The 57,224-nt window shown below is 57.6% G+C and carries 50 protein-coding genes and 7 pseudogenes (1 of these 57 cut by a window edge); 29 read left to right on the forward strand and 28 right to left on the reverse strand.

The window, feature by feature from the left end; all coding sequences use genetic code 11:
• Window positions 1-194, forward strand: a pseudogene (locus tag AYK65_RS24155) (AI-2E family transporter); the annotation flags it as partial.
• 492 nt (window positions 195-686) lie between these two features.
• Window positions 687-923, forward strand: a complete 237-nt coding sequence (locus tag AYK65_RS24160) for a hypothetical protein (RefSeq protein ID WP_081161403.1) — start codon at window positions 687-689, stop codon at window positions 921-923.
• Between the two features lie 240 nt (window positions 924-1,163).
• Here the strand turns inward: AYK65_RS24160 and AYK65_RS24165 are convergent, their stop codons facing one another.
• A complete protein-coding gene (locus AYK65_RS24165; RefSeq protein WP_081161405.1) occupies window positions 1,164-1,574 on the reverse strand; it encodes a hypothetical protein in 411 nt (136 codons plus the stop codon).
• A 1,234-nt stretch (window positions 1,575-2,808) separates the two neighbouring features.
• Between AYK65_RS24165 and AYK65_RS24170 the strand changes: the two genes are divergently transcribed.
• Window positions 2,809-3,027 carry a hypothetical protein gene (locus AYK65_RS24170; RefSeq protein WP_081161407.1) on the forward strand — a complete coding sequence of 73 codons (219 nt, stop codon included), beginning with the start codon at window positions 2,809-2,811 and terminating at the stop codon, window positions 3,025-3,027.
• 353 nt (window positions 3,028-3,380) lie between these two features.
• The gene (locus AYK65_RS32075) at window positions 3,381-3,878 is read left to right on the forward strand and encodes a hypothetical protein (RefSeq protein ID WP_139793333.1); all 498 of its coding nucleotides are present in this window, start codon (window positions 3,381-3,383) and stop codon (window positions 3,876-3,878) included.
• A 1,182-nt stretch (window positions 3,879-5,060) separates the two neighbouring features.
• Here the strand turns inward: AYK65_RS32075 and AYK65_RS33985 are convergent.
• From AYK65_RS33985 to AYK65_RS24200, 4 genes and pseudogenes are all read right to left on the reverse strand, one after another.
• Window positions 5,061-5,372 (reverse strand): Fic/DOC family N-terminal domain-containing protein, encoded by a 312-nt coding sequence (locus AYK65_RS33985; RefSeq protein ID WP_081161410.1) that lies wholly within the window; start codon window positions 5,370-5,372, stop codon window positions 5,061-5,063.
• A gap of 541 nt (window positions 5,373-5,913) precedes the next feature.
• A pseudogene (locus AYK65_RS24190) lies at window positions 5,914-6,912 on the reverse strand (site-specific integrase).
• Between the two features lie 444 nt (window positions 6,913-7,356).
• A complete protein-coding gene (locus AYK65_RS24195) occupies window positions 7,357-7,785 on the reverse strand; it encodes a type II toxin-antitoxin system VapC family toxin (protein ID WP_081161413.1) in 429 nt (142 codons plus the stop codon).
• Complete coding sequence (locus AYK65_RS24200) at window positions 7,782-8,030, reverse strand: FitA-like ribbon-helix-helix domain-containing protein (RefSeq protein ID WP_081161415.1); 249 nt, start codon at window positions 8,028-8,030, stop codon at window positions 7,782-7,784. The genes AYK65_RS24195 and AYK65_RS24200 overlap by 4 nt, the downstream gene beginning before the upstream one ends.
• Window positions 8,031-8,268: 238 nt before the next feature.
• Here AYK65_RS24200 and AYK65_RS33300 point away from each other — a divergent pair, with 238 nt between their 5' ends.
• Window positions 8,269-8,427 (forward strand): VOC family protein, encoded by a 159-nt coding sequence (locus tag AYK65_RS33300; protein ID WP_244560098.1) that lies wholly within the window; start codon window positions 8,269-8,271, stop codon window positions 8,425-8,427.
• A gap of 363 nt (window positions 8,428-8,790) precedes the next feature.
• On the forward strand, window positions 8,791-10,335 hold the full coding sequence (locus AYK65_RS24205; RefSeq protein ID WP_081161418.1) for an MFS transporter: 1,545 nt from the start codon (window positions 8,791-8,793) through the stop codon (window positions 10,333-10,335).
• A gap of 694 nt (window positions 10,336-11,029) precedes the next feature.
• Here AYK65_RS24205 and AYK65_RS24210 read toward each other — a convergent pair.
• Window positions 11,030-11,848: a hypothetical protein gene (locus AYK65_RS24210; RefSeq protein WP_081161421.1), complete on the reverse strand. Its 819-nt coding sequence runs from the start codon at window positions 11,846-11,848 to the stop codon at window positions 11,030-11,032.
• A gap of 452 nt (window positions 11,849-12,300) precedes the next feature.
• On the opposite strand from AYK65_RS24210, the gene AYK65_RS24215 reads away from it, so the two are divergent.
• Window positions 12,301-12,678 carry a hypothetical protein gene (locus AYK65_RS24215; protein WP_081161424.1) on the forward strand — a complete coding sequence of 126 codons (378 nt, stop codon included), beginning with the start codon at window positions 12,301-12,303 and terminating at the stop codon, window positions 12,676-12,678.
• Window positions 12,679-13,818: 1,140 nt separating this feature from the next.
• Here AYK65_RS24215 and tnpC read toward each other — a convergent pair.
• The 3 genes from tnpC to AYK65_RS24240 all read right to left on the reverse strand — a co-directional run bounded on the left by tnpC (window position 13,819) and on the right by AYK65_RS24240 (window position 16,168).
• A complete protein-coding gene (gene tnpC, locus AYK65_RS24230; protein ID WP_081161435.1) occupies window positions 13,819-15,411 on the reverse strand; it encodes an IS66 family transposase in 1,593 nt (530 codons plus the stop codon).
• 74 nt (window positions 15,412-15,485) lie between these two features.
• Entirely contained in the window at window positions 15,486-15,830 is a 345-nt protein-coding gene (tnpB, locus tag AYK65_RS24235) for an IS66 family insertion sequence element accessory protein TnpB (RefSeq protein WP_081161438.1), read from the reverse strand.
• Window positions 15,827-16,168 carry a transposase gene (locus AYK65_RS24240; RefSeq protein WP_234841259.1) on the reverse strand — a complete coding sequence of 114 codons (342 nt, stop codon included), beginning with the start codon at window positions 16,166-16,168 and terminating at the stop codon, window positions 15,827-15,829. Before AYK65_RS24240 ends, tnpB begins: the two co-directional genes overlap by 4 nt.
• A gap of 195 nt (window positions 16,169-16,363) precedes the next feature.
• Here AYK65_RS24240 and AYK65_RS34040 point away from each other — a divergent pair, with 195 nt between their 5' ends.
• A complete protein-coding gene (locus AYK65_RS34040; protein ID WP_081161441.1) occupies window positions 16,364-16,669 on the forward strand; it encodes a MafI2 family immunity protein in 306 nt (101 codons plus the stop codon).
• A gap of 156 nt (window positions 16,670-16,825) precedes the next feature.
• Here AYK65_RS34040 and AYK65_RS24250 read toward each other — a convergent pair whose 3' ends face one another.
• Window positions 16,826-17,581, reverse strand: coding sequence for a terminase TerL endonuclease subunit (locus tag AYK65_RS24250; RefSeq protein WP_244560099.1), 756 nt, complete (start codon window positions 17,579-17,581; stop codon window positions 16,826-16,828).
• Between the two features lie 93 nt (window positions 17,582-17,674).
• Between AYK65_RS24250 and AYK65_RS24255 the strand changes: the two are divergent.
• Window positions 17,675-18,052 (forward strand): annotated as a pseudogene (locus AYK65_RS24255) (transposase); the annotation flags it as partial.
• Window positions 18,053-18,155: 103 nt separating this feature from the next.
• On the opposite strand, the gene AYK65_RS24260 reads toward AYK65_RS24255, so the two are convergent.
• From AYK65_RS24260 to AYK65_RS24295, 8 genes and pseudogenes are all read right to left on the reverse strand, one after another.
• Entirely contained in the window at window positions 18,156-19,655 is a 1,500-nt protein-coding gene (locus AYK65_RS24260; protein ID WP_081161444.1) for a M10 family metallopeptidase, read from the reverse strand.
• A 1,011-nt stretch (window positions 19,656-20,666) separates the two neighbouring features.
• Window positions 20,667-20,921, reverse strand: coding sequence for an acyl carrier protein (gene acpP, locus AYK65_RS24265; RefSeq protein ID WP_081161446.1), 255 nt, complete (start codon window positions 20,919-20,921; stop codon window positions 20,667-20,669).
• A 723-nt stretch (window positions 20,922-21,644) separates the two neighbouring features.
• Entirely contained in the window at window positions 21,645-22,271 is a 627-nt protein-coding gene (locus tag AYK65_RS24270; protein WP_172402065.1) for a sulfotransferase family 2 domain-containing protein, read from the reverse strand.
• Between the two features lie 1,235 nt (window positions 22,272-23,506).
• Window positions 23,507-23,666 (reverse strand): annotated as a pseudogene (locus AYK65_RS33735) (Thivi_2564 family membrane protein).
• A gap of 382 nt (window positions 23,667-24,048) precedes the next feature.
• The gene (locus AYK65_RS24275; protein WP_081161452.1) at window positions 24,049-24,267 is read right to left on the reverse strand and encodes a hypothetical protein; all 219 of its coding nucleotides are present in this window, start codon (window positions 24,265-24,267) and stop codon (window positions 24,049-24,051) included.
• A gap of 484 nt (window positions 24,268-24,751) precedes the next feature.
• Complete coding sequence (locus tag AYK65_RS24285) at window positions 24,752-25,795, reverse strand: hypothetical protein (protein WP_081161455.1); 1,044 nt, start codon at window positions 25,793-25,795, stop codon at window positions 24,752-24,754.
• Window positions 25,796-25,958: 163 nt separating this feature from the next.
• Entirely contained in the window at window positions 25,959-26,237 is a 279-nt protein-coding gene (locus AYK65_RS24290) for a hypothetical protein (protein ID WP_081161458.1), read from the reverse strand.
• A gap of 697 nt (window positions 26,238-26,934) precedes the next feature.
• The gene (locus AYK65_RS24295) at window positions 26,935-27,210 is read right to left on the reverse strand and encodes a hypothetical protein (protein ID WP_139793334.1); all 276 of its coding nucleotides are present in this window, start codon (window positions 27,208-27,210) and stop codon (window positions 26,935-26,937) included.
• Between the two features lie 1,941 nt (window positions 27,211-29,151).
• On the opposite strand from AYK65_RS24295, the gene AYK65_RS24300 reads away from it, so the two are divergent.
• Window positions 29,152-29,997, forward strand: a complete 846-nt coding sequence (locus tag AYK65_RS24300) for a glycosyl transferase (RefSeq protein WP_081161461.1) — start codon at window positions 29,152-29,154, stop codon at window positions 29,995-29,997.
• 13 nt (window positions 29,998-30,010) lie between these two features.
• Here AYK65_RS24300 and AYK65_RS24305 read toward each other — a convergent pair whose 3' ends face one another.
• On the reverse strand, window positions 30,011-30,958 hold the full coding sequence (locus tag AYK65_RS24305; protein ID WP_420810266.1) for a mitochondrial fission ELM1 family protein: 948 nt from the start codon (window positions 30,956-30,958) through the stop codon (window positions 30,011-30,013).
• A 74-nt stretch (window positions 30,959-31,032) separates the two neighbouring features.
• A complete protein-coding gene (locus AYK65_RS24310; RefSeq protein ID WP_046117045.1) occupies window positions 31,033-31,959 on the reverse strand; it encodes a glycosyltransferase family 92 protein in 927 nt (308 codons plus the stop codon).
• A 231-nt stretch (window positions 31,960-32,190) separates the two neighbouring features.
• Between AYK65_RS24310 and AYK65_RS24315 the strand changes: the two genes are divergently transcribed.
• From AYK65_RS24315 to AYK65_RS24325, 3 genes are read left to right on the forward strand one after another with little or no spacing between them, the layout of a single operon-like run.
• A complete protein-coding gene (locus tag AYK65_RS24315) occupies window positions 32,191-33,021 on the forward strand; it encodes a 3-deoxy-manno-octulosonate cytidylyltransferase (RefSeq protein ID WP_081161464.1) in 831 nt (276 codons plus the stop codon).
• Window positions 33,022-33,062: 41 nt separating this feature from the next.
• Window positions 33,063-33,803, forward strand: coding sequence for a membrane-anchored protein (locus AYK65_RS24320; RefSeq protein WP_081161467.1), 741 nt, complete (start codon window positions 33,063-33,065; stop codon window positions 33,801-33,803).
• Between the two features lie 45 nt (window positions 33,804-33,848).
• Window positions 33,849-34,754 carry a glycosyl transferase gene (locus tag AYK65_RS24325; protein WP_046117042.1) on the forward strand — a complete coding sequence of 302 codons (906 nt, stop codon included), beginning with the start codon at window positions 33,849-33,851 and terminating at the stop codon, window positions 34,752-34,754.
• A gap of 99 nt (window positions 34,755-34,853) precedes the next feature.
• On the opposite strand, the gene AYK65_RS24330 is transcribed toward AYK65_RS24325, so the two are convergent.
• The gene (locus tag AYK65_RS24330; RefSeq protein ID WP_026613679.1) at window positions 34,854-35,543 is read right to left on the reverse strand and encodes a glycosyltransferase family protein; all 690 of its coding nucleotides are present in this window, start codon (window positions 35,541-35,543) and stop codon (window positions 34,854-34,856) included.
• Window positions 35,544-35,887: 344 nt separating this feature from the next.
• Between AYK65_RS24330 and AYK65_RS24335 the strand changes: the two genes are divergently transcribed.
• Complete coding sequence (locus AYK65_RS24335) at window positions 35,888-37,381, forward strand: glycosyltransferase family 39 protein (RefSeq protein WP_081161469.1); 1,494 nt, start codon at window positions 35,888-35,890, stop codon at window positions 37,379-37,381.
• Here the strand turns inward: AYK65_RS24335 and AYK65_RS33740 are convergent.
• On the reverse strand, window positions 37,378-38,094 hold the full coding sequence (locus AYK65_RS33740; RefSeq protein WP_081161473.1) for a hypothetical protein: 717 nt from the start codon (window positions 38,092-38,094) through the stop codon (window positions 37,378-37,380). The genes AYK65_RS24335 and AYK65_RS33740 overlap by 4 nt on opposite strands.
• Before the next feature lie 290 nt (window positions 38,095-38,384).
• On the opposite strand from AYK65_RS33740, the gene AYK65_RS24345 reads away from it, so the two are divergent.
• The 10 genes from AYK65_RS24345 (at window position 38,385) to AYK65_RS24395 (ending at window position 51,668) form a co-directional block, all read left to right on the forward strand.
• Window positions 38,385-39,374: a KpsF/GutQ family sugar-phosphate isomerase gene (locus tag AYK65_RS24345; protein WP_046117040.1), complete on the forward strand. Its 990-nt coding sequence runs from the start codon at window positions 38,385-38,387 to the stop codon at window positions 39,372-39,374.
• Window positions 39,375-39,538: 164 nt separating this feature from the next.
• A complete protein-coding gene (locus tag AYK65_RS24350; protein ID WP_081161476.1) occupies window positions 39,539-41,599 on the forward strand; it encodes an acyltransferase family protein in 2,061 nt (686 codons plus the stop codon).
• 427 nt (window positions 41,600-42,026) lie between these two features.
• Window positions 42,027-42,512, forward strand: a complete 486-nt coding sequence (locus AYK65_RS24360; protein WP_139793335.1) for a hypothetical protein — start codon at window positions 42,027-42,029, stop codon at window positions 42,510-42,512.
• A 50-nt stretch (window positions 42,513-42,562) separates the two neighbouring features.
• The gene (locus AYK65_RS24365; RefSeq protein WP_046117037.1) at window positions 42,563-44,590 is read left to right on the forward strand and encodes an acyltransferase family protein; all 2,028 of its coding nucleotides are present in this window, start codon (window positions 42,563-42,565) and stop codon (window positions 44,588-44,590) included.
• Window positions 44,591-45,269: 679 nt separating this feature from the next.
• A complete protein-coding gene (locus AYK65_RS24370; protein ID WP_139793336.1) occupies window positions 45,270-46,340 on the forward strand; it encodes a polysaccharide pyruvyl transferase family protein in 1,071 nt (356 codons plus the stop codon).
• Between the two features lie 175 nt (window positions 46,341-46,515).
• Window positions 46,516-48,318, forward strand: a complete 1,803-nt coding sequence (locus AYK65_RS24375) for an ABC transporter ATP-binding protein (protein ID WP_046117035.1) — start codon at window positions 46,516-46,518, stop codon at window positions 48,316-48,318.
• A gap of 276 nt (window positions 48,319-48,594) precedes the next feature.
• Complete coding sequence (locus tag AYK65_RS24380; RefSeq protein ID WP_046117034.1) at window positions 48,595-49,335, forward strand: sulfotransferase family 2 domain-containing protein; 741 nt, start codon at window positions 48,595-48,597, stop codon at window positions 49,333-49,335.
• 605 nt (window positions 49,336-49,940) lie between these two features.
• Entirely contained in the window at window positions 49,941-50,195 is a 255-nt protein-coding gene (gene acpP / locus AYK65_RS24385) for an acyl carrier protein (protein WP_046117033.1), read from the forward strand.
• 320 nt (window positions 50,196-50,515) lie between these two features.
• Window positions 50,516-50,734, forward strand: coding sequence for a hypothetical protein (locus AYK65_RS33310; protein WP_046117032.1), 219 nt, complete (start codon window positions 50,516-50,518; stop codon window positions 50,732-50,734).
• Between the two features lie 439 nt (window positions 50,735-51,173).
• A complete protein-coding gene (locus tag AYK65_RS24395) occupies window positions 51,174-51,668 on the forward strand; it encodes a hypothetical protein (protein ID WP_244560102.1) in 495 nt (164 codons plus the stop codon).
• A 12-nt stretch (window positions 51,669-51,680) separates the two neighbouring features.
• Here AYK65_RS24395 and AYK65_RS24400 read toward each other — a convergent pair whose 3' ends face one another.
• Window positions 51,681-52,052, reverse strand: coding sequence for a hypothetical protein (locus tag AYK65_RS24400; RefSeq protein WP_139793337.1), 372 nt, complete (start codon window positions 52,050-52,052; stop codon window positions 51,681-51,683).
• Window positions 52,053-52,120: 68 nt separating this feature from the next.
• Entirely contained in the window at window positions 52,121-52,366 is a 246-nt protein-coding gene (locus tag AYK65_RS24405) for a DUF982 domain-containing protein (protein WP_026617215.1), read from the reverse strand.
• A 137-nt stretch (window positions 52,367-52,503) separates the two neighbouring features.
• Between AYK65_RS24405 and AYK65_RS24410 the strand changes: the two genes are divergently transcribed.
• Window positions 52,504-52,980, forward strand: a complete 477-nt coding sequence (locus AYK65_RS24410; RefSeq protein ID WP_244560103.1) for an MT-A70 family methyltransferase — start codon at window positions 52,504-52,506, stop codon at window positions 52,978-52,980.
• Window positions 52,981-53,089: 109 nt separating this feature from the next.
• Here AYK65_RS24410 and AYK65_RS24415 read toward each other — a convergent pair whose 3' ends face one another.
• Window positions 53,090-53,392 (reverse strand): DUF982 domain-containing protein, encoded by a 303-nt coding sequence (locus AYK65_RS24415; protein WP_081161496.1) that lies wholly within the window; start codon window positions 53,390-53,392, stop codon window positions 53,090-53,092.
• A 181-nt stretch (window positions 53,393-53,573) separates the two neighbouring features.
• On the opposite strand from AYK65_RS24415, the pseudogene AYK65_RS33315 reads away from it, so the two are divergent.
• The 3 pseudogenes from AYK65_RS33315 to AYK65_RS24430 all read left to right on the forward strand — a co-directional run.
• Window positions 53,574-53,790: pseudogene (locus AYK65_RS33315) on the forward strand (hypothetical protein); the annotation flags it as partial.
• Window positions 53,791-53,794: 4 nt separating this feature from the next.
• Window positions 53,795-54,031: pseudogene (locus AYK65_RS33745) on the forward strand (hypothetical protein).
• Window positions 54,028-54,408, forward strand: a pseudogene (locus tag AYK65_RS24430) (DUF1515 family protein). Before AYK65_RS33745 ends, AYK65_RS24430 begins: the two co-directional pseudogenes overlap by 4 nt.
• Before the next feature lie 186 nt (window positions 54,409-54,594).
• Here the strand turns inward: AYK65_RS24430 and AYK65_RS24435 are convergent.
• The 3 genes from AYK65_RS24435 to AYK65_RS24450 all read right to left on the reverse strand — a co-directional run bounded on the left by AYK65_RS24435 (window position 54,595) and on the right by AYK65_RS24450 (window position 56,474).
• On the reverse strand, window positions 54,595-54,846 hold the full coding sequence (locus AYK65_RS24435) for a hypothetical protein (protein WP_081161499.1): 252 nt from the start codon (window positions 54,844-54,846) through the stop codon (window positions 54,595-54,597).
• Between the two features lie 673 nt (window positions 54,847-55,519).
• Window positions 55,520-56,125: a general stress protein gene (locus AYK65_RS24445; protein WP_081161502.1), complete on the reverse strand. Its 606-nt coding sequence runs from the start codon at window positions 56,123-56,125 to the stop codon at window positions 55,520-55,522.
• 37 nt (window positions 56,126-56,162) lie between these two features.
• Complete coding sequence (locus AYK65_RS24450) at window positions 56,163-56,474, reverse strand: PepSY domain-containing protein (protein ID WP_081161505.1); 312 nt, start codon at window positions 56,472-56,474, stop codon at window positions 56,163-56,165.
• A gap of 598 nt (window positions 56,475-57,072) precedes the next feature.
• On the opposite strand from AYK65_RS24450, the gene AYK65_RS24455 reads away from it, so the two are divergent.
• Window positions 57,073-57,224 carry the 5' portion of an AprI/Inh family metalloprotease inhibitor gene (locus AYK65_RS24455; protein ID WP_081161508.1) on the forward strand. 562 nt of this gene lie beyond the right edge of the window, so 152 of the gene's 714 nt are visible here — the first part of the coding sequence; it begins with the start codon at window positions 57,073-57,075; its stop codon lies beyond the right edge, outside the window.

Below are 57,224 nucleotides of genomic sequence, written 5' to 3' on the forward strand. Positions count from 1 at the left end.
TCAAGCTGCCCTTCCTGCCGACCTTTTTCGGCCTCGTCGGCGGCGTCAAGACCATGGGCTTTCTCGGCCTCTTCGTCGGCCCCGTCCTCATGGCGCTGCTCGTCGCCATCTGGCGCGAATGGCTGCACGAGGTCACCACCCAGCCGGAGCCGACCGTGGTGCGCCCTGGTATCCCACGAGTAACATCGGCCTGATCTTTTCACGTCGCACTTACAGGCCAGCCGCCTCAAGCGCGCCTTCAGCTGGCAGCCGTCGCCGGGTGTCCGTCCCGGAATTCGCTCTGCGTCGAGTGGTTACAGCACCTGGGGCGCTCGAGGTCTAGACTCTTCCGCCTTTGATGCGTGGCACCCGTCTCCCCTCGGTTCATCGCCACCGAGGCAACCTTCGGGGTGCCGAAGAAAATGCCCTCCAGGACCCGTCCTGGTCTCGACGGCGACGGACATCGCTGGCCCAGCGGCACCTGGTGGGCATCGACGCATGATCGTGGCCCGGGTGCAAGCAACGCGACGCTCCGCATGCGCGGGATATTGCGATCGGACACGCTTTCAATCGCCCTGCCGCGCGCCCGACTTGATGGGGCCCGCGCCAGGAATGGCGTCTGTAGCAATTAAAACGGCGCAGTGGGCCGCCGGCGATGGGAACCGTCCTTACCTCTTGATTGTTCTCTTGCGGAAGGAGTGTTCCAAATGGCCTTGCACATTTCTGAACTCAAGGGGACGGTCACAAGCTTACTGGCGGAGATCGGACTGATAGAACCCGTAAGGACAAACGCTTCTGCCCAACCGGTGCCCCCGCTATCGCCAGAGCAGCAATTATTGGTCGAATGCTATCGCTCCGGACAAATCGAACACTGGGCGTGGCAGCAGCACCTCGATGAAGATCCGGTACTGGCGGCGCACTTTAGGCGGGGCAGCGCTCTCTGAAGCGCTACAGCCAATCAGCGCGAAGACGAGGAAACCACGCCGACGCATACATGCAGGACCACATCGATAAGCTCGCAGTCTTAGCCGACACGGAGACAAAAGCGTTCGTAGACTTCAAAGAACTGTGTGATAGTAAGTTTCCTGAGCCGTAAGACGCCGGCCGAACGACAGTGACGCACAATGCTTTGGCTCCTATGCTCCACGCAGGGCTCTTGCTCCAACCGTAGAGTACCAGGCCCGTCAAACCAGCGAAATAACCTGCGTCTCCAGTATCCAGCCCAGTGAAGTGCCTGGTTCTCGCGCCGTGACCTCCCGCCAACTCATGCGCAGTTGGGCGTTCACGGAAGCAAAGGGCCCCTTCTCACAACGAGGAAAGAAGAGGCCCTTGTCTGAGCGTTCGACTTCACAGACTTGTTTGCTTAGCCCTCTCGTCTCGAGGTTCTGCGCCGCTTTTGCGGCGAGACTTTCGAATTTTCGACGGTAGACTTCAGCCATCGCTTGCTGGTTCTTCTGCTCATATCCCTTCCAAATCAAGAAGTACGTGGCTCCACATTGGACCGGGGAGTCGTTGTATTTGGGATTGACTGGCGCAGCGCGTGCGCCAGTCAATGACAGGGCCACAAGCACTGTCGCAAAAAAGAGCTTCTTCAACGGCTCCTCCAATTGATGAGCCAGCGGATACTCGCTGGTCGTCCATACGTTTTGCCGGCAGGTCAATGTCCGCGGGAGTTGTAATCGCACTCATCGACAACGTCACGGGGCGGATGTCAAACGGTTGCTATTAGTGCCTCGACGTTGCATCGTCCGGCTTCGATGAATTCGGCTCGGCTTCATAATGCGAGCTTCCGACCTTCCGATTTTTTTTGACTCGGAGCGTTTGCGACCAATTCGTCGATCACCGGCGATAGAAACACACCCGCCAAGTCCGACAATCATGCGACGCAATTACACAATTCAGCCTTGGCTTGGTCAGCACTCTGTATCACAGCGGACCAATGGTCTGGATTTGGACGGTAATTCACTGATTCGGCACGGCTTAGTGGACGCCGTTAACCCAACATTGTTGATCCTGCTGAAGGTATTTTCCGATACTAGATCCGTCACTTGACACTTGCGTTTACACCAGCATTGGTTGCGACTCGAGGCATAACATAAACCACGAGAGTCGCTTCCTTTAACGCTCTGTTTCGAAGATCGGAGCGATGACGGGCCTGTTGAGCGCACAATCGTGGGGGCACAAACAGGACAACTGGCGGATCAACTTTCTGCGGCTGTGGGTCATGGTGAAGCCGACACCTGCTGCTACAACGACGAAGGCCGATCGGTGATCTGATTGTTGATCGATGGACGAGGGACCTGGAAGGAATTCGGTGTGCGAAATATGCAATCTCCGCCTGGTTCGCCTTGCTATTAATGTGCAAAATAATTCAGTCCATAGGTTTCCAGTCAAATAGAGTAGTCATACTTGCAATACATTCGTTGCATCTTATTGTTACGTTTTTCCTGGCGCGAAATCCTCGATCTAGGACGACGCTACTTTCACTGCCTTTTAGCAGAAGCAGCCTTATCGGATTACGAAAATTCTTCGCCTTTTGGATAATTCTTTCTATCTTGTCGGTATTGTATCCCTTGCACAGCGCTGATCCGGAAAATAGTACTGCAATGCATACTCTGTACGTCGTCTTAACAGCCTTGTTATCATACGACATGCTCACGTTTATCATTAAGTTCGAGCGAGAAGGGCAGCGCTAGAATGGCTCCTGCAGAGACCCACGACTTCCGCTTAACCGCACCGGGCCATCAAGAATGGTGAGTGCCGAGGTTTCGTGCGGTCAAGCCAGGATATGACGATACAACTAGAGCAAATGCCTCAAGAGCTAAGACAATGAAATTCATTTCAGAATATTTTCGAATATTCTTCTACCTGCTGTTAGCCAGCAGGATGTCCGTTGTGTTTTATCTTGGTGTAGCAACGATCATCGTAGCAATTGTAAGCAAGAAACTGAATTTCCCGCCTTTCTACCTCGTAGTAATGGTGTGGGCCGCCATTATTGCCATAAACCCCGGCCGTCGTATTAGAAAATCTCGCGGCGAGAAGGACTGAGATTTGTCGTGCAATCAGCTTATTACTCACTCTCAAGTTGATCAGCTTGTTCTTGGACCTCTATCACCAAGCCGAAGAAATCGGCGCGCTGCGCTCGATAAGAGCGAACCGCTCGCCTCGGCTCCATTCCGTGCCGCATTGCCGCCGTCGCCGATGAATTCACCCGCAAATCGGCTCCGGCAGGAGACTGGCAAGTCGCTCGCGCCTGTTCGGCGCCTTGATGCCGCGAACAGAAACCGAGCCTTGTTCCGAGGAGCAGTCTTCACCCTTATAAGTTGCGTATTTACATTGTCTGCTGCTTATGATTGCTGTCGTATACTTCAGCAGACGATCAGATGGCCTAGGAACGGCGAATGTCACGGTGGAACACCAAGTTTTGCGTTTTCGCCTCCGTAACGGTGCTCTCCGCAGCTCAAGCTCGAGCACAAGATCTACCGCTACCCTATCCGTGGACGTATTCCCTTGAACAGGCATTAAGATCGTTCAGATTTCCCCACGCCGACATCGACCTGAAAATTCCTATTTCTTACATCGACTTGCCGTATCGTTTTCGCGAGGGCCGCGTGTACTCGGTCCAATCTCTGAACCTAATGGCCTTGCTGCCTGGTATTGAAGGCAGAAGCCGAAAGAATGATGCCGAATTTCGGAAAATCATAAACGACGACCGAATCCAGATCCTGCTGCAGGATCAACTCGATTCTGGAGAATGGAAATTATCGAGGGTCACCTCTGCCCAACTGCTCGCGACGTCGAAGCTGGAATTGGAGTCGTCTGGGCAGAGATTCGACCTTTATGCGCAGCGGCAAGCGGCACCTAGACCATGGAAACTGGCACTGGAAATATGTTCTTAAAGATAAGCCAATAGGCGAGCCAACCATATCCATCATCTGCAGTGGTGAAGGGACGGTCCCTCGACCACACTGCAACCATTTCTTCATTTATGAAGCGATGCTGGTAACCGTTACATATAGCTTGGAAAACCTTTCATTCTGGAAGGAAATACAAACCTCCGTGTTCCGTAGACTCAAAGAGTGGAAATAAACACGCTTATACCTGGAGATATTGATGGCACTCGACAAGCTTACATTAGAGCGCCTCCAAATGTATGTTAACATGGGAGACAGGATCGGCTACTACCGCCTTCTAGCCGTTCTCGGTATGCTCCCAAAAGTCGAGACAGATTCACCACTTTCGTGTCGTGATGGCTTTCAAGTGGCCGTGAAAGACTCTCCGGCGGCTAGACCTTCGATCGGCGCCAGCCGGCGGCGTCTGCTTCTGCCTCCGAGCAGAACCGCCGTTCTCCGCGCCATGGCGAGATCCATGTCGCCGTTTAATAGGTCTGCCCGGCAGGGGATAGATGCGCTCTCCTGAGAGATCAATGTTGCCCTTGATCGTCCAGGGTCGGCCACCAAGGTCATTCGCCGAGAAAAAAGTCGCTCTGCCACTGCCGCAACGGCGATGGTGATGACTGGGTAGGCCATCGCGCTGGATGCGAGCGAGCGCATTTTGCCGCTTTGCTGCTCATATAATGAGCAGCAAGAGCGCTGCGCCGACAATGAGCAACCCTGATATTGTGGACGCTGAGATCACAAGCAGATCGTGGTCGTAAATCTTCTTCTCTCGGTCGGTGCGATGCATTTGACCTCCGCGCAGAGCCAAGCCGCAATGTGAAGTTACGAGTCTTCTAATGATAACTCTCGCGGCGGTGTTAGGCCATCGGCCCGCGTCCGCACTCTTCAAGGCGCCTTCCCGCAAGAGCCCTGATTTCCTTGGCGAGGGCTGCGAGTTGCGCCGCAACTTCAAGGAGGTATGAGGCCAGCTCTCCATGGCCTACGCCTTTCTTATCGCGGTCGCTCATGTTGCAGGCCCTCATAAGTGGGTAGTCGTCGTGTAGCGCAGTCTTCCCGGCGTGGGACGAGGTCCGCCATCTCCTGCGGAAGCGGCAGACCTCTGACCGCCTTGGAAATGAGGGATGTTGGCGGCTCGGAATATCAAACCACGGTGCAGTGCCGGTCACCATTCGCCTTTCGGGCTTAATCCTGATAACCCACGTCGAGGAAGTGGGGGGCAAAACGGAGCAGCCGGTCGGTCGTTGTAACGATGTTCTCGATTTCCGAACTCGCTCGCGCTTCAAGCAAGGGAATTGAATTGATCGCGCGCGGCGATATTCTAGGGATGAGCCTTGCTTCGACGTCCTGTTTGGGCAGTCTGGCCGATCGTAATTGGGTCCGTCCGGTCGAACCGGCATGCTGCAGCTTCCGGTTCCGGCCGCATTGAACTCCGGATATGTCGAGGGTGATGATATGTTGCGGACACATGTCGGTGGAATCGCAATTTATCGACATGTTGCGGCGTCCGCAAAGTCCCGCGCCGCTTCGATACGACGGACAGCACTCCTCCTAAGCTGTCGGTCACTATTGCAGCCCGGCGCATCGCCTTCGACGCCGGGCTATTGTCATCTTCGCAGGAACTCTATCCCGATATTGCCATTCTTATCGATCAATTCCGGCAATGAGGAATTCCAAGGGAGGAGGGATCGTGTCAGTCAGCGCCAGTGACCCGCGAGCTTATCGCGGTGATGAGACAGTATTTTGCGGCCAAAGCCGAGCTGGAGAGCTTGAAAGAAAAATTGGAGGCGGCACGACAGGCAGCCGGCGACGCGATCGCCGTATTCTACGATCCCCGCCAGAACCCCGAGCACGCCGTCGACCTGCAGCGCTCGCATCACTTGAAGGGAGAGATGGCGTCGCTGATGCAGCGTGCTGAAGCAGGGGCAGAGCAGCATTGGCCGCTGACCGGAAGGATACGTCGGAGGCGGAAGCGCAACCGGAAGAGTGGCAGTCGTTTGAGAGGCGAGCCGATGCACTCTTCGGCGCCTAGTGACGCTCAGACGATCAGCCGCGCTGTGCGACCGTTCTTTCGTTCCGCATTGTTGTAACAGCTTGCCACCTGCGCCACCGACTTGTGCAATGATTTCTGCATCGCCTCGGGCAGCGGAATGTCGCGGTTTGCCGCCTCGGTCAGATAGCCGGATCTCAACCCATGCGCCGAAAACAGCGCCGCATCGAAGCCGACTTGCCTGCAACGGCACTTCAGGATCAGGTTGACTGATTGCGGTGTCACCGCCCGACAATCGACATTGCCCCACTGATCGATGCGCCGAAATATCGGCCCATCCTTGATCGCAGTTCCGCCAGCCAATGTTTCAGCGCGCTCACTGGCAAACCGATCAGCAGCACATGCTCGTTGTCGTCGCTGATGGTCGTCTTGGTGCGGCCGAGGTGAATAGTGAGGCAGGGAAGGGGAGTTCTTGCCGGCTGGGCCGGCGCGCGCACCGGTTCCTCATCGACCATATCCTCGACACCAATGCCGCCACTTCCGAGCGGCGACGGCCGCCGGAGGCAAACGCAGTCAAGAGCAGGCCGATCACGCATGTCCATAAGCCGTTCGGTGGTGCTTGTTTCCAGGAGCGATGCAAGTACGTCGCCCGTGACTGCCTTCCTGCTCTTGCGCTGGCGCGGCCGGTTACTCGCCTTGACCGCGACCTCAGCGCGCTCTTCAGCGAGGGCGCGCCGAAAGCGCCGCTCAGGCCGCGCCATCGGGTGAGGATCGACCAGGTGGTCAGTCGCCGCCGCACCGTGCCTGGTGCGTGCGGGCCGTCGGCCCGGAGCAGGCGTTCGGCCCGCAATCGGCCTCGACCTCCGCCGGCATGCCGTGGGTCGGGTCCTCCTTGCGCTTGAGCGGATCCCAGAGGTGATGGGCGACAAGTTTCAGGAGCAGCGATTCCGGCGCCGGCCAAGGGAGGGAGGCTCTCGTCGCCAGCCGGCACCAGGCCTCGAGATATGCGAGATCCGAGGCGAGCGCCCGGAGCGTATTTTCTCCCATGCCTTCGACGGCGAGATGTTTCAAGGTTTCGACATCGTCGTCTGTGAGAAGGGCGGCCAGCTGATCGCGCCGGTCGAATGGAAGGATGGCGTCAAGCGCGTCGAGTTCCTCGGCGCGGCGGAGGACGGCTTGGCTGTTGGCACCCGGTGACTTACGATTGCCCAAGATTGACTCCGACGTTTTCCGGCGGATTTGAGAAAACTACGGATATCCCGTGTATTCCGCGAAAGGGAGTATTGCAATCACGTGGAACGACCGTCGCTGGCAGTCTAAGCGCGACCGTTGCGCAGAAGCAATCGTGACATTGAGCGACGATGAAATCGCTGCGATCGAGAAATCCGACATGGAGCCGGGCCTCGATCATTTCAACGTCGAACTGTTGAGTCCGGTTTCTCCCGACTGAGCCTACCGGTAACGGTGCTCCCTTCGATCGGCGTCTCGAAATCACGGGAGCTGGTGGTTCCAGGGATTGATGATGGCAATGCCGGTGCCTTCGAAGTCCGCGACATTGCGCGTTGCCAACGCCGCCCCGCGGGAACGGGCGATCGCGGCAATCTGTGCGTCGAACTGGCTGATAGGGCGGCCGGCCTTGCGCCGCTCCACGGCCAGCGTGGCATAGGCCTCTGCAGCCTCGCTGTCGAATGGCAAAATGCGCCCGGCAAGATCCTCGCGAAAGATCGGGACGATCGCCCCCTCGAGGTCGCGTCGGCGGCGTCCATCCGGTAGAAGCCGCAGTTCGTAAAGGATCTCGGCTTCGGTGACGGTCGTGGTGAACACCGACGTCGGCGGCTGCTCGGCGAGCCACGCCTCGACAGCAACGGACGGCGACGGCGTCAGCAATTCCGACAGCACGTTGGTGTCGAGGATGATCACGCGGAGAAGTCCGGCGCTTCGCGGATCGCCTCGCGTGGGGGCGTTTCGAGCGTGATGCCGCCGGTTGGCGCGATGCGGGCGCGAATGGCGGCGGCGAGATTGCCCGGTTGCCGTTCACTGGTCGACAGCGCCACGCGCAGGATGTCGCGGGCCTCGTCTTCCATTGACCGACCGTGCGCGGCGGCGCGCAGCCTGAGCCGCTGCTTGAGGCTATCGTCGAGATTGCGGATCGTCATGCTAGCCATAGGAGCCTCCGTTCATCATTGATTGCAATTTAATCATTGATTGCAGCTGTTGCAATGCGTGTTTCCGGACGAGCGCCGTTGCAGATGCCCATGTCTCGAGCCAGCTTCCCGCCTTCAGCGACTCCAAAATCTCACTAACGATACTTGGTCCGATTTGGGTCACGATAGCGGTCTGACGAAAGCGCCCGCGAGCAGCACCTCGTTCTCGATCGGCCACAACGTTTCGTAACGAAGCGAGATGGATGAAGTCATGGAACAGGCACGCGAAGCGGGCGCGGCCATCGTGAAGCTGGCCCAAGAGAGATTCTACGGGGGATATGCGGGCTACTTCACCGATCTCGATGGTCATCTGTGGGAGGTCGTGTGGAATCCGGCCAATTTGCAGGAGGGGGACTGACTTGACGGCAACGGGTCGATCGCACACCTTCCTGTGCCGCGCAGGTCGTCTATTCTAAACCGCTCCGAGGGGCCCCGGCGAAACCAGCCTGACGAATCGGTGATGTCCTAAAACGGTTCTCAAAGACGAGATCATTGCCTTGTACTCGACCTGTCTGTTTGCTTGCGCTTGCAAACTGTGAATCGGGTAATAGTTGATCCCGGACTCACAGTCCGCGCAGAGCGCGCGTCGTGCGCCACGGCGTTGGGGCTGCGCTGCCCGCCTAATTGGTTCTTAGGATCGAACGCGGGTGGTCTCCTCGAAATTGCACTTGTCAATGAATGCAATTTAGGGAAATCTCCGCCGGCTTCCGGGAGGACGACCATGGCCGAGACTATTCACACGCCTGAACAGGCAGGCCGCCGCGAGTGGGTTGGCCTGTGCGTCCTGTCGATCGCATGCCTGGTCTACTCGATGGACCTGTCGGTGCTGTTCCTCGCTGTGCCCGCGATCGTCGCGGACCTCGATCCGTCCGCATCGCAGCTGCTGTGGATCAACGACATCTATGGCTTCATGGTCGCCGGCTTTCTCGTGACCATGGGGACGCTGGGAGATCGGATCGGCCGCCGGCGGGTATTGCTGATGGGCGCGTTTGCGTTCGGCGTCGCATCTGCCTTCGCCGCTTTCTCAAACACCGCGGGGCAACTCATTCTGGCAAGGGCTCTGCTCGGCATTGCCGGTGCGACGATCGCGCCATCCACGCTGTCGCTCATCGTCAATCTTTTCAAAAACGAGGCGGAGCGAAACAGGGCGATTGGCATCTGGGGCACGGCCTTTGCGTTGGGTGGCCTCGTCGGCCCGCTCATCGGCGGAATTCTGCTACAGTACTTCCACTGGGGCTCGGTGTTTCTGATCAACGTACCGGTGATGCTCTTGCTTCTGGCCGTCGCCCCGTTTCTGTTGCCGGAATACAGGAATAACGATGCTGGCCGACTAGACCTGCCGAGTGTGGTGCTTTCGCTTGCGACAGTTCTGCCGATCATCTACGGCGTCAAACATATGGCTGCCGACGGCTTTCAGCTTGCCCAACTCGTACCAATCGGTTTGGGGCTTCTGATCGGCGTTATGTTTGTTCGACGCCAGCGGCGCCTTACCGACCCGTTGGTCGACCTCGCGCTCTTCCGGGTGCCGGCCTTCACGGCATCGCTGATGGTAAACCTCGCCGGTGTCTTCTTCGTCTTTGGCGTCTTTCTGTTTCAGAACCTCTTCCTGCAGCTTGTGCTCGGTCTGTCGCCACTGGAAGCTGCGCTTTGGTCTGTGCCATCGGCCTTCGTCTTCGCAGGGATGTCCTTCCAGGCCTATCGGTTCACCAATCGCTTCGGACCGGTTAGAACCGTGCTCGGCGGACTTTTGATCAATGCAGCGGGAGCCGCCGCCATGGCTGTCGCCGCTTACGCCGAAAGCCTTTTCGGAATCCTTGGCTCCAGCATGATCATCGGCTTCGGCTTCGTCCCTGTTGTTCTCACCACGACCGGCTTGATCGTGGGGACTGCACCGCCCGAACGCGCAGGCTCGGCTTCGGCGATATCGGAGACGAGCGCAGAATTTGGGGGCGCATTGGGCATCGCGGTGCTGGGCAGTTTGGCGACCCTGATCTATCGAATGGCGATGAACCGCGCCGACCTTAGCAGCCTCAATCCCGTACAAGCCGAGGCTGTTTCTGCAACTCTTGCCGGAGCGGTCGAAACAGCTCAGACAATGCCGGGTTCGGCTTCGGCTGTCTGGCTGGACACAGCGAAAAGCGGCTTCTCGCTGGGCTTTGCCGTATGCTGCGTTATTGCGACGGTGACGCTCTTCCTTCTCGCGATCATCGCACGGCGGGTATATGCCACAGCCCACATCGATGAGAGCCCCTTGTCCCCTCATTGAGGCTCGCGTCCTCAACCGATCTGTGCATGCTCTGGCACGGCTATCCTCAATCGCCTGCCCTAGTCATCCCATGACGGCTGCGCGGATCGGACACCGTCGCTGATCAGAGCCGCCCGACGTGAAATCGTCGATGAACGATCTTCTCGTTCTGTGCCTACGATCGCACAACGCATTATCCCGTGATATCGGGCGTGCCAATGATCGCTGCGGTGTTGGCTGGCCATGAGGTCGAGATTACCTTCGTTGTCGCCGAGGTGAGAAATAGCTCAAGCAAAATGCCGGAACATCATTGAACTTGACGGGCTGCCATTCCTCGCGGACCGGCTCTGTGGTTTTCTGGAGGAATTCCGGCAGACCCTTGTACCTGGTGCGCGGATCTCCGTTGAAGGGCGAGGCTCGGAATGGGGTGTTTTTGCCAAGCAGGTGCGGCGGGTAGATTAATCCTCAGCCTCGAGGTGCCCGCTCGCCGAGCCTAGTAGTTGCGCGTCAGCATTTCTGCAAAACGGCCATTTGAGGCGTTGGGTCAAATTTCCGCTTACCACCCTTTCGAGCCCTACCACAAACGCCTTTGGAGCTCTGGAAGAGTTGAGGCCGAAGCCCTGACCTACGACGGCTCGAGAACCCTTCGGGTCGGCCACCCGCCGGCCTCATAGCGCGGCACCTCGGCTCATTGGCACCGCACGCAGGAGATCGGTCAGGTTCTCACGGCTGAAAAAATCTCCCTCCGGACGTCAGCGTCACCTAGATAGCCCTCGATCGCGTGCGCATCCTCCCCGTTTTCGATACTCGAGTTATTGAAGATCCCGCCAGCGAAAGTCTCTTGGGTCAAAGGCTTTCCCAAAGTCACGAGGTCATCCACATCGAGCCCGTTGTACCAACGAGTGACTCCGGCCGGCACAGCACGCGGCCGCCTGAGCGCCGATTTGACGGCTTCGAGGGGCAGCGGTGAACCAAGTGTGGTGAACAGCGGCACCTTCACCTTGAGTTCGCGGAGGAGTTTAAATCCAATGACCGACCCCAATGAATGCCCGATCACCACACAGCCGTCGGTAAGACACGGCCGGACGATCCCGTCCACACGCGACGTCACATGGTCACGTCTCAGATACGCATAGGCCTGCCTGACCAGCAGGAGGAATAGGCCTCCCTTGAACGGAGACAATTTCTCGAGCAGGCGGAGTATTGCAAGGAAGCGGCGATCTTCGAGTGGACCCGGGGTGATCGCCTGTTCGCGCTCGATCAGCTCGCGTGTGAGACCTCTTTCAAGTGCCGCCTGATGGAGCGCCGACGTCACGAATTCCCGCTCCTCGTCGTCGCCTGGGATTCCCATGGCCACCGCCTGTTCCGGGGTGGCCGGCTCCGTCGCACCCGCCAGAACGTCTCCGTAGAAGGGTGCCACGATTTCGATGCTGGCGAGGTCGCCCGGATTCCCGAGGAAACCTCTCCACTCGCGGCGGATAATCTCCGCGCTCTTTCCTTGCTGGTTGATGCCATGAAGGAATACGAGACGCATCAGACTTCTCCGTATTAGATGAAATCCGTCAAAGAACGGCCAGACGCGGTCGGAAATGCGGTGAGCGCATGCGGCAGGAACCTCAACCCGAGCAACTCTCACGGGGAGCCGGTGATATCCAGTAGGGCCTAGCTGGCTCGCACTCGACATCCCCCAGCCACTCAAATCAGCTTCAATTGGAATAGCCGCTCGGATGTCCCCCGGGGAGGCACCGCTCGACCTCGAGTCAGCATATAGATGCTACCTAAATTAGAAAAGTAATAGCCATGCCATTTCGGATGTGATTCGGGCTGAGCGGGAGGTCTTGGTTGGTGCGCTGGAAACATCGGCGGCGTTGATGACATCGGCTCCCGAGCGAGTTTCGTGCACGAGCTCACCATAAACACGCTCGGCGAGGTGAGTTCCAGTACAACTACCTGACCCATCAGCAGCTGCGCGACCAGATCAAAGAGATGGCCGCCTGCAGCGGCGATGCCGCCTGCATCAAACAGGTCGAGAAAAAATATCTCGCGATCGACAACCAACAGGAGTTCGATCTGTTCGCCTGCCAGACCGTCGCATGCGTCGAGAAGCACTTTCAGGCCATAGAGGAAGCGAAACTCTATCTCGGCGAGGATCTAGTGGAACTTGCGAGGTATTCGCTCGACGCGGCCAACCGCACCGCCGCGCGGCAGTTGAGTGCCGGATTCTTCTCGCCGGATCTCGCCAGCGTCGAGGCGGACATCAACCTCAAGGGCGCCGCCTATTGCGAGCGCAATCCGGGCGATAATTGCAAGCTCATCGGCAGCATCCTCTCCGACATCAGCGACGGCCTCTTTGCCGCCGCCTAGGCCAAGCTCGCCTACGCCTCGGAAATGGGGCAGCTGACCGACGATGTGCTGAGGACGGTCCAGAGGCAGACCCCTGGAGCCACAAAGGGCTTGGACGATCTTATCGCCAAAGGCACTCGTCGCTCCGCAGACGATGCCAACGCGACCTTTCCCGAGGGCTACTCTCCGCCCTACACCCCAGGGACTGGGGTGACGGAGTTTGTAGCCGATGGGAATCAGACCTTCGTGCGTGTGGTTTCAGGAAATAGGCCCGCTGGACAATGGGTTATGAGGCAATCTGATATCGAAGGGTTAACACCGCAACAGATCGCCGATAAGTTTGCTCTGCCTGAAGTGCCGACTGGCATTACCTCGATTACGCCACCTGCCGGAACTCGGATCAGGACAGGGGAAGTTAACGAGAATTTCGGCCGCCCAGGGGGAGGGACACAGTTCCAGTTATTAGATCGAGTTAACGATGGATGGGCTAATGTTACACCGTTGTAATGAAATCGAATCGCGGATTGACCGGAAAGACTGTGAGCAAACGATCGGGTTAGAGTCGGGAACTATCGAACTGTACCTTGGCAAGTCCGCTGACAGGCTTTCAGCCCTGGGTCTCTTGAATATAGTAATGCGTGACCAGCATGATCAGCTGTCAGGGTGGTCCATTGAATCGATTAAGAACTCAGGCTTGACGGTAAAGCATCAAGAGGCAATGCGGGAGCCTAATACAAGTACCGTGATGAACATATGGGTAGAGGGGTCCGAGCTTTGTGCCCAACATTGGGAAGGATTTATTTCTAGGTTTGACGGAAAGACCATGAAAATCGTCTCTCAGGCGTTTACGAAATGATCGGGCTCCCCCGTGCAATTTTAAGACCGCTGGCACCAATTCGCCTGCTTTGTTATTGTGAGAACCTCTCGAGTCGTAGTGCTGGCCGCGTTGGCCGGGGCAGTCGCAAGCTGCAGCATTACCTTCCAGCGTCTTGGAAACTATTCGCCGGAGCCGACGATCGAACAGCTGGCTAAATATTTGATGACCTCGCTGAGTAGTCACCATCATGACCTGCCGAATCCGGACGACGGTGAGCACTATCCAAGTCTGCTTCGGGACGTTCCTGCGAGGCAACACATCCGTAAGCGGCAAGCTGAGGCCGTTCAGCCGGCGTAGTTCCACGGCATGAGTGCGTCGATTTCGCTGCTCGGCCAGCCATTGGCAATGCGCTCGAGCGTTTGCGTGAGCCAGGCAAGCGGATCGACGCTGTTCATTTTTGCCGTCTGCAGAAGCGTCGCGATGGTCGCCCAGCTCCTTCCGCCGCCGTCGCTGCCGGCGAAGAGTGAGTTCTTTCTCGTGATGGCCTGGGGCCTGATTGCTCGCTCGACGATGTTGGAGTCGAGCTCGATGCGACCGTCGGTCAGGAAGCATTCGAAGATGGCGCGACGCGAGATGGCGTAACGGATCGCCTCGGCGAGCTTCGATTTGCCGGAGATCCGCGGCAGGGTCTTCTGCCAGAGGGCGAAGAGCTCGGTGACGATCGCGGCGGAGGTTTGCTGACGCACCGCGACACGCGCGCCAGGGCTTTGGCCGCGCACGGTCTCTTCGATCTGCCAGAGCTTCGCCATTCGCTCGACCGTCTCCGTTGCGACCTTCGAGCTTTCCGCGACATGCAGCTCATAGAACTTGCGCCGACTGTGTGACCAGCAGCCAGCCAATGTGACGCCGTCATTGCCGCGATCGGAGCGGACCAGCTTGTTGTAGGCGGCATAGCCGTCGACTTGCAGGATGCCGCGATAGCCGTTCAGATGCCGGGCGACGCATTCGCCGGCTCGGCTATCTTCGAAGCGATAGGCTATCATCGGCGGACCGCTGCCGCCAAATGGTCGGTCATCCCTGGCATACGCCCAAAGCCAAGCTGTCTTCGTCGATCCGGAGCCGGGCGCGAGCGTCGGCAATGTGGTCTCGTCGGCGAAGATCCGCTCGCCCTTCTTGATCTCATCGAAGAGGTAGTCGGCGAGGATCTCCAGCTCGAACCCGAGCTTGCCCATCCACTGCGCCATCAGCTTGCGGTCGAGCTCGACCTTGTCGCGGGCGTAGATCGCCTCCTGTCGGTAGAGCGGCAGGCCATCGGCATACTTGGAGACGGCAATCTGCGCCAGAAGCGCTTCCGTCGGAATGCCGCTCTCGATGATGTGTGCCGGCGCCGCCGCCTGGATGACCCCGTCCTCGTTTTTGAAGGCATACTTCGGGCGGCGGGTGACGATGACGCGGAACTTCGCCGGCACCACATCCAGCCGCTCCGACACGTCCTCGCCGATCAGCACCTTCTGCTTGCCGGCATGCTCCGGCCGATCCTCCGGCTCGATGACGACTTCGACCCGCTCCAGGTGGGGTGCGAAGCCCTTGCGTGGTCGCGGCGGACGTTTGCCTTCTGGGCGCTCGCGGCCCCTGTTGACCTGTGCTCTGATCGCGGCGATGCCAGTCTCGATTTCCTCGAAGACAAAGGCCTGCTGCTCGTCGTCGGTGCTTGGGGAGCCGAGCTTTTCCGATCGCCGGCCGAAGCGGGCGCGATCGAATGCCTTCAGGATTTGCGTCAGCCGCTCAATGCGCTCATCGGCATCGGCGTTGCGTGCCTTGAGATCTGCGACCTCCCTCTCCAGGACATCGGCGCGCGCCGCCTTCTCGGCCATGGCAAGCACCATGGCTTTCAGCGCTTCAACGTCGTCTGGAAGGTTGAGATCGGGCGGCGTCATCGGTTCGACCAGAGCACATTTTGCGCCGGTTTTCCTGCCCTTTCAGGCCACTGATTCACTTCGCCGCAGGGCTTTTACCCAACAATTTCCGGCGGCTTGACCGGCACGGCGCGAACCCGTTTCCAATCCATGCCGTCGATGAGCGCCAGAAGCTGAGCATGGTTGAGCTGGATTCGATTGTGGCCGATCCGCGGCCAGCAGAACTGCGACTTTTCCAGCCGCTTGGCATAAAGGCAGACCCCGGAGCCGTCCCACCAGACGATCTTCACTCTATCCGCCCGTTTGGCCCGGAAGACGTAAAGCGCGCCGTTGAACGGATCATTGCCGGCATCCCGCACCAGCGACAGCAAGCTGTCCGGGCCTTTGCGGAAGTCGATCGGATGACTGGCGAGGAACACCTTCACGCCGGACGGGATCATGCCGAACGCACCGCCCGGATCACCCGCTGCAAGTGCGCCTCGTCGACATCTGCGCCGGCGCGCACGACGACATCACCAATGACAACCTCGATCACCGGGGCAGCCGGGCGCGCCGAGGCGATTTCGCCAGCCGAACGCTGCGAGGAGGCATGGTCCAGAGCGTCACGACGCCAGGCGAAGAGCTGCGACGGACGAATGCCGATCCGATGGGCGATCGCCGATACGCTCGCGCCCGGCTCCAGCGCCTCGGCCACCACCTGCGCTTTGAACTCATCCGACCAGCGTCGGCGAAGCTGCCGTGGTGCACCCTCGAGGCGCTCGGCGACCGCTTCGATCATGTGGAAGGTTCTAGTTCCAGAACTAGGTGCAGACATAGAAGCTCACATCGGCTCACAACGTGCGCTATCGATATCCGACCGCCAACCCCCTACGCCAGACGGGGTCTCGTTGCCGCTTACACACATCCCGCGGAAAAACGGAATTATTCATTACGGTTCGAAAGGCGTCCATGTTGTACCATCTATGGCCTAAGCATGGATAAGGTTGAACTCCGAATTCGCATCTTATTGGCAACTCAGACGGCATTACTTGGCGCGATCGATGCCCGAGTGAGAGCAGTCACCTGCCGCTGGGATAATAGGCACATTCAACTTCGAGTCATAATCGATGGTCGCATTTCGGTTATCGATAGGGAAACCATGAGCATGGTGGAAACCGAAATTATGTCGCATTTCCACGCGCACGAAGTGAACGTGGAGTGCGTGCGAGTTGACGTGCCGCAGCGAATAGAATTGCTGCCGAATGAAGTTCTCGTGTTTAGTCGTCGCGAGGATTCGTAAGTGGCAGCACTTCGAAGTTGATGATCGCGCCGTAATCGGGCGGACACCCTCCGGACTGATCTGTTTGTCACCTCCGAACCGTCTTCAGGGACACGTGTTTGCCACGATGCGGCAAAACGCACGTCAGTGGGAACAATTGGCTCGCGCAGAATCTAATCACGCCACCAGCGCGTCGAGATCCGGCTCGCTCTCGGTCTGCAGGCGGCAGGCAGCGACCGCCATGACCGCCGCGTCGATCCGGCCAAACGACTTGGCCTTGATCAGCTTCCGGTTGCCGGCGGCGTCGCTGTCGATCACCGCGTTGGAAATGCACCATCTAAGCACCGGGTGCCCGCCATGCGAGATCTTCCCTCGGACGGCCAGCTCTTCGAAAATCTCTATTGCCGGGCTCATCGACTTGTAGCCTTGGCCGAACGGCGATAGCGGCACCAGCACGCCCATGCGCGCGAAGCTCTGCTTCAGGATATCGATGCGCCACCGATCATAGTTCATCTTGCCGAACAGGATCTTCGACGATAGCTCGCCGACGTCGGCGGCGAGGAAATCGTAGTCGAGCACTTGTCCCGGCACCGGGATCAGGAAGCCCCGGTCGGCCCACACACGGTAGGGCGCGCGGTCGCGCAATCCGCGCTCGTCCAGGGTATCGCCGGGAGTCCAGATGCGCGGGAACAGGTGGACGTTGCCGTTGTCGTCGTCGACCGCCATGACCAGCGCCGACAGGTCGGTGCGGGCCGACAGGTCGAGCCCGCCATAGACCGGCCTGCCGTCGTAGAGCAGCTCCTCGGAGAGCGGCTTGTTACCCCGGATCCAGACGTTCGGCGAAAGGAACGGGGCCTTCGCCTGGACGCGCCGGTTCAGGTAAAGATTGCGCAGCCGCGACTCCAGCGATGATACCTTGACCGCCCGGTGCATGGCGGCGCGGAATATGACTGAGAAACCTGCTGACCTTGCCCCCTGAAATAATCCATTTTGAAGTAAGCTCTGGCCCATTGAGAGGACCAGGGAATGAAGCGCAACCGTTTCACGGACGAACAGATCATCGGCATTCTGAAGGAGCACGAGGCGGGCACGCCGGTCTCGGAGCTTTGCCGCAAGCACGGCGTCAGCAATGCCAGCATCTACAAGTGGAAGGCATGGACGTGTCCGAAGCCAAGCGGCTGAAGACGCTGGAGGACGAGAACACGAAGCTGAAGCGGCCCCTGGCGGACGCGATGCTCGACAATGCTGCTTTGAAAGACCTTTTGGGAAAGAAGTGGTGACGCCCGCAGCGAAGCGGAGAGCTGTCGGGCATCTGGTGAGCCACCATCGGATGAGCGAACGGCGGGCGCGCAAGCCATCGGCTTTTGCCGAATGACGATCCGTTACGAAACCAGGCGCGGCGACGGCCCGAGTAACATCGGCCGGATTTTTCACGTCGCACTCGCAGACCAGCCGCCTCAAGCGAGCCATCAGCACGGCAGCCATCGGGCGTCCGTCCGTTGGCTATTTACAGGACGAAATAGCCTTTTTGCAGTGTGATCGCGTCGTCAAGAAAAATGGTGAAATCCGCGTTCTTGTCACCGTTGACGTCGCCGTAGATATAGGTACCGGAGGCATCTTGGTCATAGCGCAATTCTCCCTTCCTGCCGCTAAAGGCGGCTGTTTCGACGAAGAGAAAAGCCTGATTGCCCCGACCCGACTGGGCATCGATTGCAGAAAGATCGATCCTGTCCGTTTCTTCGGAGGAGAAGTCGCTAATCGTGTCCCGGCCGGCAGCGGTGCTGTCTGCAAGTGCCCTGAACAAGAAAGTGTCAGTTCCAGTTCCGCCAGCCATCACATCCGCGCCTGCCCCGCCGTAAAGCACGTCGGCGTCTGACTGGCCGAAGAGGCTGTCGTTGCCGCCCCCGCCCTCGAGCCTGTCGGTGCCGCTGTCTCCATAGATCGAGTCGTGGCCGATATAGCCGAGTAGCGTATTGGCGGCTTGATTACCGTTGATCAAGTCGTCGCCCGATCCTCCCCTGACGTTTTCAATCAGCGAGCGGGTGTCGCCGTGATACAGGAGCGCATTGAAGATGTTGCCGGCCGCAAAGCCGTTATTGGAACCGCCGCCGAGCCAGGCAAGCTGGTCGGCGCTGAAGGTCGAGGCCATGCCCGGTCTAAGGTCGACCGTTAGGCCGGTCTTGTAAGCCGAAAGGTCGTACGTATCGTTGCCCCCGCCATCCCAGACGGTAGCGAAAACGCGGTTCGCGCCGGGAGAGATTGCCATCTTGCCATTGACGAGCGTCCCGCCGCTGCCGGGCGTCCATTTGTAGACCGTGTTGCCGCTGTTGGTCGTGAAGTCGGCCCCGTACATTTCCTGGAGCGCTGCGATGTCGGCCATCATGAAGGTCTGCGGCGCACCGTATTGTTCATAGTAGTAGCCGTTGCCGCCGACATAGCCTCTATAGGTCATGATCGAATATTCGATCGAGTCGTATTGGCTGGGCAGGGCGTTAAAGGCACCCTCTGCCTCATGGCCGTGCTTCAATCCGAGCGCATGGCCAAGCTCGTGCAGCATCGTGTGCCAGGCGTAATTGCCGGCCACGGGCTTGCGGTAGTCGTTCACCGTGCCGGCATAGGCGGTCCCGAACCAGATATCGCCGGCCTGGGCATAGCCGCCGGGCATATAAGCATAGGCGGTTTCCGGAACGTTCGACTGCGCAAAACGGATGGTTGCGGTGCCGGCAGCTCCCGCGGCGAAGCTGGCGTTGGTGAAACCCTCGACGGAAAAGCCGTCATTGGCGGTAGAACCGTAGGACTGCTCCATGCCGAAAAGCGCGGTGTTCCTCTGCGCCGTCGAAATGGAGTTGAACCCATAGTATTTCTCGCCGCCGTAGCTGTAGCTGCTGCTCGACGTCGGAAAGGCATAGGTGAGGGAGCCGTTCCAGGCCAGACCCGACAGCACGCCATCGATAAGGCCGTTGCCGGTCGTCGTAACAAACTTGGTGGATTTACCGGTGCCGCTCATGCGAAATTCCCAACTGCGAAGCGCGAGGCCATTGCCTCTGACTCAAGAAAATGGGTTGTGACGGCGACCATAAGAGCCACTACCTACGATTATCATAACGTGCGCAGTAAGATTGGAGGGAATCCGTCTCGCTGATTTGCTGATCTCAGCAGCGCGATTCAGTTGGTCCAATCTGTTAGCGGCAGGCGATCTCCGGCTGTACGAGACATCGCTGTTGAAGGCGGGCTTAACGCCACAGATACGGATTGTCCAGTAGATCCAGTGGACTAGACCTGCGCCCTTCGGAAACGATGGCGTCTTGTCCCGTGCGCGGTTGGTTCCGAGAGGATCAGACTCGTACCAGCACGCTTGACCGATCAAAGCCGCCGCCATCGCCAGGGACATTGTTGCCAACCATCGCAGAGGGGCTCCTGTGTCTCGATGCCCGTCAGGATCTTACCCCGTGTAAGGTCACCGCTGGCTGCGCGCTAATTGCGGAATTAGCGACGTAGCTTCAAAGACTGCGTCACGCGGATGCTTGGATGCTTAGGGAGACGCTGAAGGCGAGGGCGCTATCGCGCGAGGCGAGAAGTCGCTGCGCCACGTCGATAGAGGTGATCTGTTCGCGACGCGCTAACCGGGTAAAAATACTTGAAAACGTTCGGTTTGGGGTCGAAGAGCCGTAAGGGTCATCGGGCTCACAGTAACGGCGAATATCGGATTCGCCTTCGCTTTGATCAGAAATCGCTCGCCGAACGCAGATGCTGCACAGATCGTCTGCGAGGGCGCTCCTGCCGGTCAATGAGATTCACAAGGATCTTGTCGTCCTTGGTATAGGGCCGCCAAGGATCGATCATGCGCTTCCTCAATTAAGCTGAGCAATCGCCGCTTGCCCACAACGGATCGCGGACAAGTTCATCGACGATTTGCCCGACGCGGAGGCCGCCACTCAAGTAACCCTCTGTGTAAACCGAAAGTTCATTACTCGGTGAGTAGAAGAAAAGCGTCCAAATATTGGGGGCCGTTTGCGGATTAGCTCTTAGCTTTCGACGCGATGACGAAGTAAATTGCGTCTCCAACCGTAACAAGCCCGTCAACCGCTTGATCTGGGACATCGATCCCGAACTCGTCTTCAATCAACATCACGATTTGGGCGACTTCGAGAGAGTCGGCGCCGAGGTCGTCGACAATGGACGCATCGTCCACGACCAGGGAAGCTTCTACGCCCAACTGCTCAATGATGATTTCCTTTACGCGGCCAGGAACATCGGCCCTGAAGTTTCCCATGTGTGTCCTCCCTGGGAGCGGCAAGAGTTCCGCAGGCTCGGCCACTGGCGAGCCATATGACTCATAACCACAAAACACTCGATTGATTCGGGGCCCGCAATCAATCCGAAGAAACGCTTAGGCGCTCTTCCGCTTCACGGCAGCTCATTTGCCTTCTTCCACGAGTTGCCAGCCCCTAGGGCTGCCCAGCGGCAACGCGCTGCCAATCTCGACCGATGGCTTTCTTGTTGTCTGCCATTCCGTCTCCCTTTGCAGTGACCGTCAGTAACGGCCGCAGTGAAGGTAAGTTCCGAGTGGAGGATGCCGCCGCCGATGGGGACGGATGTTGCCCATCCAACCGGATTGGCCACAGCTTTCGAGCCCGCTCTATGCTTGGGCGCTCCCAATTCGTTCGACAATGATTCAAGTATCTCAATTTGTCGGGTGGCCCGAACCGCTAGCCTCAGCCATGGAGGCGCCATGCAATGACGAAACGGCGTCGCGCCGTGAAGTTCGATGAAGGCGAACGGGGCGGCCTTAAGGGTATGGAACGTAAGCGCTGTTTTGACCCCAACCTTCCGGCTATTTCGTTTAATGGCCCACGGAAAACTGCACCACCGTGGGCCAAATTGAGAACCACCAATTTTCTGGCCATGAATAAGGGGAATACACACCGCTGAGTAGGGAAGATGGGCAACGCACCGAGTCCCCCGGCGGGACGGACACTATCGGTGCGATGTCCGGCTATAACGCCGCGCAGACTGACGCCCTCTGGGTCGAAGCCGCTGCGCCTGGATCAAACGCATAGCCAAACCGCTTTAGGTCGGCTTCGTATTCGCTACCAATAACCTCTGCGTCAACATCGGAGTAAAATTGCCGGTAATCCACTTTGCTCGTGGCGCTGACGTTGAGGCGCGGAAGATCAAGCTTCAAGCCGAAGCTTGCACTTATGGCTGCGAAGTCCTCGCCCAAGCTTTCATACCGTCCGATCTTGCATTCCGTCCCGACCACAAAGTCCGATTGTGAATGGATCGAATGCAGGCCCATAAGCCACGGTTCCCTGTTCGCAAGCAGAGCCACAAAGGAGGCGAACTGTGCTGGAACGCGGCTTTGATACTTGGGCTTTGTCCTCAGGTAGCGATGCAGTGAGAGAAACCGGTCCCAGGGGTTCCGCACGAAGGCGAAAAAAACGTAGCCATCAAGTGGTCGATGCCACCACCTGCGGCTGCGTAACAGATCGTTTGCGGTCCAGTGCTTTGTCTGACCGGGAATTCTGCTGTCGGGGACAGAGAGCAATGCGGTCTGGACACTAGTTCCCCCGGTTTTGGGAACATGGATGAAAACGAACTTCTTTGAATGGTTAATGATCACTATCGTTCCTGATGAAAAATTCCTTGGCCTCAACCCACATTCTGCCATTGCCATTGGCTCGAGAGGCCAGGCGCCGACCATTCCTTAAGGTCGAAGGCGGCTAGCAAGTCGGCGGGGGCTCGGTCAACTGCTTTCTTCCAGCCCGCTCTCGCCGCTTGATTGCTTGTGAGGTGGCATGGCGTCGCTGGTACACGGCGACGTCGATATTCTGGCTGAGGGTCTATTAGCTTGCGCGTCACGGTAATTGACACCGGTGCAACGATCGCCGCGCCAAAGTCCTCGATTTCATGGGAATAGTTCAGAACAATGCCGCTCAATGCGGCGAACTCATTGACGGCATCCTTCGCGCCCCAGCAAGGGGACAGGGCTGCCGTGAGGTGACGGACTGATGGAGGCGCACTATGCATTCTCGATCGATGCCGTCGAGACCATCGGAACCACTCGTTAATCACCCACAAGCGGTGCGGGATAACGGCCCTCTCGCGGGCAACGGCGACGGCCGCTCGGTTTGGCGAACCGCAGACCACCCCCAGGCCTTAAGCGCCGACCATTTCTCTACGCGCGTTAACAAGGTGGTCGCGGCCTCGCACATAGCGCCTGGGTGTTCGCCCAAGATCGGCACCCACGCTGCTCGAATTGCGAACTCACCGGAATCATTTATCGCGGTGGTGAAGCGGTTGCCGCCAACAGCCCTGTTCCCGGAATGGTCATTAAACGTCATGTCGCGTTTCCCTTGGCATAACGCACCAGCTCTCGGTCGCGGCAGAGAATTTGCTGCGTCGAGCGTCAGCAAGGCTCGTACGGTGTGGCTCGCGCGACCAGCATCTGGAGCCCACGCTTCGCTTACCAGTGTTTCGAATGGCAGTCCGTCGCGTCGCCTGAGGACAACGCCGAAGGTCCTCATCGCCTCGCGCCGGTGCCACCACCTGGAGCGACGGCGCATGCCGTTGGATGAAATCCCGATCGCCATCGTCAATGCTTCCTGCAGGGCGGCATTCCCCGAAACTGACAACCCCCGCGGCCTGCCGCCCGGCCTCCTGATACGAAAAACGTGAAACGCGATAAGATTTCATAGTTTGCCTTCGTCTGTTTAACCTCAACGTGAACTGAATTGATGATCTGCTTGCATCGGCAACGCCGGTCGTCACCACGATAGGAGACTCTTTGGCCCTTCTTCGTGCCGTGCTGGCGTGGCGCTATGGTCGTATAGCGGCAGATTGCACCGCCTGGGTGCATCAGAATACGCCCAAAGATCTGAGCAACCACACGATTGCGACGACCAAAACGACGATCTGAGCCATCTGCTTCATCCTGAAGTCAATCGGAAGTTTCTGCACGAGAGAGGACAAGAAGGAGGAAAAGGACTGTGACCAAGATGCTGCTTATTGCCGACATGCCGAAGGTCCTTTGCAAAAAAAGCGTTCCGGCAGGAAAGGTGTATCGTTGAGCTCTGTAAGGAAAGGGCGCGGATGGCATCGCAATCTGTGCACGTCTGCAGCCGACCGCGGAGCTTCACTCGCCAAGTACGACCCGCTCCGCGCCGCGAAAGCGCGAGACGCCTCCGGTTCCTCCCTGGCCTGCGAGCGGCCGTGAAGTCCTATCCTGCCACACCCGTTCAAATGGGCTATGACGCACGCTACATCGACGGCTCCGTCATCACGACCGGGCGACACCTCGTCGGTCAGTCAGCTGACTGAGGCGACAGCGGGCGATGCTGTCACCGCCAACGGCGCCGGCTAGGGGCATCAGTCCGGTCCCTTCACACTTCAGGGGCGGCTTACTCTTTGTTGGCGTCAGGCGCGGCCCATTGGAGCTGGAACAGGATGCTGTCATCGCGTGACGGGAACCAGCAATGGGCATCGAGGCCAGATGTTCCCGCTTGGCCGCTTGCGGCCTTGAGAACGTAGCACCCGGCATACGTCTTCACGGACTTGCAAAGCCTCTCCAAATCCGAATGGCGGACATTTCTGACGAGCACAGTCTCGAACTCTTCCATTGGTAGCTCTCCTGCGATCCGGCGGGCACGGAGTATTATCGAAAGCTAATAATGGAAAGATCAAGGCAGAGCTACCGCGGTGCTGTGACGGCGGAGGCCTATGTGCCGCTCTACTACGCGCCGGCGAGACCTACCAGTTCGACTGGAGCCAAGAGATCGTCTTGATCAACGGTGTCACGACGGTGAAGGTCGCCCATGCCCGGCTCTGCCACAGCCGGATGCTGTTCGTGCGACCTATATGCGTGAGAGCCAGAGACGGTCTTCGGGCAGGTCGAGAACCAGGGTCTCGATCGCGCATCGGGTGATCCATTTCGGCCGGCCAGCTAGACGGGCTGGCCACCCAACGTACAAATCAGGCGATGAGCCCCAGAGGGAGCTTTGGCCAGCTCTGGGACCCATATGCCCGCGGCGGCCGACGAGGGTTGCCGTTGGCCTAGGGGCACTCACCAACTGAACATATGTCCCGACACGGGTAATCTAGCGGTCACTGCAGAGGTCCGTCTATGCCCGCTCGTTCCAGCTTTTGCTTCAAGAGCTGCATATGCACGATGTTCTCTGACATTCTCCTTGAGATGTAATAGTCCACAGTCTGAGCGGTTATCCGGTCGCGAAGGACTTCCAACACGTTGGATTCGGGTGTTCGTTGGGTAGCCCACAACAGAAGGCCGGCCGCCTGTACCCCAGAATTAGCTTTTGACGACTGCATCTTGAGCTTGGCGAGATCATACACCTCGGGAAAATTGGTGCGGGCTGCTTCTTGCTGGAATGTTTTCCTGAAATTCGCATCTGCTCGCCCATGCGCTGTCCGAAATTCCTTCCGCTTGTCGTGCATCGATCGATCTGGGTGGCCGGCCACTTTGGCGGCGAAATCATGGACAGTCTGGAACAGCTGAGCGAATGCGAGGGCGTTTGGAGTGCTTTCGTCGTGCCCTTTCCGTTTCATTGTATGGGTGCGGGTGAACTTATCTGGATTCAATCGGGCGAACTCGAAGGCCTCGAAAATAACTTTGTGAACAGCACGCGCTGACCCAGTAGCCCTGAGCTCTTCCGCGACAAGATCAAGGGACTTGATGATCCCGTCCACGTCATCCAACGGGTAAGATTCCCAAAACTGCTTTGCCGCAGGCAGCGACATCGCTCGATCGATTGTGAGGCATAGGATGTGGCGGTAAAGTTCTTCGAAGTACCAAAAGTCGAGAACTCTTTCATTTCCTTCCGCATCGAAAATGACATCGACCAGCTTCGTGGTCGCCATATACGGCTTGTGAATTTCCGTGAGGCTAAACGCCCACGGTCCCACGCACTCGATTGCGTCGAGCGCCTCGTGGCCCAGCTTCGCAAGTTCTTCTTCCGACCAATGGCGGGGATCAAATCTATCTATGCCTTTCTCAGCCAGGAGCGGAGTGAAGACGGCGTCCACCGCGGGGGCGATGTCATTTACGGTCAAAATGGCACCCAGCCTGAAATATTCGTTCTCGTCGAATATATTGCGACCGGAATTTCCAGTCTCCTCAGCATAGGCGAACATTTCGAGCTCTCACCATTCGAAAGAAGTCTGGTTAAAGCCTCACATTACATGCAATGGTAACGGTCACCAAGACGCGATTCACACCACCAAAGGGCTGCGTGATGGCGTGAAGTTCTTCCCACAGTGGGCTCGATCATGCTCTCGTAAGCAGTGGATCCGCCCCTCAAGATAGCAGCTTCGATCTCCGCATCGCCACTATATCGCGCGCAGCCGCGCTAAGTCGTTGGACATCTTCTTGGACTTGCTTTGCGAACTTAACGGCCAGGGCGGGATCGGCGGTTGGAAAGCTTGCCGCAATCGAGGCGCCTTCCATCTGCTTCTCGATTGCATCCAACTGCTCCTCTGGTGTTCCCAAAAGTAAGTGCAACCTGGCGAGCGTATGTCCGAGCACGTGTTCGATTGCGGCCAGTCGTGCTTCGTGCTCGAGTTCTTTTTCGGTCATAGGGCCTCCGGGCTTCAAAAGCTCACGGCTGGAGGTTTTGCCTGAGTTTGCATGAAAGGCAAGGACGCAAGCCGCGGAAAGTTGAAAACCGAAGCCTGGAGAAGGCACTGATGGGCTCAATGCCGACCATCTCGAAACATGCCAAGCAGCAGCCGACGACAAAGGCGCGGCCGTCGCGCAATTTCCGATGGATGACGCAGGCAGTTTTCAAGCTGGGGCTTGAAAGCTGCCGAATACGGCTATAAGCATGAAGAAGCTCAGCTCCACGCCTTTGTTGTTACTCTCATTTTCGCTGTTCCTGTCGTCTTGCAACGGGACGACTGCGCCCCCGGCGCTGGGACCTAGCGTTGTAAAGGCAAAGTCGCCCGCAGTTGGAACGCTGACAAGCCCAGGGCCCCGGCAATGTACCACGCCTGATCAGGTTTGCTCCTACGGAACGGGGCCAGCTGGAGAGCCATGTTCATGTTGGTCGACGGATGGGTCGCCCGATATAGGGATCACCACTATCCGTACGCCCGATTCTGCAACGAAGGGGATCCTACAAAGGCTAATCGAAATTGTCGTTCCTCATTTTTCGCGCGTGAGGTTCCATCGCGCCTCGAGGAAATGGTGTTCGGCCAAGGGAACACCGGGCGCGACACGCTCCTTGCACGAAGGGGCTGCCGTCAGCCACTGACGAGGTGCCGTTGGAAAGTCTCTAACCCGGGCAGTCAAACCAGAATTCATATACTGCCCCTTGGATAGCGCCGCCTTTGATGATCCTGCAACTGCCTCGCCCGGTATTCGCTAGGTACCGTTGAGCTGTGCTGCGCAGCTTCTGATCCAGCGTGAGGGGATCGACGAACTTCGGGGCGGCCTGAGTAGCACCCAGTGTCGGCGAGACCATGAGAGAGTTGTCAGTCTTGTGACGGTAAACTTTGAACTTCTCTCCTTCGAGTTCGACTGTATGCGCTTGAAAGTGATAGGTATTCATTCGAGCCCATCCCCAAGTGGACGAGCAGCTAACCAGATTTGCGGTTGCGACCATCCCAATTACGATGATAAAGCGCATCAACCTCTCCGATCAGAACGGCGCAACCATAACGCATGCTCCGATTGTGTGGAAGCTTCATACCCGTCGGTGTCCGGAGACCGAAGACCCACAGCCTCCGGTGCGGTCAAAAGGGATGCCTTGGGAATAAGGCGCTGAGCAGTGCAATTCATTTGCTCGTCTCTCCGCCAGCATCAGGCACGACCGCTCAGTCGCACGTACTCAACTGACGTGGCCGCGAGCGCGCGCGACTTCCTTGCCCTGGCCGGCACGACCCATGCGCGGCGAGAATCTGTCGTTGATCGTCCTTGATGCCGCCGCTGCTCCTCGGGCCCGTTACTTCTCCAAGCGCCTGCGCGCCTGTCGACGCGACGCAGTCGAGGTCAACAGCCGTGCTCCAACACATAATTGCGTTCTCTCGGCCGACCGAACTCTCAGCGACTGAAGCGCTCCAAGAAAGGATGCGATAAGCGCCCGGACCCCCGGATCGTATAAATCGTATAAGAGGCGAGGAGACTCTGGACTGGACCGCTCGAGTTTGAAACCTTCGCGCGCACCGCGCTACACTTCGTCTTCGATGGAGCTAGCCAAACTGATCCAGAGCTGAGGCAAGCAATTTCAAAAGCGCTGGGCCGGCGGCGGAACTGCGTATTGCAAAGGGTGTAAGCAGCCGGTCGCCGATCTAAGGGCACGCCTACGAGCCTATCCGCCCTCAGTGGCAAGAAGCTGTACATGTGGATCCGAATTGACCCTTCCGTCATGGACGACACGTACCTAACGCCGCGGTTCGGCGTTCGCCGGAGCTGAACCGGTATTGATGTCTACACTGATAAGCTTTTTCTGTGGACGTTTTCCGGGTTCTCGGACCAGCAGCGTCAAAACGCACCGATCCTCATCTGTCTGAATCGATAGCAGTCGATCGTTCGTTTGCGACATGACCTGATCGACAATGTCAGAACAGGGGCCGACATACGGCGAAGCTGCTCGTAAACCGCTGGGGACCGCGGCGGCCAATAGCCCCGAAAGGATGAGGAGTGCTCGTGACATCTCGTCTCCTCACAGTTTCCAGTGGCAGCACCCGGCTTTCCAATGCTGTGACGCGCGTTGCGCAGCAATTGGAGGCTGCACTTCTCCGAAGTTGACTGACGCGGGTTGGGTGCGCCGGGAACTGTCAGAACAAGATATCACCGCCCTCATTCGAAAGACAACACCGTGCCCGCCGAGCAATAATGGCCGATGACGAGCATTTAAAAGGCGGCCTCCGAAAAAGTGCGGGCGCGCGTGGCCACGCGAAGTGTACGAGCCCGCTGCGTCGGGGCTTTGAAGGTGGCGCCTGGGGGAAGCGGTTTCGGCTTATCATGGAGGAATAAGCGATCGCCGTCACACCGACGGTGGGCGACATGAGACCTTCAACCGTATGAGCTTTTCTTGCGACGTTCAGATCGGGTCCTTTTGCTCGGTGGCCGAAGAGGTAATCTTCATGCAGATGGCGGATCAGATTTCGGGCCGGGTGTCGTTCCCGATCGGTCGGCGCTTGTTTGCAAGCACAAGGAGCAACATCAGCTCAAAGGGGCCGATTATCGTCGGTAAGAATGTGTGGATTGGCGCCGCGGGTGCGCCGGCGCCATCGAAAGGCCACGACTGTCCAAGAGATGCCAAAAGGCGTCTGCGCTCATGGCGGCGGCGTTTTTTCCCCCGCCGAATACCAATTTAACGGCGCAGAAGGCTTGGCGAAGCCGCGGCTGACAAGTAACTAGACATACGTTGCCCGTTCGTACCCACCGTGAGTTCGATTAAGTTGCAAGTTGGCCGATTTCACCGGGGGCACCCGACAGTCGCAGACTGCGGTTGCGGCACGAGCGCGGCAGGCTAGGAATGGGACAAATGACTTCGAGCGTTTTGGCAGCATCCGACGGCATAAAGCAGGTTATCTGCATCAATTGGGGTACAAAGTATGGTGCCCCGTTCATCAATAGGCTCTACGCGATGGTTGCTCGCAACATCACGCCGCCTTTCACCTTCACCTGCTTCACAGACGAACGTGCGGGCCTTAACCCCGGAATACTCTGCGAGGACTTGCCCCCGCTCGATGTTGAGCATATGCCGACCAATACCAGAGGCATTTGGCCAAAAGCGCGGCTCTGGGGTCCGACCCTGGGAAAATTGAAGGGCCCAGTGCTTTTTCTCGATCTGGATCTCGTGATCGTGTCGTCACTGGACGTTTTCTTCGAGATCGGTAACGCAGATGACGTGGTGATGGCGCGGAATCAAACGACGCCCTTCGAACGCCTCGGCCAGACCTCGCTTTTCCGCTTCCCAGTGGGTAAGCTCGTGCCGCTGCAGGAAAAGTTCCGATCAGACCCACAAGGCGTGGCTGACCAGTACCGATACGAACAGCGCTTCGTAAGCCGCAATGCGCCCGGCGGCATAAAATTTTTCCCGCGGAGTTGGGTTCTCCATTTTCGCCAGGACTGCCGTTGGCCGTTTCCGCTCAACTATCTACTTGCCCCAAGGCTTCCACGCGAGGCACGTGTCGTGATTTTCCCGCGCGGTCTGCACCCACAGCACGCGATCGATGGCCGATATGGAACCAAGGGTCCCCGCAAGACGCCGTTTGAGCACATACTTGGCGTTTTCGATGCGCAGCAGAGAAAGAATAAAGGCGCCCTTCAATATCTTAGGCACTATATTCGTCCGACGCCTTGGGTGGCAGAGCACTGGCGCGAATAAGCGTAAGGCCGCGCTAGGGACTGTTCAACTTGGATCGGATTATCGAGGCGATGCGGTGCGTCTCGTTGAGTGGCTTGTAGTCGTAGGGTTCGATCTTTCCTTCGAAAGGCCGCGTTAGTTGAAGGGTCTCGGATAGATCCCGGTGGTAGCGCTCGAACTTGTCTAGTCTAGGACCAGGGACCGGTGTGAGGTTAAGACTATAGACGGGCTTACCCGTCGCCAGCGCCTCGCAAGGCATAGTGATCGAATCCTTGGCGATAACGAAGGCGTCAGCAGCAGCCATGTAATCAAGGTAGGGATTTTCGCTCCGGCGATCCCATATGGCGATGCTCTCGTTGGTGAGTTCGAAGAGGGCACGCTGAGTGTGGTCTTCCGATCTACGCGACACCGACGCGACGATCCGCCAGCCGTCGTTCGCTAGCTGCTTAATCGCGCGTCTTATATTCTCGTGGGTGTTTTCGTCGTAGATGTATGCACCGTTCGAGCCGCCGACGAAAACGGCCGCGACGGGTCGCTCGTCTGGTGAATAGCGTCGGCGGGCGGCCTCTCTAAGTGGGGCAAGGCGGCACCCGGTGATCTGGTGTGGCACACCGATCATCTGGTGATAGTTCGGCCGGTTGCTGAGTTCGTCAATCCAATCGTGGCGGGAGACGAAAACCAAGTCATAGCCTTCAACGCGTGGCCGTTGAAGATGCACAGTCAGCGGCTTCCCACCATAGGCTGCTTTGATTTCCAGTGCCGCGGGTTCGGCGCGAAAGCCGCAGGAGATCACCAGTTCAGGACGCTCTTCCTTCTTCCGAAAAAGAGGTGGTTCAAAGAACTTCTTTAGTCCGCGGGACCGGCTGATCAACTTGACCACGGGGGTCGGGTGGAGCTGCTTTCCGACGCCGAGACACTGGGTAAGTGTTCCCGCCTTGCTTTCCGCAACCGCCCACACGCAATTCATGTCCGGCGGTTTCATCCCTTGCTGATTGTGCTCTTGCAAGTCTTTTACTCCGATCTGCACTTTCGGGCTGGCACTTGTTTCCTTGTGCATCAGTGCACGAATTGGGCACTGAGTTCGATCGCGTTTTTCTCTACAAAGTTCAGCATACTTCGGTCTTCGATGACGTTCTCTTCGATGTACTTGATCGTGGCTTCGACCTTGTTCGTGTATTTTTCAGAAGATCTGGTGAAAGAGTTTCCTCTGTTGATCTTTTCTTTCGTTTCTTGAACGGACTTAGAGTAGTAGTGGTTAAGCTGTATGAAGTCTGTCGAGTAAAACTCGCGCGATTTCCTTTCTTTCTTCGGAAAGATCTTTCCATTATCGTTTGAAGTCCTGTCACCATAGGAACGCGTCTGAAAATGATGCACGCTGACCTTCGTGACCTCGACCGGATCGACAATGCACTTGAAATTGCTCGCGTCGAGATGCTGGCGCATCGGATCGGCCACACGCATTGTGTAATTGAGGCAGACAGGTCCCACCGGTTGCAAGATGTGGCCGCTATGTCCAAACATGTGCCAAGGCAATGAAATGTTCGGGAACCCTCGCGCACCTTCCAGGGCTTCCTGCAAGGTACTGCCCTTTTTGGGCAGCAGGAACTCATCGACGTCTATGAACGCCATGCGGTCGTACTTACCGCCAAAGTTCATGACCGCGTGTGCGAAGGCAATCGTCTGGCCGTTCAAAGGCTCTCCGATTTCCTCATCGCGCATGCGCATTTTCCAAGGGACGAGAGTCAGTTCTTCGGGTCTCAACACGCGCTGGACAATATCGAGCGTCTGATCGGTGGAGCCGTCGTCGTAGAGGTGAAAATGCCGAACACCCACAGCTTTATGAAAGCGTATCCACTCCTCGATGTAGTTGCCTTCGTTTTTTACGCAGGCGACAATCGCTATTCCATGTCGACCGCTCTCGGGCGCAGGAGGTGTGATCGCGAGTTCTCGTGTAAGATGCCGTTTAGCCTTGAATCCGAACATCCTCGCGCCTTGATTGATGAGCAGTAAGGGGTCTGTCCTTCACCATGCAACCGCCTACGGTAAAAGATGCGGACTTTGTCCAATCCTTGACCATGCATTTCCCAACTTTTCAAGCGTGCTTGCTTTGTTTTAGGGGAAATCACGCTTATAGAGGCAGCCAGCCGAAACCCTAAGAGGAGGACAACCTTGAGAGGACGGCTCGATAGCACGCTAACGTAGGATTGACTGGACATGGATTTTCCCGCTTCCGGAGCGACGGCGAATTTGCAGAAGACGGAACAATGGCGTGCTCTGTTCTCCGCCTTCTCACATATCATCCTTGTGGCCAACAGCGACCAGATAAACATTAAGGAACTTCAGGCCGAATACCCGCCGACGGCGCTTTTTGTGTTTTTCAATAGGGCTTACAAGGTTCTGGGGGAACGGTTTTCGGGCCGTTCATTGTTGATCTCACGTGCTCAACCGAATGGCGCCAACATCGTTTATCGAAAAGAGGTTGCTGACGTTGTCGAGCTATTCGCAGCGGACAGTTTCCTTGGGATCATGAACATCCGCCTGGCAGAGAATGAAAGACTGAACAGCAGCTCAGAATATTTGGGTGTGCCGACCGGGCACTTGGATTTGACGGGCTTCTGCGCCGAGTTCTACCCTAGCGACAAACTCCCGACGAGCGGCTTTGCAATGGCTCTCTGGCTAGTGGACCAGCAGCTGCCTGGTAAGGTCGTCCTGGCGGGGTTCTCGGCAAAGCGGAGCGAAAAATGGCGGGTAGTGGCCGTACACGACTGGACATTCGAACAGGTCTTTCTGCGCCTCTTTGCAAGGGTTGGTAAACTGTCGATGCATGGTGGTGTTGCGAAAAACAGCTATGCGTCTCTTACGTCACGATTCCCCGAGTTGCCGGCAGCCGAGATCTCCTCGACAATCGCTGAAGTCTTGGGATCTCGATTGAGTCAGACTGATGCTCAGGTGGATAAGTTGATCTCGCTGACGAATGTCCTGCGCTCTATCGACGAGTTTCTGCGTCGTCTGAAACCAAAGTTCCTTAAGAAAACAAAGCTTTAGAAGAGAATATCTGCCGTTTAGCGGCGTTATGTTGAGGTCGCATGGGGTCGTGGATCAAAGATACGCGCAAGCGCATATACCGTAACGTAAAATACCGCTTGACGCGTCCGCGCCCGCCGGCCGCGCCGTATCGGTTTGATGGTCCCGTCGTTGTCGTCGGATCGGCTCCTATCTCCCACATGCCGGCCGGGCTGGACGACAGCTTCACTGTTATCAGCGTAAACGGCTCGCAGTCCGTCATCAGCAAGTGGGGCATCGACGCGCCCGATATCACAATGATGATGTTCAATCAGGTCGAAGGAACTACGCCGAATGCAGTTGAAGTCAGACGTGTGCTGAGGGGCCAACGCACGGGGACCCTCTATGTGTTGCTTTGGCGAAAGGACGACCGCGAGCGCCTGGTGAAAGGTTTGCGGGCGTTCGATTACAAGTACGATCAACTGCACATTGTCGATCGTTATGAGCGGATGGCGCTGCTCGACCGTGTCGCGGGCCTGCAGTCGCTTGAAATGGATGCAGACTCTAAATGTTCAAATGGAATGAACGCAGTTCTCTTTGCCCTCTACCACGGCGCGTCCGCTGTCATCATCACCGGGATAAACCCGAACTCGTCCGGCCATGCCTACAATGCAACGGGTTTGGCACGCCTTCACGTTCATATGGACAAAGTCATCATTTCTAAGTTGATTGGTGAAGGTCGTCCGATCTTCACGGCGGACCCGACGGTTTCTGAAGAACTCGGAATTCCATTATGGACCGGATCAATCTGCAGATTTCCATAGTAGGATTACGCGCTTCTATCGGACTCCTCGAATTGAGATAAACTAATGGGCTCAAACCGTCCGTTTTCCCGTTCCCTCATCAAGATCGCAGTGCGTCTTGTATTGGGTCGCTCCAAGGCGCATGTACAGGATTGGTTTCCCGGCTTGAAATTGGAGCGTGCGACTGCAGTTCAAGACGGCGCGATCCGGTATCGCGGTGAGTTGGTTGGGAGGCTCACGGACAACTCGCGCGCCTTCACCGCAGAATTATCGAGGGTGTTTATTGTCGGATCAGGTCCCTCGATCAACCACAATGACATTACCCGCGCCGGCGAGTCTTCGTGCGTTCTTTTGAACGGCGCCTTGCATCTGGTCGATGCTGCCATATCAAAGCCGTTGGCCGTTGCAATCGAAGACGAGCGATTCGTCTGGAAACACTTCGAGCTCGTCAGGCGGACTCCGGTCGGATGCCCGTGCCTTTTTTCAGTGAGCGTCATAAGGGCGATCTGCGAACTGGACAGGTCATGGCTGAAAAACAGAACAATTGTATTGGTTGATGACATGCGGAAGCCCTATGGCATGGCTCGCAGAGACGTTGCGGAACTGCGAAAGCTTGCCTCTGTGAGGCTGAGCGAGGATGGTGCCACCGGCTTTTGCACAGATCCGTCTGTCGGCGTCTTCCAGGCGGGCTCCGTGGCCGTTTCAGCGGTGCAGTTTGCGGTTTCGTGGAAGCCTCGCGAGATCGGGCTCTTGGGCATCGACATAAGCAACGCCGACGATCCCAGGTTCTACGAAAGAAGCGACAAAGCCTATTCAGGCATACGCAGGGCTCAGGGGCGGATCATCGCCCATCTGGTAATGGCTAAGAAACTAGCCGCCGAAAGGGGAATAAAGATCGCAAACCACTCGCCTGTCTCCGCTCTTATCGAGGCCGGCTTCGGCTACGATGACAGCTTTGCCAAATCAGAATGAAGTCCCGCCCCTGAGACGAGAAGATTCCATTTATCAGGTCCATCGGGGCCGAAGAAGCAATTTGTATCGCCACGGCCTCGATGAAATGACCTGGTATTTTTAAGCGGAGCGCTGCGTTACGTGGAGCACGCGATCGCGTGCAGCGAACCATTCCTCCGCGTAGTCGTCATTCTTATATTCTTCGAAATAGGGTCCCCCATCCGTGAAGTGGACAAGGTTGGCATCCGGAGAATATTCATATTCGTTGACAAGCCAATTCCAGCTTGCCGGCAGCTCGCCGATAAGGTCGTCGGACTCAAGCCATTTGAACTGATGCAACTCAAGGCCGGTAGCACTGTTGACGTACTCCAAGTCCAGCTTGCGGCACTTAGCGTTGTTGAACAGGATTACGCTCGACCAATTCTTCTTTTCGTATTTTGTTTGGACCTGTCCTAAGAACTTGGTTTCAACCTTCGGAACGTAGTCGTGTTTTACGCACATCGCGGCGTAACGGTCGTCTCGCAGCTCCCACAACTTTGCGATGTCGGTTCGCATCAGCATGTCGCAATCGGCAAAAAGCGACCACCCCTCGTAGTTACTCAGATAAGGCACGAGGAAGCGTGAGAATGAAAATTCCGTTGATTGAAGGGGATTGCGCTCGCGGGTGAAAATCTTCTCGACATTGTTTAGGGATATCGGCGTGAACGAGACCGGAATGGAGCTCTTTTCCAAAATACTCTGGCAAAGAACATGATAGGCGACGACCTCCTTGCTGTCGAAGCCGATGTAAATATTAGCAGTTTGCGTCATGACACTCCCGATTCTAGGTTTGGCCTCAGATCTTCCCAGGCATGGCCGGATTTCGTCCAAAGCGGTCAAACGGCTCGATCTGTGGGACCTGCAACTTTGGTTTGCGCTCCCAACCCCCAGCCGATTTAACCAAAAAAGGCGGCGGCGTGAAGCCTGGGACAGTGCATAACAGAAGGCGCTCCCCCGAAATCCTCTCTCTGCCGCACTGTGCCGTTCCTCTTCCGTAATCGAATTAAGCTGTTGGTAACCCCCACGACGACGTCTGGCAAATGGCTGGCACTTCCCTTAGTAGCTGTCTCGCCGCGGTGCTTTCGCGATGCGCGCAACTGACCATGGAGAAGAATATGCGGAGTCACTTGGCCCGGAGACCGGAGGTCGTCTACTTTCTGGTAGCCGGTTATTGTCTGCTGAGCATAATTTTAAAACTCCTGCGACCGGCTTCTATTGAGATTGACGAATCCGAACAAGCTTTTCTGTCCCAATACCTGATGCTGGGATATGGAACTCAACCACCTCTCTATAATTGGCTTCAGTACGCAGTCGTAGCTCTCTTCGGTATTTCTGTCACGGCGTTGGCGATAGTAAAAAACGTTCTCCTGTTTCTCTTTCTGCTGTTCTACGGCTTTACTGCAAGAATTCTGACACAGAGCCAGGCTTTTGCGGCTGTCGCCATGCTATGTGTTTTGACGCTGCCACCGGTGTTCCTTTTGTCGCAGCGCGATCTATCGCACACTGTCGCCGCCTTGTTTACCGTTTCACTCTTCCTCTACGGGTTCTTTAGCGTGCTTAAAGAACCGCCTCGGCTGATTGGCTATTTGCTCGTTGGTTTGGCGGTAGGGCTTGGAACCATTTCGAAATACAACTTCGTTATCGTCCCCGTGGCGGCAGTCCTCGCCATTCTTCCTGAGCGTAGGTTCCGTGAGCGTCTGTTTGACTGGCGTATGCTCGCTACGCTCGCGGCTTGCGTGGCGGTTGTAGCGCCGCACGCGTACTGGGTCATCAACAATCTCGGCGATGCCACCGGTGTCACTGTCGCAGAAATGAAAGAAGGAGCCGACAGCGCACTGTTGCCTCACTCTCTGGAAGGGCTCCTTTCTCTCGCTGTCGCGACCATCAAGGGGTTCGCGCTAACAATTTTTGTGTTCGCATTGGTCTTCTATGCTGATCTCGGCAAGATCCTGAGCGCCCGAAACGAATGGACGCGTATCCTGGGGCGCATGCTTGTGGCCAGCTTTGTGATTATTGCGCTCATTGTGCTGGCAATGGGCGCGACACACATGCGAGCGAAGTGGTTGGCGCTCTTCACAGCGCTTTTTCCCCTTTATCTAGCGTGTAAGGTGGACGCCGCCGGCCTTGATCCCACCCGGCGACTACCTGCGCTACTTTCGATAGCAGGTGTGCTTTCCGTCGGTGTCATCCTGATGCTTTGGGCACGTGTTATCGTCGGCCCCATGATCGGTGATTACTCCTTCGTGCACATTCCCTATAGCGGCTTTGCTCGCGCTGTGAATTCGGGAAGGGAGGCTCCTCCGGCCGCGATCGTGGCGGACGACCGCGTCTTGGCCGGAAATCTCAGAATACAGTTTCCGAATACGCCTATCATCTTGCCCGGCTTTCCGCCGGGCGTTAACGCCAAGCTTCCGAGCGGATCGGTCTTGTTCGTCTGGTCGGCGGAGGGTGAGGGGAGGGATAAGATTCCTCACCGTCTATTGAACGTGCTGGCTAGCAACGGCGCCGGCGGATCCGCGCCGGAATCGACCATCGTGACTATCCCATACAACCTGGGAACAGCGGCCGACAAATACAAGTTCGGCTACGCCTGGGCGCAACAGCATTAGTGGCGAGAGAGGCAATTTGTCTTGGACAGATGCCTCTCGACGTCTTCCCCGCTGCGAACGAGGGGAAGCCGGATGTGCTCCGAGAGCTCGGCCTCGGTGGTGAAGACATTGCCGCGACTTCGAAGCCGCGTCAAAACAACGGTATCTTCGGCGATTTGCCGCCGGATTTTACCTTTGTCATCATAAGAATGGCCCATTTTCGACAACGAGAAACCGGCTAGTGTGATCGACGGTACACCAAGAAAAAGGCCGTAGCAGAGAGCTGCAACTCCGTTGGTCACTTTCCCCACGTCTCCCACATCAGCCGGAAGGCCGCCACTCACCGCATCGACGATCGCCTCGCGTTCGCCCTTGGTGGCGCGCATCAGGCTCTTGTACTGTACATGTGGCCTCAACAATAGCATCAGCCGCATGAACCACAGAGGCCTCGTGTGAAGCCAGAGAAGACCTCTCGTCCTCACGTACGGATGCTCCTCCCACGACTTCTTCTTCTTCCGAAAGGTGAGATCTGCCGGCGGCAGACCCAAGGCATTGGCGGTCTTGCCCGAATTGTTGACGTCGACGCGCGCGCAATATCCGATCAACTCAGGCGGAATTGTTGGGGATGGAGCGGAGCCAAGAATAAGCCACGGCTTGTCGAGAATGCCCAGTCGGGAGAGCCATCGGCGGTGGTTTTGCCGGAGTAGTTCAAGCCCGTCGGGTTCGATAGCCATCGCGAAATCTCCATTTGGTCAGACCCGCTTGTTAGCGCACGAGGTCCACTTAGAAGATGTTGCTTTAGGTTTCGCATGGCCCCGCACAGGTGTCCAGCCGGCGACAAGTTACTCCGGCCGGGCATAGCCGCAAGGCCGTCTGCTCCAGCAAATGGCTGCGGCGTTGCGCCGAAACAGTTGAGAAACGCGGCCTTTCACTCAATTTGGCCATGTTGATTTGATTTCGACGACCGATGAGGGTAAGGCGCGCCTCTCAGGAAACGGTCAACAAAGATCTCAGGCAGTTAAGAATGGATATGATGGTACGTGACGCAGTTCTGGCGTCGATCACTCGAACGATTGCCACTGCTGCTGACGGTATCAATGCACTGGCAGCCTGTCTCTCGCAGGACCCGGCGCTGTCCGGACGTTTCATCGACGCGGTCGAACTTGTGGCCTCAAGGCGCGGTCGCGTCGTCGTTGCCGGCGTTGGCAAGAGCGGGCACATCGGACGCAAGATTGCAGCGACGCTGGCTTCGACTGGCACATCGGCCTATTTCGTACATCCGACGGAAGCAAGTCATGGCGACCTCGGCATGATCACGGCACAGGATTTGCTTATTCTGCTTTCGTGGTCTGGTGAAACTGCCGAACTTGGCAACATGTTGACTTATGCCAAGCGCTTCAATGTTCCCGTCGTTTCCATTACGTCGAATGGCGACAGTGTGATCGCGCGCAATTCGACCATTCCCATCGTTCTGCCGAAAGTACAGGAAGCCTGCCCTCACGGGCTTGCCCCGACCACATCCGCGATGCTGCAACTGTCCGTCGGCGATTGCCTCGCAATAGCGCTTCTTGAGCGGCGCGGTTTTTCGGCTCAGGACTTTAAAATTTTCCATCCAGGCGGCAAGCTCGGATCGCAGTTGCTGTTTGCCCACGAGCTAGCTCACCTGGGCGAGGCCGTTCCATTGTTGCCAATCGGCAGTCCCATGAGTGAGGCGGTCATCCAGATGTCCTCGAAGGGGTTTGGAGTCGTCGGCGTGATTGATGATGAGGGTAGTCTCATCGGGGTCATCACGGACGGAGACCTCCGGCGGCACATGTCTGACGATCTCCTTCTTCTAACGGTGGATGCTGTGATGTCGCATTGCCCGAGAGTGATCAGGGGGGGCATGCTAGCCAGCGCAGCAATGGAGATGATGCAGTCGCAGAAGATCACGGTGTTGTTTCTCGTTGACGACCTGGGCCGGCCGAACGGGATTTTGCACATCCACGATCTCCTGCGCGCCGGCGTGGCGTAAGGGATATTCCAATGCATCGCCAAGGTCCTCTTGTAGTTCAGGATGAATGAGGATCGGCTCGCGTCGGCCAGCTCCTCCAGAGCCGTTCCCGAAGGAAGCGAGCGCGCGATACCAATTCTAAGCTAGCGAAGGCACCGTGCCGGATTCGGCGATCGGTTCTGGCAATGGGGAGTAGGTTGGCGGCAACTCACCAACACATCGACTATCGGCCCGACTTGGATGGCTTGAGAGCAGTGGCGATCCTGCCGGTGCTCCTGTTTCACGCAGAGTTTGGTGCATTCCGGGGCGGATTCGTCGGGGTTGACGTATTTTTCGTCCTCTCCGGTTTTTTTATGGCGAGGATTATACTCGGCGACCTCGAACGTAGTTCCTTCAGTTTTTGGCAGTTCTACCTTCGGCGGATGAGACGCATTTTTCCGGCGTTATTCGCGATGATCGCGGCTTCCGCTGTGGCTGCGTGGTTCCTGTTCATGCCCCAGGAGTTTCGATACTTTGCCGATAGCGTGATAGCCGCCGCATTATTTACTTCAAACGTGCTTTTCCGGCGCGAAAGCGGCTATTTCGACATTGCCGCTGAGATGAAGCCTCTGCTCCACACTTGGTCGCTATCTGTCGAAGAGCAGTTTTACCTCGTGTTTCCAGTTGCGCTTTTCCTTTGCTTCAAGTTTGCACGACGACGCCTGTTCGGGATTGCCGTAGGGGTCGCGCTCCTCTCTTTCGCGGCAAGCAGTTGGGCGGTATTCCATAATACGGAAAAAGCGTTCTACTTGTTGCATTTTCGCGTTTGGGAGCTGCTGGTCGGAGTTCTCGTCGCTATCGCTCCACAAGTAAACTATCCGGCCCGCACATCAGGGGCGCTAACGACGCTCGGCCTCCTGGCAGTTTTCCTAGCCGTTTTCTTCTATTCTGCTGATACGCCTTTCCCAGGCTTCTATGCCGCGGTTCCCTGCCTTGGCACGGCGCTTGTAATCCATGCTCATTGCCGGGACGGCCTGGTCGCTGGGATTCTGAACAATCGCGTAGCGGTCTTCATTGGGCGTATCTCCTATTCCCTCTATCTCTGGCATTGGCCAGTTATTGTGTTCTCGCGAAATATCCTTGGCCACGAACTCACGACCGGGTGGGCATTGATCGTAATCGCGTTGTCCTTCGCGGTGGCCTATTTCTCGTGGAAGTTGGTTGAGCAGCCAGCGCGCTACGGTAGGTTGTCGCCCTCGGGCGCCGCGATAGCGGGGCTGAGCACCGCTGCAATTGCTTCGGCGGTCGCCTTCGGAGTTGTCGTCAAGAGCTTTCAAGGCATTCCTCAGCGGCTGCCCGAACACGCTCTCCGACTCTACCAGGCGACCCACGATGACAGCCCGTACTTCTCGCCCATGTGTTTTGCCGATTCTGACGCAGAGGGTTTGACGCCGGCGCAGATAAGGAGAGGGGAGCTTTGCAGGATCGGTCTGCAGAGTTCAAACGAGCCCCAGTTCCTCGTGTGGGGAGACTCTCACGCGGCGGCCATTGCTCCGGCAATCGACGCGGCGGCACGTGGAGCCGGGCTCTCGGGCATGTTCGTCGGCCGCGCATCGTGCCCACCCTTGCCAAATGCGGACTTCGGCCCTCCTGCGGCGGTTCAGCGGTGCGTTGAGTACAACTCCGCTGTGATGTCGCTCATCGAGCAGAGAAAGTTTCCTTTCGTTTTCCTGGTTGGCTACTGGCCAAAATACGTCCACCGGGCTGAGCTTCCAGGTGAGGGCGTTTTCTTCGACCCCCGTCTCGAACCCTCCACGGCAGATTGGTCAGCCCCGGTCAAGGCGAGTCTCACTAGCACGCTGACCAAGTTCGCCGCACAGGGAACAAAGGCGGTTCTGGTGATGGATGTGCCGGAAGTCGGGTACGACGTTCCTGAAGCCCTCGCAAGGGCAGCGGCAGCTGGAAGGTCCCTCGAGATAGCGCCTCCGCTTGACTACACGAACAAGCGGCAGGCTTTGGCGCGACGGGTTTTGGAGGAGTCTGCGAGATCGACAGGTGCCTTAATCGTGGATCCCATGAGTGCAATCTGCGACGCCTTTCGGTGTCATGTGATCCGGGATGGTACTGTTCTTTATGAGGATGGAGATCATCTGTCGGCAAAGGGCGCGGAAAGCCTCTCGTCGCTCTTCGATCCCGTGCTGAGCATCATTCGGCTAGGCAACTCACAAGTGGGCAACGCCACTTTGACGTCGGAACCGCGATCGTGATCCAATGACAGCATTAATTCGCGACTGTCGCGTCGCGCTTCCGTGCGAGGTCAAATTGCAAATCGTCGTCATCACTGTTAGCTAGGGGTATCTGCAATGGCAAATGCAATCACCGGGGTGAAGCTTGCATATCGACGATGAACGGCTGCGGGTCGCAGCCCTCGAGTTTCTGGTTCAAAGTCTGGTGAGCCGAATAGTCGGGGACAACCCTGCTGCCGATCTGACGGGAGACGTTCTGGCTGCGCTCGAGCGCATAACGCCTCCCTTCGCCTCCACAGAAGTTGAGCGCGCCGCGATCAGAGCCAGGATGCATGCAGAGGTCCACTCAATATTAAAGTGGGCGCTGGATGTGCAGGGGACGACACCATCGCCAATCGGAGGTCGGCCACTGCCGTCGTCGCACTACCGACAGTGGCGCTAGCTCGTAATGTGCTTCCTGTCCGCGGACCTGGCGGGACCACCTGCATCGGTTTCTGAATGTCGAAGAGGGCAAGCCGTCGCGCGAGCGGCTGACGCTGATTCGGATTACAAAGAGGTCCGGGAGCTCGCAGATACAACGCCGCTCGGCGTGCTCGAAGAACCGCGGCCGGTGACGGCCGAAGTCTATGCGCCGCTTTACTACGCGCCGGGCGAGGCCTACCAGGGGCGATTCCGGTACGGGCGAAATCAGGAGGGCAAGCTGATCGAACGCACGCAAGTTCTCGAACTGACGGGCACGCTGAAGCTCTGCGGCATACCCGGTTCGATTGTCGCGTCAAAATCCATTGATCGCACTCAAGCCGGTGAAATGATCGACGGCTGCCCACGACATGTCTCGCACGACGTCGACGGCGCGTCCTCGCGGCGGGCGTGTGACTTAGCGCGGCTGCCACATCACAACACGAAATTGCACAATTTAGCCATCTTGCTCTGATTTCCGGTTCTGGAATGGCGCTTGACGGTCACTGCTGGTAAGGGGACAGATTGGCGGTAACTCACCAACATCTTGAATATCGGCCCGACTTGGACGGCTTAAGGGCCGTCGCGATCCTCCCGGTGCTCCTCTTTCATGCGGGCTTTAGCTCATTCGGTGGCGGGTTCGTCGGTGTCGACGTATTCTTCGTCCTCTCTGGATTTTTCATGGCGAGGATCATTCTAAGCGATCTCGAGCGTGGAAGCTTCAGTTTTTGGCAGTTCTACGTACGGCGGATGCGACGCATCTTCCCGGCGCTGTTTTCGATGATGGCGGCTTCGAGCGTTGCGGCATGGTTCTTGTTCATGCCACAAGAATTCACCTACTTCGCAAACAGTTTGATAGCCGCTGCATTGTTCGTATCAAATGTTCTGTTTCGTCGTGAGACTGGCTATTTTGACATTGCAGCCGAGTTGAAACCGTTACTTCATACTTGGTCACTATCTATCGAGGAGCAATTTTACCTTATTTTTCCCGTCGCGCTTTTCATCTGCTATACGGTCGCAGGTAAGCGCATGTTCAGAATCGCCTTAGCTGTCGCACTTCTGTCCTTCGCCGCGAGTACTTTCCAAGTATATTACAAACCGGAAAAAGCATTCTACCTACTGCATTTCCGGGTTTGGGAGTTGCTGCTCGGAGTGTTGGTGGCACTGTGGCCGCGAGCGACCTATACAGCCCGAACGTCGCAAGTGCTAACAGCGCTTGGACTTGGAGCAGTCTTCTTTGCTGTCCTTCTCTATTCTCCGAGCACTCCTTTTCCGGGGTTGAGTGCAGCAGTTCCCTGTCTTGGCACGGCCCTTGTGATCCACGCCCATTGCCGAGACGGCTGGATTGCCCGATTCCTCAACAACCCCGTTTCGGTGTTTATTGGCCGCATCTCGTATTCCCTCTATCTTTGGCATTGGCCCATTATCGTGTTTTCGCGCTACACGTTGGGCGATGAACTCACGACGGGGAGTGCACTCGCCATTGTCGCAATCTCGTTCGCCGTGGCCTACCTTTCGTGGAGGTTCATTGAACAGCCTGCCCGCTACGGGAGGTTAGCGCCCTCCGGCGTTGCCATGGCCAGCCTGAGTGGAGTGGCAATTTCCTCGGCGGTTGCTTTCGGAGTCTTCGTCAATGGTTTGCAGGGCATCCCTCAAAGGCTGCCCGAAGAGGCTCGCAAACTATACGAAGCGACCTACGACACCAGCCCATTCTCCACCGCTCGTTGTTTCACTGATTCCAACGGGGACGGCTTGACTCCCGTTCAAATTAGAAGAGGCGAACTTTGCACGGTTGGAGTTGAGACTGGAAACGAGCCTCAATTCCTGATTTGGGGGGATTCTCACGCTGCGGCCATTGCCCCCGCGATCGACGCTGCTGCCCGCCAGATGGGCCTATCGGGCTTATTTGTTGGGCGCGGATCGTGCCCGCCCTTGCCGAACGCGGATTTCGGTGCTCGTTGGGCGGTTGAACGTTGCGTTGAGCACAATTCTGCAGTGATGTCCCTGATCGAGCAGAGGAGATTCCCCTACGTATTCATGGTTGGCTATTGGCCGAAGTACGTTCACAGGGCTGAACTGCCGCGCCAGGGGCACATTTTCGACCCACGCGTCGAACCCTCCTTCGCCGACTGGTCCGCGCCCGTAAGAACGAGCTTAAATGCCACATTGGCTGGGTTCACTCGGCAGGGGACAAAAGCAATCTTGGTGATGGACGTCCCGGAAATGGGTCATGAGGTGCCTGAAGCTCTGGCACGGGCCGTGGTTTCCGGAGGCACTCTCGATATAGCCCCGTCTCTTGAGTACATAAACAAGCGTCAGGCATTAGCGCGCAGCGTCTTGGAAGAGGTGGCGAAGTCAAGTGGATCTTTGATCGTCGATCCCATGAGAGGGATATGCGACGCGTTCCGGTGCCATGTTATGCGAGAGGGTACGGTGCTGTACAAGGATGAAGATCACCTGTCCTCTGAAGGCGCAAAAAGCCTCGCCGCGTTGTTCCAACCCGTGCTGAACATGATGCGAGCGAGTGATTCGAGCTCTGAACCGCGTTCTTGAGGCGGTACGTCAGTCGAATTGGTCTCACGTACCTGTTTCGGAGCGGCGTGCTGCTGTCCTCGTCCGAGACTTCCTAAAGTCTTCTCCCTCCTTGCACCCGACGCTGCGAGTTGAAATTGCAAAAAGCAAGGATGCTGCCGAGGCGCAAGCAATCCTGACCGGGACAACGGTTGGACAAGGAAGGGCAGCCTCACCGCTTCAGGTCGGCCCTGCCGAGTTCGCCGCTAGCGCGTATCGCTCCTGCGAGTTGCGTAGCCCAGGGACTGGGACACGTCTAGAAGTGGCCCGTACTGGCCCTCAAACAGTGGCGGGTATGTCGCGCACTGAAGCACCGACCGCGGGGGTGCACCCTACTCTCTCTGGATCCGGTGGAATTGGCGAACGTCTCGGTTGGGTTTTCCCCGCTGCGCGAAAGCACTCTATAGCTCTGGCGCTGTCGGCCAGTTCCAAATGGGTGCATGCGATTGCACTCGCCCGCGATTAGCGCCTGACCCTTCTTCTTCGCGGTCGGTCGTCACATTCATCTGTGATCAGGGACGTGCCTCGTCTTGCCGTCGGGTCCCTAAGTGCTGTAATTGCGCGCTAAGAGCGGAAATTTCATCAACAGCGTTGCCGATTGTTCTTGCAGACGATCGTCATCCCACTTACCGGCAAGGCTCGGCTGCCGAGGACAAGGCGCTTGAAGACTGCAGTTCTCATCAATGATACATCCACAAAAGCCCACCTGGGATGTCGAGTTGTTGTCAGCCAGATAGCCCGCTTGGCGGCATCGGCGGGCATCAGGATCGTTTCATCCGCGTCGGTGCATGCGGACTGGCGAGAGCATCAAAATCTCATCGCGACGATGCGAACCGCGGATATTGTGATTGTCAACGGCGAAGGCACTCTCCATGACGCGACGAAGCAGGCTAAGGCTCTCGCTGAAGTCGGACCGTTCTGCCGAAGCGCGGGCGTCCCGTGCGTCCTCATAAACAGCGTCTATGAACGAAATGATGCCGAGATAGCAACGGCATGTCGGGCTTTTGACAGGATCTACGTGAGGGAGTCCGTCAGCGCCTATGCAGCGCGACAGGCTGGACTGGACGCAGAAGTCGTGCCGGACCTCACCTTGTCGAGCGATGTCATGGATGCGTTCCGTGGGACCCCTACGCTATCCACAATAGCCGTGACCGACAATGCAAACCGGGATGTGGGACGACGCGCCTTGGAAGAGGCACTAACACGGGAGGACGTGACGTTTCTTCACCTCGATACATCCGAACCCAACAATCCCTTTATGCAAAATGCCCAATCACCAGAATTTGTGTTCATGAGGACGGGACCGGTGCCCGGGGCGCCTCCTCCCCCACAACGAAAGATCACAGCGTTTCGAGCATTGCGAAAGTCGCTCTTCAAGCGACACATGCTTAGACGCATGAGAATGATCCGCCAATTAAACGAGCCTCTTTCGTCCGCACAGATCCTTTCGCGGATCGCGAGTTCGAGAGGCGTAGTGGCTGGACGTTTCCACGCCGTATGCATGTCGATGCTTGCGGAGACGCCCTTCGCCGCCATGTCGTCAAATACGTCTAAAATGAAAGGCTTGCTGCACGACGCGGGTATTGCCCACTTTCTAACTGACGACGCGAAACGGGCATTCCATATGATAGATATCTGGAAGGAAGCGGACAATCTTGCTGTTGCCGCGTATATTGCAAAGGCTCGCCGTGACGCGAAAGCCATGTTCGAGGATATCGCAAGCCTGCAGTAATGAATGCCGGCTTTGTCATGTGAGGAGCCTTTGATGTTGCAACTGAGCGACGGCTCCACCCGAGTAGAGCGATTTGGCTGGCGCTAGGACTCGCCAAAACCATGGCCGCGCTCTATAGAACCGGACGGGTGGCGCCTGTGTACGGCGCACCTAACTGTGCACAGGACCGGCTTTTTTGAAGGTGAACGATCGAAAGAAGAGCGCAGTCGATTCCGAAACGATTACCGGAATCCTCAGGCGCGTTATCGCCGAAAACGGCCGCGACCACATCCGGGGCTATGCCTTCGCCATCGCATGCCTCGTCACGGTGGCGGCAACGACGGGCTTCACCGCCTGGATCATGGAAACCGTGATCAATGAGGTGTTCGCCAATAGGCGCGGCGATATCGTTCTTCTTGTCTGCCTCTCCCTTTTTGGCGCCTTCGTCCTCAGAGGTTTAGCGACTTACGGACAGGCTGTCGCTTTCTCAAAAATCGGCAACAACATCGTAGCGACCTACAAGCGCCGACTGTACTCACACCTGATGGCGCTTAGCGTCGGCTATTTCCATGAGCAACGCTCCGCGCGCCTCCTCGCCAAAATAAACCAGAACGTCGGCGGCATCCGTGACGTCCTCAATATGACGGTCACGTCGATCGCCCGCGACTTCCTGACGCTGGTCGGCCTGGTCGGCGTCATGTTCAGCAAGGACTGGCTCCTGTCGCTGATCGTCTTCTCCGTGGCTCCCCCGCTGCTCCTCGGCCTGCGCTACATCTCCAAGCGTCTGCGCCTGGCGACGCGCGAGGCGGTCGAGGTCAACAGCCGCGTCCTGGGTGCGATGCAGGAGACCATCCAGGGCATCACCATCGTCAAGGCCTTTACGATGGAAGAGGAGTTGCGCCGCAAGGTCGAGGCGATCATCGAGCGCGCCGAAAACCGCGCCAACCGCATCGCCCGCCTCAGCGAGCGCACGGCGCCGATGACCGAGACCTTCGCTGGCTTCGCGATCTCGAGCGTGCTCGCCTACGCGGCTTTCCGCACGATCTATAGCAATATCCCGCCGGGCGCCTTCTTCGCCTTCGTCACCGCGCTCCTCATGGCCTACGACCCGGCCCGGCGCCTAGCGCGCCTGCAGGTGTCGCTCGAGCGCGCCGCCGTCAACGCCCGGATGCTCTACGAGATTCTCGACACGGTACCGCATCAGCGTGACCGGCCCGACGCGACCGAAATCAAGCTCGGCGAGGCGACGGTTGAGCTGCGCGACGTGCGCTTCGCCTATGGAAACGGCGAGGAAATCCTCAAAGGGGTCAGCTTCCGGGCGGAAGGCGGCAAGACGACGGCGCTCGTTGGTCCGTCCGGCGCCGGCAAGTCGACGATCATCAGCCTCATACCACGCTTTTATGATCCGCACGCGGGCGAGATCCTCATCGACGGGCAGAATATCGCCGGCGTCACCAAGCAGTCGCTGCGCAACGGCCTCGCCTATGTTTCGCAGCAGCCCTATCTTTTCGAGGGTTCGATCCGGGACAACATCCGTTATGGCCGGGCGGACGCGAGCGACGCAGAAGTCGAGGAAGCGGCGCGGCTCGCCTACGCGCATGATTTCATTCTGGCGCAGCCGCAGGGATACGACACGCCCGTCGGCGAACAGGGCATCACGCTTTCGGGCGGCCAGCGCCAGCGCCTGTCGATCGCTCGTGCGCTCGTGCGTGATGCGCCCATTCTGCTTCTGGACGAGGCCACTTCGGCGCTCGACACCGAGTCGGAGGCGGCCGTGCAGAAGGCGCTCGAACAGGCGATGAGCGGCCGCACCGTCATCGTCATCGCCCACAGGCTCTCGACCGTTATCAACGCGGACAAGATCGTCGTCATGAAGGACGGCACCGTCGTCGAGGAGGGCACGCATGAGGAGCTTGCGCGGCGTCCGGACGGTCTTTACGCTCGCCTGCACAATCTTCAGGGCAGCGCTTTGGAAGTGACCGAGAACGGCGCGGCTTAGCTCTCCGTCGACCCTTTGCGCCGCCGGCGACTTCTATTTGAAGTGTCCACTGCTGAAGAATTGGTCCCTGGAAGTTCAGTGGCAAAGCCTGCAACATTCGTCTCGATCATGCAAGAAAGGAAGAATCTCCGCCATCGCCCGAATAAGCACTTCGGCCGTTATGCCGTTGCCCAGTTATGCAGCAGGACAATGAAGGTCATCATCAGCCCTGTGATTGCAGCGATCGTTCCCTAATGATCAAGGACTAAGTCTTCGGGCTTTGGAGGAAGGCATCCAATGATCATATCCCACCGCCATAGATTCATTTTTATCCACGTGCCGAAAACCGCAGGGAGCACGATTTCGGCCTATCTGGCGCGCAATTTGGGCCCGCGTGACCTGCAACTCGGGTCTTGGAAGGAAGCATTGGCGAATGGGGCGAAATACAATCGCCGAGCATTGACTGCCGTCCTCCGCTATCATTCTCCACTCCAGATCGCGCGAACGCTCGTCCGCAACGGTAATCTGAATTCGTTGGCCGGGGACGCCCTCCGCAGGCGCATAGCTGGCAAGCTTACGGATCATTCAGGCGCAACAGAGATAGAGGCCTACGATCCTTCCGCCTGGAAGCATTATTTCAAATTCTGCTTCGTGCGGAACCCGTATGAGCGCGCCGTTTCTCTTTACAATTGGCACTACAGGAAAGCGGACACGCGACCAAGCTTCTCGCAAATGCTCTGCCTGATCGAGGAAGGTGCAGCCAAGCGAGAGCGCATCAACTGGGAGTCCTGGCAGTTATACACGAAGGCCGACGCGGTCGTTGTCGATTTCGTGGGGAGGCAAGAGCGCCTTGCAGATGATCTACGGAGCGTATGCGACAGACTCGGTCTTTCTTTCGATGAGCGCTTCCTGATGAGGGCGAAGGCGAACCCAGCGAAAGTTGATATCGGCAGTTACTACAAGCCGGGTGACCGTGAACGCATCGAGCGCCTTTTCGGCCCTGAAATCGAGTACTTCAAGTATCGTTTTCCTGACTAGTCGCATCCGCATCTGGAGGGGCCGCGACCCGGCCACCGGTGCAGGCTTTGGGCCGCCGATGTCGTCGGGAGGCTAGAGCCACGTTGCTTTGGGGAGCATTGGCTCCCGCAAGGCGGTTGGGACCTTCTCCCGCGCTCGCTTTCGAGGAATCGGCTGCCGTCGCCATTGCTTGTCAAGCTGGCGAGCTACCAAGCTGCTCTGCTCGACGGGAAAGTTTAGTGCGTGGAGTTTCGACCTGACACTACGCCGCTACCAAGCAGGACTCCGGCTGCCTTCGATACGGCCGGGAAGGTGGCAAACAAGCGCTACGTAACCTTCGGTCTAATTCTGAAAAACCCGTACATGCCCGCCGCCGGAACGGACGCTCAATAACAGATCCCGTAAAAGGTCGAGGAACATTTTCGGCAATATTCAGTCAAGGCGGGGAGTGGTAAGCTTCGCCCTGAGGCCCGGCGAGTGTTCCCCTAGACGGCGGCCATAGAGTGTTCCAGAAGCCGCAGGCTCGGAGTAAAGGAAAGCGCCGACGATGCTGCTCGTGCCGTCACGAGCGTTTGAGCAGTGACGGCTGGTAGACAAATGTGCTCTCGCTCTAGTAGAGGCCACCGATGGAAAAACCCAGAGCCGACGTCGCTGACCGTGTAAAGGAAATCATCACTGTGCAGTTGGGCGTAGAAGCTTCCCACGTTGTGGACAATGCGTCCATTGTGGAAGACCTCGGCGCCGACTCTCTCGAAGTCGCTCAAATCGTGATGCTGATTGAAGACGAGTTCGGTATCGATATCCCAGATAATGCGGCTGACGCTCTTGTTACCGTTGGAGATGCAATTTACGTGGTTATCGCGTCGAAAGCTAAGATCTGATCTCGCAACGATAAGGCCGGAGCGAAACGGCGCCGGCCCTCCTCATTATCGGACATCAAACCAGTGCCAGTACATCCGTGTTCAAAGGTCCGCAGCGACGCGCCCCCTGACCCGTTTGAATGCATAGCAGCTCTGTCTGAAATTGATCGAAGCGGTCACGACCCCAGCGCTGGTGCAAAGTGCCGGGTAGCTCATAGACGCGACTCACCACATGAGGGCATGTCTTGGCGAAAGCCGCGCGCCGCCCATACTGGAAACGAAAGTTCCCCCTCCCAATATAAAAAAATCATCGCAGCGTTTCTTAAAGTGCAGGATCAAAGATGGCTCTTCGCTTGTCGGACCTTGGGATTGGCGACGAAGAAATAGCAATGCTTCGAAGGGTGCATTCCTATGCATGCGGAGCAAATGATCTGGTGCCCGACAGCGACGGGGGCACCGAATTGGGCAGGATGCTCTTTCACTTGTATCAGCAGGGAGTTCGAAGCGAGCTTGCTTTGATTCAGATGCTGACTAAGCGAAGCGATCCAACAGAAGAGTGACCCTAACCCCCGCTTCGGCGGTTTTTTGCTGCCGTCGGGCAGTGACGGAAAACCCCGACAATCAGGAGACCATCTTGGCTCGGGAAACCCTCCCGTCGCCCTCGAACTCATGTTCGGGGATTGATGGCTAATCGAAGCGTAGAGGCGGATGCGAAATTTCGCATGCTCAGACAAGCTTCGGGCGAGACCCGTCGCTGGAGGCCGCGCGCCGGGCCTCTAACCGCCTCGTCCTCGTCCGAGACGGCTGTGCGCGTGGTTAGCACACTGCGTCTGCGATCTCTATTCACCCAATCGGGCTAGACCAATTCTCAACTCATCAGGAGAGACCAATGAGCGCAATAACCGCTCAGCAGGTTCACTTTGCCGCGAAAGGCAGGTGAACGACGCAACCTCGCGTCCGTGCTCGTGGCGCTCGAAAAAATACGGCGACCGATTCGGCATGGATCGTCCGCATCGGCTGGCGCAGTACTTCGCCCCGCTCATGCACGAAAGCGGAGACTTCCGGTACGATCGCGAGCTCTGGGACCCGACGCCGGCGCAGCAGCGTTATGACACTCGCACCGATCTCGGCAACACACCGCAGAAGGACGGCGACGGCTATCTCTATCGCAGCCGCACCGGCATGCAACTCACCGGCAAGGACAACTATCGCCAGTTCCGCGACTGGTGCCGCACGGCCGGTCTCGATTGCCCGACTCGCCAGGGATGCGGACGCGGTCAATGGGAATGGTGCCCTTGTTCTACTGGGACACCCGCGGGCTCAACCGCTGGGCCGACGAGGGCTACGCCGAGACCATCACGAAGAAGGTCAACGGCGGCAAGAACGGTTTGGCTGATCGGTTCGACCGGCTCGCCCGCATCGCGCTCGTCCTCCTCGGGTAGGCTGGACTGGGCCGAGTATCTCGCGCCGGAACTGAAGGACGAGGACCAATGAGCATTTGCGTTCTCAGATCAGACACCTCGAAAAGACTTTGTTCAACGACAAGCTCGGAAGGCTGGCCCAAACGATTATCCGGCTGTGGGCAAACTTAGCGAACCAGTCGAATACCACAGCTCCGAGCTGCGATGACGCAATTGGTGAAGTAGGCGTCAGCATTGTTAATGGCATGGACGATCCTGTCACGCCGCCCTTCAAACGTGCGGTGGAGTTGATCAAGTCTGTACGGGCCTTGCCCAAAATCGACAGATCGTTTCGCACATCGTTCAACATGTGCGGCTGGCCGCTGCCGACCTGACTTTCGGAAGTGTCGAAATCTACGGAGGAAAGCAGGTTGATTGCCTTATCAAGTTCCTCATCCCCCATTGTACGCGTTTTCACGATCTTGGTCGCTCCGAGGTTCTGTTACCAGAAACGCGCGAACATTACGCGCGGTTGGCGGCATGACCTCAGCGGAAGGTCTTGAGCCTCGCCTCTTCGACCGCAGCAATGAAAGCGTCGCGTGCCGGCGCGGCAGGCGCAGATCCGAGCATCGCATCCGTACAGGCGTTCAATGCCGCGGTGTATTTGCTTCCGTCAGTCTTCGGCCAGTTTTCACTCAGAAGGCGAGCCGCGTAAGCGGGCGACCACACGATCTGGACGCCATCGAGATCGGGAAGCTCGACGATCACACATTCATCCCAAGTCTCGGTCATGTTGATATTCCTGTTCTTTTTGGGTGCCTAACCGAGTTCGCTCTTTATCGTTCCAGCGCAGCTACCGCTGCGTGCAAGCTGAGGGCGGCGGAATGACCGGCTGGTTTTTCGATCCTCTCCCGCCCCTTCATTACGAGATGATCGTCATCGACATTCCGTGGCCGTTCGATCTCTACAGCGATGCTGGGGCAAAGAAATCGGCGTCGGCGCAGTATGACGTGATGAACGCCGAGCAGATCCGCGCGATTCCAGTCGGCCAACTCGCCAGCATGGATTGCCTGATCTATTCATGGGCCGCCGCGCCGCATCTCCCGTTTGCGGTCGAGTGCTTGAAGGCATGGGGGTTCGAATACAAGCGCTTCATGACGTGGCGGAAGACGACCGCGGCCGGCAAAGTCCGCATGGGCGCCGGCTACCGTGTGCGCACTACGGGCGAGATCGTATTTGTCGGCACGCTTGGAAACCCGAAGCAATCTCATGTCCCGCCGACCATCTTCGACGGCATCGCACGCGAGCACAGCCGCAAACCAGATGAATTCTACGACCTCTGCGACAAGGTGATGCCGCACGCGCGCCGGGCTGACGTCTTCGCTCGAGAGCGTCGTCCTCGCTAGCACTCATTCGGCGATCAGCTCGACAGGTTTTCCGAGGACCAGCATGAGTCACGTGCTGAAGAAAGTATGCCAGAGAGGCCGCGATAGCAGCCTCTCCTCGTCGAATGATTTACGCAGACACGAGTCCGCTGCCGGAGCTTGTCTTGATCATCCACGGAAGAACTGCGGGTGCTTTGACAAGGATGCCCTTCTTCTTCCCGAAGGCTCGGATCGCATCCCGCGCAACCTGAATGGGCTTATGGCCGTCATGCGCCATGTAGCAAGTCTTCAAGGTGCCGTCGTGCACGATGTCGCGGTCGCGCTCCGGCCACTCTTCAAGAAAGTCGATGGCATCGTAAATGCTCGTAATCTCTCTGATCAGGTCCTTTTTCTCCTTCAGGTAAACCGGTCGAGCAAACATCTTCGAGTTCATTTCACCCTCACTGATATGTCCAACAAGGAAGGCGCTGCGGGCCAGCGCCCGGTGTTGATTTGTTTCCTCGGCATCGCGGGTTCAAGAGGTTGTGTATTCGATCCTCGTCACTCCTTATGGGGGGCGCGGCGTGACCGAAGTCTTCAACCTACTCGCCCAGGAGCCAAAGAAAGCAGCCCGCATCCGCCGCGGTGGATGGTCGTGGGGACCTCTACCTTTCGATGGGCGCTGGTGTGCAATCTACGACCCTCGCATTGATGGCAGCGCACGGCGAGATCGGGCCCATGCCTGACCGCGCGATCTTTGCCGATACCGGTGCTGAACCGGCATCCGTCTATGAGCAAGTCGAATGGCTTCAATCCGGCAACGTCTTGCCGTTCCCCACACCGCTTCGATCGCCATCTGAAGCTGGCCGCACTGCGGACGATGTCCGCTCTCGCTTTGACTTTTCCCTGACGGCAGGTGGGAATTCGGCGCCGGCAAGTGTCGACGGTCCGCGCGGCGGGAACTGATCTGATTGGCGCGCGCGGGGCGACGCCGGCAGATCAGCGGACGATTGACCGGACCGTCGTCGGCATATGCGCGGCGAGGCTCTGGACGAGGGCGGAATGCGCGAACCGCGGGGAAGGGCGGGGATGATCAATTCCAGTGTTCACCAGCAGCTCGGGACGCTGCTTGCGGAGGTAGAGAACCTTCGGGAAGATTTCCGGAGATCAGAAGACAAATCCGATGCAAGCCGCGCCTGAATGCATCGCCGGATGGATGAGCTTGTCGGCAGGGTAGGGACGCTCGAGGCTTCGACGGCGGCCGTTCAGGAAGACATCACCGAAATGAAGCCGATCACCGACGACGTGAGGAAATGGAAGTTGATGGGGATGGGGGCGCTCGCCGTGATCGGCATTGGGGCAGCCCTGGGCGTGACCATTGCGGATGTCGTCAAGCGCGATTTGGCGGTACTGCTTCGGGGGGTGATACGCCTCAGGGCTGCGAGAAGGGACAAACTTATGCAGCTCTGAGGCGTCACTCACTCGAGCGGCAGATAAGGTGCCGCTCGGGCGTGACAACTCCGAATATGTGTGAAAGGTTTCACTCGGCGGCCTGCATAAGACCTTTGCCATTGAGGAGCCGGACTAAGGTCCGATATGCCCTCGACCGGATCGGTCTCACCCGTCTCGCGGTCTTGAGGAGTGGGGCCGCCGCCGTCAAGGTAACCGGCCAGCGTCCTTCAGGATTTCATAGAACCGCAGAGCGGCTTCATCCGCGCTGTCGGTGGCCAGCCAAAGCGGACCAATCGCGAGATCCACAAAGTGTGGGTGAAGATCGCTGATTACGGTTCGGTCCGTGTACATGCAGCACGTCTTGCCGACACCGCCATAAATGGCAAAGTGGAAGCGGCCCTTCGGTACGTCCTCCGGCATGACGGAGACCTCGGCAACGTAGGCGCGAAACCTCATTTCCACGCTCTGCGGCCATCTCTGCGCGCATGGCGGCGGGCAACTGTGCGGAGGTCGTGCGTTGTGGGCCGATCCACACCGTGAACGAAGAAGCATCCGACAAGGTAGCTTCTGTCTGATCTGGCGTTTGTTCGGTCACAGAGGTTCTCCTTTCGCCAGCCAACTCGGCCGATGCTCGAGACAGAACCAGTTGCTCTCCAATTCTGGGGAGTTCGAGCATGGGTGGATTGTTCTCTATTTGTTCCCATATTATCTCGTCGCCATGGTCGAGACAATTGGCGAAGCTTTCAGCCTGGGTTGGCAACTCAAAGCGCGATGTGCTTTCGGTAATCGCGATGGGATGAAGTCCGTCCGTCGATGCACGTGGACCTATGATCTCGACATGCTGACGCTGGTGGCGACGCGTGGCCGAGACTTCCCGCTGTCGATGATCGCCAGCCGGCTTCGCTGTCCGCGGTGCGGATCCAGATCGGTCGCCGTCGTGTTCATGCCGCCATCTGATGGTGACCGGCGGAGGGGGGCCGCTTAAGGAAAATCTTATCGATGAATGCGATCTTGTGATCGGGGGTCGGCTATCGGCGTCCGACAGCTGCGATGATGCTGCAGGAAGAGCCCCCATCCACAGAGCGGATAGGGGCTTTATATTTGCTGTCGCGATAACGCTGGACCGCCGTTATGGCATCATACTACGATAGCGTTCGCGCTCGCGCTGAACCTGCTCTAACGTGTACGGGTCGGCGTTTTCATCGAACCGTGTCCATCCTTCTTCCGCATAGATGCTCCTACGAGCGCCAGGATCAATCCGGTCTCGTTGCTGCAGTATTGCCTCGGCTTTAAGCGCAAGGCTGTCATCGACCCTCGCTGTCACCAAGGCGCCACCGCGACGTACGCCCTCGGCATAGACATGGGCATCCTCCTCATCCACTCCCGAGTCCGTAAGCGCGCCAATCAAGCCTCCGGCCGCGCCGCCGGCGACAGCACCAGCTGCCGCTCCGGCGGCAGTGGACGCGAGCCATCCTGCGGCCACAACTGGTCCAACACCGGGGATTGCCATCAGACCAAGTCCTGTAAGAAGACCGACGACCCCGCCTCCGACGGCCCCGAGGCCAGCTCCGGTGCCGGCGCCTTCGGCTGCGTCCGAACTCTCGGTCGAATAGCGGTCGCCGGTGTTGTTGGCAACGATGCTGATATCATCCGAAGGTACGCCTGCCACTTCCAGATCCGTAACGGCAGCACGGGCATCATCGTAGTCGTCAAATAACCCAGTTACAGTTCTCACTTTCATTCTCCCTTTAGATTCGCGGCAGTTCTTGCGGCTACTGGGCCGTCACGTTACCCTGGTAGTCGAGGGCAACCGACACTGACTTGCCGTCCTTTATTGCAGCCGCCTGCCATACGCCCTTGTCGTCGAGCTTCAGCGATTTGACGTCGGTGTATCCGGCTTCTTCAATCCGCGCCTTCGCTTGAGCTTCAGTAAAGCTGTTCGCACCCTCCACGGGTGCCGACGGGTTCTGTGTATCGGGTGTTGCGACGGCTGGCGTATCGCCCTTCGGGGATGGTGTGGTTTGCGCGAGCGCGGCCGTCGCCACAGCGCCGAGCGCTGAGGCCAAAATAATCAACTTTTTCACGTGGTTACCTCTTCAGAAGACCGGGATTATTCCCCGCCAAAAGAACTCCCGAGCTGCAGTTTGGTTCCAGTGTGATCATGCCCCTTCGCCATGCGACGTTTCCATGAATTCTGCGTTAGGGCGAATGGTCAGAGCATATTCAACAAGCCAACGCCTGAGCGGCCAGACCCTATGCCCGCGCGGGTAGCGCCTTGCGGTGCTCGTCGACGTGCCGCCGAGGGGCCCGGACTGCGTGTGAACGCCATTGGGGCGGCCGCGCTCGGCATGACCCCTTGCGGATGTCGTCAAGCGCGGGTTGGCGTTGTTGCTGCGCGGCGCGGCTGATCAACATGCGAGCGCTCGCCGGGGCGCAGGAGCGGGCACTCTCGTGAGGTTGGGGAACCTTGCGCCGCTTGAAGATTGTAGAGAATTCAGTGTCCCCGAATTTGCTCCGGCGCCTTCTTTCTCGCCCATAAAGTGATCCCCCTTACCCAGAGCGGCCAAAACACGAAGGACTGGCTGCAAAACATTGCCTTGCATTTGGTCGTAGTACTATCCGGTAAGTTGCGAATCGGGCACAACGGCAGCGTTTGTGCACTGCTCATCTGGGGGATATGAAATGAGCATTCGTTACGGCCTTGCAGTTCTCGCGTCGCTTCTTCTGGCGGCCCCGGCTTTTCCACAGAACCATCCATCGGCATTCATCGGCTCCTGGGAAGTGGAAACTGGCAGTCTCGCCGGCAACTGCAGGATTGAATTGCTCGGAACGGC

It is taken from the genome of Ensifer aridi (genome assembly GCF_002078505.1).
GTDB classification, from domain to species: Bacteria; Pseudomonadota; Alphaproteobacteria; order Rhizobiales; family Rhizobiaceae; genus Sinorhizobium; species Sinorhizobium aridi.

Coding starts and splice junctions, on each gene's coding strand:
- AYK65_RS24330 (WP_026613679.1), bottom strand. CDS start 35,543: ATGACGCAAACTGCTAATATTTACATCGGCTTCGACAGCAAGGAGGTC.
- AYK65_RS24410 (WP_244560103.1), top strand. CDS start 52,504: ATGATCGTCATCGACATTCCGTGGCCGTTCGATCTCTACAGCGATGCT.
- tnpB (WP_081161438.1), bottom strand. CDS start 15,830: ATGATCCCGTCCGGCGTGAAGGTGTTCCTCGCCAGTCATCCGATCGAC.
- AYK65_RS33310 (WP_046117032.1), top strand. CDS start 50,516: ATGGCTCTTCGCTTGTCGGACCTTGGGATTGGCGACGAAGAAATAGCA.
- AYK65_RS24240 (WP_234841259.1), bottom strand. CDS start 16,168: ATGATCGAAGCGGTCGCCGAGCGCCTCGAGGGTGCACCACGGCAGCTT.
- AYK65_RS24290 (WP_081161458.1), bottom strand. CDS start 26,237: ATGACCGAAAAAGAACTCGAGCACGAAGCACGACTGGCCGCAATCGAA.
- AYK65_RS24200 (WP_081161415.1), bottom strand. CDS start 8,030: ATGGCTAGCATGACGATCCGCAATCTCGACGATAGCCTCAAGCAGCGG.
- AYK65_RS24260 (WP_081161444.1), bottom strand. CDS start 19,655: ATGAGCGGCACCGGTAAATCCACCAAGTTTGTTACGACGACCGGCAAC.
- AYK65_RS24320 (WP_081161467.1), top strand. CDS start 33,063: ATGGGGTCGTGGATCAAAGATACGCGCAAGCGCATATACCGTAACGTA.
- AYK65_RS24305 (WP_420810266.1), bottom strand. CDS start 30,958: ATGAAACCGCCGGACATGAATTGCGTGTGGGCGGTTGCGGAAAGCAAG.
- AYK65_RS24325 (WP_046117042.1), top strand. CDS start 33,849: ATGGGCTCAAACCGTCCGTTTTCCCGTTCCCTCATCAAGATCGCAGTG.
- AYK65_RS24285 (WP_081161455.1), bottom strand. CDS start 25,795: ATGTTCGCCTATGCTGAGGAGACTGGAAATTCCGGTCGCAATATATTC.
- AYK65_RS24295 (WP_139793334.1), bottom strand. CDS start 27,210: ATGAATACCTATCACTTTCAAGCGCATACAGTCGAACTCGAAGGAGAG.
- AYK65_RS24360 (WP_139793335.1), top strand. CDS start 42,027: ATGTGCTTCCTGTCCGCGGACCTGGCGGGACCACCTGCATCGGTTTCT.
- AYK65_RS24415 (WP_081161496.1), bottom strand. CDS start 53,392: ATGAACTCGAAGATGTTTGCTCGACCGGTTTACCTGAAGGAGAAAAAG.
- AYK65_RS24170 (WP_081161407.1), top strand. CDS start 2,809: ATGAAATTCATTTCAGAATATTTTCGAATATTCTTCTACCTGCTGTTA.
- AYK65_RS24315 (WP_081161464.1), top strand. CDS start 32,191: ATGGATTTTCCCGCTTCCGGAGCGACGGCGAATTTGCAGAAGACGGAA.
- AYK65_RS24210 (WP_081161421.1), bottom strand. CDS start 11,848: ATGCGTCTCGTATTCCTTCATGGCATCAACCAGCAAGGAAAGAGCGCG.
- AYK65_RS24345 (WP_046117040.1), top strand. CDS start 38,385: ATGGATATGATGGTACGTGACGCAGTTCTGGCGTCGATCACTCGAACG.
- AYK65_RS33740 (WP_081161473.1), bottom strand. CDS start 38,094: ATGGCTATCGAACCCGACGGGCTTGAACTACTCCGGCAAAACCACCGC.
- AYK65_RS24250 (WP_244560099.1), bottom strand. CDS start 17,581: ATGCACCGGGCGGTCAAGGTATCATCGCTGGAGTCGCGGCTGCGCAAT.
- AYK65_RS33300 (WP_244560098.1), top strand. CDS start 8,269: ATGGATGAAGTCATGGAACAGGCACGCGAAGCGGGCGCGGCCATCGTG.
- AYK65_RS24215 (WP_081161424.1), top strand. CDS start 12,301: ATGGCCGCCTGCAGCGGCGATGCCGCCTGCATCAAACAGGTCGAGAAA.
- AYK65_RS24395 (WP_244560102.1), top strand. CDS start 51,174: ATGGATCGTCCGCATCGGCTGGCGCAGTACTTCGCCCCGCTCATGCAC.
- AYK65_RS24310 (WP_046117045.1), bottom strand. CDS start 31,959: ATGTTCGGATTCAAGGCTAAACGGCATCTTACACGAGAACTCGCGATC.
- AYK65_RS24350 (WP_081161476.1), top strand. CDS start 39,539: ATGGGGAGTAGGTTGGCGGCAACTCACCAACACATCGACTATCGGCCC.
- AYK65_RS24160 (WP_081161403.1), top strand. CDS start 687: ATGGCCTTGCACATTTCTGAACTCAAGGGGACGGTCACAAGCTTACTG.
- AYK65_RS24300 (WP_081161461.1), top strand. CDS start 29,152: ATGACTTCGAGCGTTTTGGCAGCATCCGACGGCATAAAGCAGGTTATC.
- AYK65_RS24380 (WP_046117034.1), top strand. CDS start 48,595: ATGATCATATCCCACCGCCATAGATTCATTTTTATCCACGTGCCGAAA.
- AYK65_RS24435 (WP_081161499.1), bottom strand. CDS start 54,846: ATGAGGTTTCGCGCCTACGTTGCCGAGGTCTCCGTCATGCCGGAGGAC.
- AYK65_RS34040 (WP_081161441.1), top strand. CDS start 16,364: ATGGATAAGGTTGAACTCCGAATTCGCATCTTATTGGCAACTCAGACG.
- AYK65_RS32075 (WP_139793333.1), top strand. CDS start 3,381: ATGTCACGGTGGAACACCAAGTTTTGCGTTTTCGCCTCCGTAACGGTG.
- AYK65_RS24335 (WP_081161469.1), top strand. CDS start 35,888: ATGCGGAGTCACTTGGCCCGGAGACCGGAGGTCGTCTACTTTCTGGTA.
- AYK65_RS33985 (WP_081161410.1), bottom strand. CDS start 5,372: ATGTCGATAAATTGCGATTCCACCGACATGTGTCCGCAACATATCATC.
- tnpC (WP_081161435.1), bottom strand. CDS start 15,411: ATGACGCCGCCCGATCTCAACCTTCCAGACGACGTTGAAGCGCTGAAA.
- acpP (WP_046117033.1), top strand. CDS start 49,941: ATGGAAAAACCCAGAGCCGACGTCGCTGACCGTGTAAAGGAAATCATC.
- AYK65_RS24205 (WP_081161418.1), top strand. CDS start 8,791: ATGGCCGAGACTATTCACACGCCTGAACAGGCAGGCCGCCGCGAGTGG.
- AYK65_RS24275 (WP_081161452.1), bottom strand. CDS start 24,267: ATGGAAGAGTTCGAGACTGTGCTCGTCAGAAATGTCCGCCATTCGGAT.
- acpP (WP_081161446.1), bottom strand. CDS start 20,921: ATGGGAAACTTCAGGGCCGATGTTCCTGGCCGCGTAAAGGAAATCATC.
- AYK65_RS24405 (WP_026617215.1), bottom strand. CDS start 52,366: ATGACCGAGACTTGGGATGAATGTGTGATCGTCGAGCTTCCCGATCTC.